Source organism: Alistipes shahii WAL 8301, from assembly GCF_025145845.1.
Lineage (GTDB): Bacteria > Bacteroidota > Bacteroidia > Bacteroidales > Rikenellaceae > Alistipes > Alistipes shahii.
This window is the reverse complement of record NZ_CP102253.1, coordinates 1665755-1723425: the sequence shown is the minus strand read 5'-3', so window position 1 is coordinate 1723425 and position 57671 is coordinate 1665755. Positions and strand designations below refer to the sequence as shown.

The 57671-nt window shown below is 58.1% G+C and carries 48 protein-coding genes, 1 tRNA gene and 1 pseudogene (2 of these 50 running past the window's edge); 8 read left to right on the top strand and 42 right to left on the bottom strand.

The genetic code is table 11. The features are described from left to right. From NQ492_RS07530 to NQ492_RS07520, 3 genes are all read left to right on the top strand, one after another. Positions 1-80: the end of a 6-pyruvoyl trahydropterin synthase family protein gene (locus tag NQ492_RS07530; RefSeq protein WP_044054256.1), read on the top strand. The gene continues 358 nt to the left of window position 1, outside the view; only the last 80 of its 438 coding nucleotides appear in the window; its start codon lies beyond the left edge, outside the window; it ends in the stop codon at positions 78-80. An 89-nt stretch (positions 81-169) separates the two neighbouring features. Beyond that, a complete protein-coding gene (gene polA, locus NQ492_RS07525) occupies positions 170-3046 on the top strand; it encodes a DNA polymerase I (RefSeq protein ID WP_015546905.1) in 2877 nt (958 codons plus the stop codon). Positions 3047-3148: 102 nt separating this feature from the next. Further along, on the top strand, positions 3149-4153 hold the full coding sequence (locus NQ492_RS07520) for an aldo/keto reductase (RefSeq protein ID WP_015546906.1): 1005 nt from the start codon (positions 3149-3151) through the stop codon (positions 4151-4153). 241 nt (positions 4154-4394) lie between these two features. On the opposite strand, the gene NQ492_RS07515 is transcribed toward NQ492_RS07520, so the two are convergent. The 8 genes from NQ492_RS07515 to NQ492_RS07480 all read right to left on the bottom strand — a co-directional run bounded on the left by NQ492_RS07515 (position 4395) and on the right by NQ492_RS07480 (position 10216). Continuing rightward, positions 4395-5021 carry an outer membrane beta-barrel protein gene (locus NQ492_RS07515; protein WP_015546907.1) on the bottom strand — a complete coding sequence of 209 codons (627 nt, stop codon included), beginning with the start codon at positions 5019-5021 and terminating at the stop codon, positions 4395-4397. Between the two features lie 25 nt (positions 5022-5046). Continuing rightward, positions 5047-5688, bottom strand: coding sequence for a DUF4136 domain-containing protein (locus tag NQ492_RS07510; RefSeq protein WP_015546908.1), 642 nt, complete (start codon positions 5686-5688; stop codon positions 5047-5049). A 246-nt stretch (positions 5689-5934) separates the two neighbouring features. Further along, the gene (gene folE, locus NQ492_RS07505; RefSeq protein ID WP_015546909.1) at positions 5935-6543 is read right to left on the bottom strand and encodes a GTP cyclohydrolase I FolE; all 609 of its coding nucleotides are present in this window, start codon (positions 6541-6543) and stop codon (positions 5935-5937) included. Positions 6544-6563: 20 nt separating this feature from the next. Next, a complete protein-coding gene (locus NQ492_RS07500; protein WP_015546910.1) occupies positions 6564-7541 on the bottom strand; it encodes a Gfo/Idh/MocA family protein in 978 nt (325 codons plus the stop codon). 3 nt (positions 7542-7544) lie between these two features. Beyond that, on the bottom strand, positions 7545-8126 hold the full coding sequence (rdgB, locus tag NQ492_RS07495) for an RdgB/HAM1 family non-canonical purine NTP pyrophosphatase (protein ID WP_015546911.1): 582 nt from the start codon (positions 8124-8126) through the stop codon (positions 7545-7547). Positions 8127-8150: 24 nt separating this feature from the next. Further along, entirely contained in the window at positions 8151-8807 is a 657-nt protein-coding gene (locus NQ492_RS07490; RefSeq protein ID WP_015546912.1) for an ATP-binding cassette domain-containing protein, read from the bottom strand. Beyond that, positions 8794-9375, bottom strand: a complete 582-nt coding sequence (locus tag NQ492_RS07485) for a hypothetical protein (protein ID WP_015546913.1) — start codon at positions 9373-9375, stop codon at positions 8794-8796. The genes NQ492_RS07490 and NQ492_RS07485 overlap by 14 nt, the downstream gene beginning before the upstream one ends. 1 nt (position 9376) lies before the next feature. Continuing rightward, a complete protein-coding gene (locus tag NQ492_RS07480) occupies positions 9377-10216 on the bottom strand; it encodes an HAD family hydrolase (protein WP_015546914.1) in 840 nt (279 codons plus the stop codon). Positions 10217-10471: 255 nt separating this feature from the next. Between NQ492_RS07480 and NQ492_RS07475 the strand changes: the two genes are divergently transcribed. After that, on the top strand, positions 10472-11002 hold the full coding sequence (locus NQ492_RS07475) for a nitroreductase family protein (protein WP_015546915.1): 531 nt from the start codon (positions 10472-10474) through the stop codon (positions 11000-11002). A 36-nt stretch (positions 11003-11038) separates the two neighbouring features. Here the strand turns inward: NQ492_RS07475 and NQ492_RS07470 are convergent, their stop codons facing one another. From NQ492_RS07470 to lipA, 4 genes are all read right to left on the bottom strand, one after another. Then, positions 11039-14188 (bottom strand): ATP-binding protein, encoded by a 3150-nt coding sequence (locus NQ492_RS07470; RefSeq protein WP_015546916.1) that lies wholly within the window; start codon positions 14186-14188, stop codon positions 11039-11041. Between the two features lie 115 nt (positions 14189-14303). Then, the gene (recJ, locus tag NQ492_RS07465) at positions 14304-16070 is read right to left on the bottom strand and encodes a single-stranded-DNA-specific exonuclease RecJ (protein ID WP_229096071.1); all 1767 of its coding nucleotides are present in this window, start codon (positions 16068-16070) and stop codon (positions 14304-14306) included. A gap of 176 nt (positions 16071-16246) precedes the next feature. Beyond that, positions 16247-16954, bottom strand: coding sequence for a lipoyl(octanoyl) transferase LipB (gene lipB, locus NQ492_RS07460; RefSeq protein ID WP_015546918.1), 708 nt, complete (start codon positions 16952-16954; stop codon positions 16247-16249). Between the two features lie 2 nt (positions 16955-16956). Further along, positions 16957-17838 (bottom strand): lipoyl synthase, encoded by an 882-nt coding sequence (gene lipA / locus NQ492_RS07455; protein ID WP_015546919.1) that lies wholly within the window; start codon positions 17836-17838, stop codon positions 16957-16959. A gap of 348 nt (positions 17839-18186) precedes the next feature. Here lipA and NQ492_RS07450 point away from each other — a divergent pair, with 348 nt between their 5' ends. Continuing rightward, a complete protein-coding gene (locus NQ492_RS07450; protein ID WP_022061610.1) occupies positions 18187-18633 on the top strand; it encodes a hypothetical protein in 447 nt (148 codons plus the stop codon). 317 nt (positions 18634-18950) lie between these two features. Here NQ492_RS07450 and NQ492_RS07445 read toward each other — a convergent pair whose 3' ends face one another. Further along, on the bottom strand, positions 18951-19871 hold the full coding sequence (locus NQ492_RS07445; RefSeq protein WP_022061609.1) for an AraC family transcriptional regulator: 921 nt from the start codon (positions 19869-19871) through the stop codon (positions 18951-18953). 157 nt (positions 19872-20028) lie between these two features. Beyond that, positions 20029-21060, bottom strand: coding sequence for a hypothetical protein (locus tag NQ492_RS07440; protein ID WP_015546923.1), 1032 nt, complete (start codon positions 21058-21060; stop codon positions 20029-20031). A 67-nt stretch (positions 21061-21127) separates the two neighbouring features. On the opposite strand from NQ492_RS07440, the gene NQ492_RS07435 reads away from it, so the two are divergent. Continuing rightward, positions 21128-21727, top strand: coding sequence for a ribonuclease HII (locus NQ492_RS07435; RefSeq protein ID WP_015546924.1), 600 nt, complete (start codon positions 21128-21130; stop codon positions 21725-21727). Between the two features lie 138 nt (positions 21728-21865). On the opposite strand, the gene NQ492_RS07430 is transcribed toward NQ492_RS07435, so the two are convergent. From NQ492_RS07430 to dprA, 8 genes and pseudogenes are all read right to left on the bottom strand, one after another. Next, positions 21866-22336 (bottom strand): ExbD/TolR family protein, encoded by a 471-nt coding sequence (locus tag NQ492_RS07430; protein ID WP_022061608.1) that lies wholly within the window; start codon positions 22334-22336, stop codon positions 21866-21868. Positions 22337-22339: 3 nt separating this feature from the next. Continuing rightward, the gene (locus NQ492_RS07425; RefSeq protein ID WP_022061607.1) at positions 22340-22945 is read right to left on the bottom strand and encodes an ExbD/TolR family protein; all 606 of its coding nucleotides are present in this window, start codon (positions 22943-22945) and stop codon (positions 22340-22342) included. 14 nt (positions 22946-22959) lie between these two features. Next, entirely contained in the window at positions 22960-23379 is a 420-nt protein-coding gene (locus NQ492_RS07420; RefSeq protein WP_015546927.1) for a hypothetical protein, read from the bottom strand. 28 nt (positions 23380-23407) lie between these two features. Then, positions 23408-24160, bottom strand: a complete 753-nt coding sequence (locus NQ492_RS07415) for a MotA/TolQ/ExbB proton channel family protein (protein ID WP_015546928.1) — start codon at positions 24158-24160, stop codon at positions 23408-23410. 369 nt (positions 24161-24529) lie between these two features. Beyond that, positions 24530-25558: an asparaginase gene (locus NQ492_RS07410; RefSeq protein WP_015546929.1), complete on the bottom strand. Its 1029-nt coding sequence runs from the start codon at positions 25556-25558 to the stop codon at positions 24530-24532. A gap of 7 nt (positions 25559-25565) precedes the next feature. Beyond that, on the bottom strand, positions 25566-25871 hold the full coding sequence (locus NQ492_RS07405; RefSeq protein WP_015546930.1) for a TIGR04076 family protein: 306 nt from the start codon (positions 25869-25871) through the stop codon (positions 25566-25568). A 244-nt stretch (positions 25872-26115) separates the two neighbouring features. Then, positions 26116-26898, bottom strand: a pseudogene (locus NQ492_RS07400) (TatD family hydrolase); the annotation flags it as partial. Continuing rightward, positions 26895-27995, bottom strand: a complete 1101-nt coding sequence (gene dprA, locus NQ492_RS07395; protein ID WP_015546931.1) for a DNA-processing protein DprA — start codon at positions 27993-27995, stop codon at positions 26895-26897. The pseudogene NQ492_RS07400 and the gene dprA, both read right to left, overlap by 4 nt. Positions 27996-28273: 278 nt before the next feature. On the opposite strand from dprA, the gene NQ492_RS07390 reads away from it, so the two are divergent. Beyond that, positions 28274-28344 (top strand) — tRNA-Cys (locus tag NQ492_RS07390). 103 nt (positions 28345-28447) lie between these two features. Here NQ492_RS07390 and NQ492_RS07385 read toward each other — a convergent pair. The 20 genes from NQ492_RS07385 to NQ492_RS07290 form a co-directional block, all read right to left on the bottom strand. Further along, a complete protein-coding gene (locus NQ492_RS07385) occupies positions 28448-29143 on the bottom strand; it encodes a M48 family metallopeptidase (protein ID WP_044054260.1) in 696 nt (231 codons plus the stop codon). Continuing rightward, on the bottom strand, positions 29143-32355 hold the full coding sequence (locus NQ492_RS07380; protein ID WP_015546933.1) for a type I restriction endonuclease subunit R: 3213 nt from the start codon (positions 32353-32355) through the stop codon (positions 29143-29145). Before NQ492_RS07380 ends, NQ492_RS07385 begins: the two co-directional genes overlap by 1 nt. A gap of 8 nt (positions 32356-32363) precedes the next feature. After that, positions 32364-32990 carry a hypothetical protein gene (locus NQ492_RS07375; RefSeq protein ID WP_044054262.1) on the bottom strand — a complete coding sequence of 209 codons (627 nt, stop codon included), beginning with the start codon at positions 32988-32990 and terminating at the stop codon, positions 32364-32366. Between the two features lie 19 nt (positions 32991-33009). Next, positions 33010-33249, bottom strand: a complete 240-nt coding sequence (locus NQ492_RS07370; protein WP_083810202.1) for a DUF2188 domain-containing protein — start codon at positions 33247-33249, stop codon at positions 33010-33012. A gap of 17 nt (positions 33250-33266) precedes the next feature. Further along, complete coding sequence (locus NQ492_RS07365) at positions 33267-34481, bottom strand: restriction endonuclease subunit S (RefSeq protein ID WP_015546935.1); 1215 nt, start codon at positions 34479-34481, stop codon at positions 33267-33269. Continuing rightward, positions 34475-35203, bottom strand: coding sequence for a hypothetical protein (locus NQ492_RS07360; RefSeq protein ID WP_015546936.1), 729 nt, complete (start codon positions 35201-35203; stop codon positions 34475-34477). Before NQ492_RS07360 ends, NQ492_RS07365 begins: the two co-directional genes overlap by 7 nt. 91 nt (positions 35204-35294) lie before the next feature. Continuing rightward, positions 35295-36821: a type I restriction-modification system subunit M gene (locus NQ492_RS07355; protein ID WP_015546937.1), complete on the bottom strand. Its 1527-nt coding sequence runs from the start codon at positions 36819-36821 to the stop codon at positions 35295-35297. Further along, a complete protein-coding gene (locus tag NQ492_RS07350) occupies positions 36811-37377 on the bottom strand; it encodes a restriction endonuclease subunit S (RefSeq protein WP_015546938.1) in 567 nt (188 codons plus the stop codon). Before NQ492_RS07350 ends, NQ492_RS07355 begins: the two co-directional genes overlap by 11 nt. 177 nt (positions 37378-37554) lie before the next feature. Next, positions 37555-38979: a MobV family relaxase gene (mobV, locus tag NQ492_RS07345; protein WP_015546939.1), complete on the bottom strand. Its 1425-nt coding sequence runs from the start codon at positions 38977-38979 to the stop codon at positions 37555-37557. A 244-nt stretch (positions 38980-39223) separates the two neighbouring features. Next, positions 39224-40108 carry a toprim domain-containing protein gene (locus NQ492_RS07340; RefSeq protein ID WP_015546940.1) on the bottom strand — a complete coding sequence of 295 codons (885 nt, stop codon included), beginning with the start codon at positions 40106-40108 and terminating at the stop codon, positions 39224-39226. Positions 40109-40110: 2 nt separating this feature from the next. After that, the gene (locus NQ492_RS07335) at positions 40111-40428 is read right to left on the bottom strand and encodes a helix-turn-helix domain-containing protein (RefSeq protein ID WP_259874028.1); all 318 of its coding nucleotides are present in this window, start codon (positions 40426-40428) and stop codon (positions 40111-40113) included. A 177-nt stretch (positions 40429-40605) separates the two neighbouring features. Then, positions 40606-41709: a competence protein CoiA family protein gene (locus tag NQ492_RS07330; RefSeq protein ID WP_157359464.1), complete on the bottom strand. Its 1104-nt coding sequence runs from the start codon at positions 41707-41709 to the stop codon at positions 40606-40608. Further along, positions 41702-42112: a MerR family transcriptional regulator gene (locus NQ492_RS07325; protein ID WP_015546943.1), complete on the bottom strand. Its 411-nt coding sequence runs from the start codon at positions 42110-42112 to the stop codon at positions 41702-41704. The genes NQ492_RS07330 and NQ492_RS07325 overlap by 8 nt, the downstream gene beginning before the upstream one ends. 6 nt (positions 42113-42118) lie before the next feature. Further along, positions 42119-43984, bottom strand: coding sequence for an RNA-binding domain-containing protein (locus NQ492_RS07320; protein WP_015546944.1), 1866 nt, complete (start codon positions 43982-43984; stop codon positions 42119-42121). A gap of 55 nt (positions 43985-44039) precedes the next feature. Beyond that, entirely contained in the window at positions 44040-45356 is a 1317-nt protein-coding gene (locus tag NQ492_RS07315) for a site-specific integrase (RefSeq protein WP_015546945.1), read from the bottom strand. Between the two features lie 528 nt (positions 45357-45884). Further along, a complete protein-coding gene (locus NQ492_RS07310) occupies positions 45885-47009 on the bottom strand; it encodes a sulfatase-like hydrolase/transferase (protein ID WP_050794767.1) in 1125 nt (374 codons plus the stop codon). Positions 47010-47256: 247 nt separating this feature from the next. Beyond that, complete coding sequence (locus tag NQ492_RS07305) at positions 47257-49374, bottom strand: Tex family protein (protein ID WP_044054266.1); 2118 nt, start codon at positions 49372-49374, stop codon at positions 47257-47259. Positions 49375-49458: 84 nt separating this feature from the next. Beyond that, positions 49459-51657: an alpha-galactosidase gene (locus tag NQ492_RS07300; protein ID WP_015546947.1), complete on the bottom strand. Its 2199-nt coding sequence runs from the start codon at positions 51655-51657 to the stop codon at positions 49459-49461. 94 nt (positions 51658-51751) lie between these two features. After that, positions 51752-53998, bottom strand: coding sequence for a porin family protein (locus NQ492_RS07295; RefSeq protein WP_015546948.1), 2247 nt, complete (start codon positions 53996-53998; stop codon positions 51752-51754). Then, positions 53968-54486, bottom strand: a complete 519-nt coding sequence (locus tag NQ492_RS07290) for a peptidase associated/transthyretin-like domain-containing protein (RefSeq protein ID WP_157359465.1) — start codon at positions 54484-54486, stop codon at positions 53968-53970. The genes NQ492_RS07295 and NQ492_RS07290 overlap by 31 nt, the downstream gene beginning before the upstream one ends. Positions 54487-55045: 559 nt before the next feature. On the opposite strand from NQ492_RS07290, the gene NQ492_RS07285 reads away from it, so the two are divergent. Beyond that, positions 55046-57671 carry the 5' portion of a TonB-dependent receptor gene (locus NQ492_RS07285; protein ID WP_157359466.1) on the top strand. The gene runs 281 nt beyond the window's last position, so the window shows 2626 of its 2907 coding nt (coding positions 1-2626); the start codon lies at positions 55046-55048; the stop codon falls past the right edge of the window.

Below are 57671 nucleotides of genomic sequence, written 5' to 3'. Positions count from 1 at the left end.
AAGGCGTCGCGCTCCACTCGCTGCGTCTGCACGAGACGGCGACATCGTTCGCCGAGTGGTTCGCCGAGGACAATATGTAAGAAGACAGGCAGGGATTCCGGATGCGGCGGGTTTGTGAAAATGGCCGCAGCGGGGAAAAGGTGACTCTAATTGACGCAACTTATCTGATATGAAAAAACTCTTTCTGGTCGACGCCTATGCGTTGATTTTCAAGTATTACTATGCCTTTTTGGGCCGTCCGATGCGTAACCGCGAGGGGATGAACACCTCCGTGGTGTTCGGCTTCGTGAAGTTCCTGCGCGACATCCAGAAACGCGAAAGGCCCGATCTGTTGGGCGTGGCGTTCGATCCCAAGGGCGGCAGCTTCCGCCGCGACATCTTTCCGGAATACAAGGCCAACCGTTCCGAAACCCCCGAGGACATCCTGCTTTCGATACCCTACGTGAAACGGGTGCTCGACGCGATGTGCATTCCGATTCTCGAAGTGGCGGGTTACGAGGCCGACGACGTGATCGGAACCCTCTCGCAGAAGGGTGTCGAAGCCGGTTACGACGTCTATATGGTGACGCCCGACAAGGATTACGGCCAGCTGGTGCGCGACAACTGCCGCATCTACAAACAGCGGGGCGCCGAGGGCAGCATCGAGATCGTCGACCGCGAGGCCATCCGCGAGAAGTACGGCATCGACGACCCGCAGCTGGTGCGCGACATCCTTGCGCTGTGGGGCGATGCCTCGGACAATATTCCCGGCGTCCCGGGCATCGGCGAGAAGATCGCCTGCAAACTGGTCCGGGAGTGGGGAACGGTGGAAAACATTCTGGAGAATGTCGGCAAAATTCCCGGAAAGCAGGGCGAGAAGATCGCCGGGTGGGCCGACAACCTGCGGCTGGCCAAGCGCCTGACGACCATCTGCCTCGACGTGCCGATCCCTTTCCGCGAGGAGGACCTCACGGTTTGCGACCCGCATATCGACCAGCTGCGCGGGATCTTCGCCGAATTGGATTTCAAGGCTTTTATGAACGATCTGACGAACCTCGCACCCGCCGAGCCGCTTCCCGAAGGTCCGCGTCAGGAGGCGCAGACCCAGCTGGCGGAGATGGCCCGCGCCAAGTCGGCCGCGGCGAAGAAGGCCGCGCTGGCGGGACAGGGCAATCTGTTCGGCGACCCCGTCGTGCCGCTTCCTGCGGCGCAGGAGGTTCCTGTGGCCGAACTTCAGGCCGAAGCCGAGGCGATACAGTTCCGGACGGCCCAGACGACGCCCCACGAGTACACGCTTGTGGAAACTGCCGCGCAGCTGCGCGAGGTGGTCGCCGCGGTCGGCAGATACCCCGAATTCTGTTTCGACACCGAGACCACGGGTTTCGACATCTTCAACGACCGCATCGTCGGGCTGTCGCTCGCCGTGGAACCGTTCAAAGCGTGGTACGTGCCTTTCCTGGAGAAGGATACGCCCGAGTATGCGGAGATCGTGCGGCCGCTGTTCGAGGATGAGAAGATCGCCAAGATCGGGCAGAACATCAAGTTCGACCTGATGGTGCTGCGCCGGCTGGGCATCACGATCCGGGGCCGCATGTACGACACGATGATCCTCCACTACCTGCTCGATCCCGAGTCGCGCCACAACATGAACGCCCTTGCGGAGAAATACCTCAATTACAAGCCCATCGAGATCGAAACGCTCATCGGCAAAGGCTCGAAGCAGCTGACGATGGACCTTGTGAACGTCGAACGCGTCAAGGAGTACGCTGCCGAGGATGCCGATGTGACGCTGCAACTCAAGCAGGCGCTCTACCCCATGATCGAGCAGATCGGCCTCCAGCACCTCTATTTCGAGATCGAGGAGCCGATGATCGCCGTGCTGGCCGACATCGAGATGGCGGGCATGAGGATCGACTCCGAAGCGCTGGCGGTCTATGCCGTCGAGTTGAACCGCAAACTCGCGGAACTGGAGGCGGCGATCCGCACCGAGGCGGGCGAACCGAACCTGAACATCAACTCGGCGCGCCAGCTGGGCGAGGTGCTTTTCGGGAAAATGCGCATTGCCGAGAAGCCCAAGATGACCAAGACCAAGCAGTTCTGCACCGACGAGGACTACCTCCAGTTGTTCGCCCGCAAACACCGGATCGTCGATCTGATCCTCGAATACCGGGGCGTGAAGAAACTGCTTTCGACCTATGTCGAGGCGCTGCCCCAGCTGGTCAACCGCTCGACGGGGCGCATCCACACCTCGTTCAACCAGGCCGTGACGGCCACGGGACGCCTTTCGTCGACGAATCCCAATTTGCAGAACATCCCCGTCCGCGACGACATGGGCCGCCGCATCCGCAAGGCGTTCATCCCCTCGGACGACGATCACCTGCTGCTTTCGGCCGATTACAGCCAGGTCGAACTGCGGCTGATGGCCCACCTTTCGGGCGACGAGTCGTTGATCGCGGCCTTCGAGCACGGCGAGGATATCCATGCCGCCACGGCCGCCAAGCTCTTCAACAAAACGCTCGACGAGGTGACTTCCGAAGAACGCCGCCGGGCCAAGACGGCCAATTTCGGCATCATCTACGGCATTTCGGCCTTCGGGCTGAGCCAGCGGCTCGAAATTCCGCGCAAGGAGGCCAAGGAGATCATCGACGGCTATTTCGCCTCCTACCCCGGGGTCAAGAAGTATATGGACAACGTGGTCGAGAAGGCCAAGGAGGAGGGTTTCGTCTCGACGATTTTCGGCCGCCGCCGCTACCTCAACGACATCGCGTCGCACAACGCCATCGCCCGCGGCCTTGCCGAGCGCAACGCCGTGAACGCCCCGATTCAGGGTTCTGCGGCCGACATTATGAAGATCGCCATGATCAACGTTCACCGGCGTTTCGCCGCCGAAGGCATCCGCTCGCGGGTGATCCTGCAAGTGCACGACGAACTGGTGGTCGACATGCTCCGCTCGGAGCAGGAGCGTGTCACGGCGATCGTCACCGAGTGCATGGAGTCCGCCGCGCAGCTCAAGGTCCGGCTGATCGCCGACGCCGGCGTGGGCGGCAACTGGCTGGAAGCGCATTGATTGTGGAAAAGTCACAACCGATGCGCCTTGCGCCTCCATTTCGACAAAACCTCTGAACCTCCCTTTGAAAAGGGAGGCTTTCGGGAATAACTGTTTACAGCCATGATTGAATCACCCTATCAACCTTCGCCCGACCGTTACGACGACGGTATGATCTACCGGCGCGCCGGGCGCAGCGGCGTGCTGCTGCCGGCCTTTTCGCTGGGTATGTGGCACAATTTCGGCAGCGGGCAGGCCTTCTCCAACGTGCAGCGGATGGCCCATTACGCCTTCGACCGCGGAATCACCCATTTCGACCTTGCGAACAACTACGGGCCGGCGTACGGCACGGCCGAGGAGAATTTCGGCCGTCTGATGGAACGCTCGTTCCGCCCCTACCGCGACGAAATGTTCATCGCGACCAAAGCGGGTTACGACATGTGGCCGGGACCCTACGGCAACTGGGGATCGCGCAAATACCTCACGGCGAGCCTCGACCAGAGCCTGCGCCGCATGAAACTCGATTACGTCGACATCTTCTATTCCCACCGCCACGACCCCGAGACGCCCCTTGAGGAGACCCTCCAGGCATTGGTCGACATCGTCCGCCGGGGCAAGGCGCTCTACGTCGGATTGTCGCGCTACCCGCTCGAAGCGGCGCGTTTCGCCTTCCGCTACCTCGCCGAACGCGACGTTCCGTGCCTGCTTTTTCAGGACCGGTACAATATCTTCAGCCGCCAGCCCGAAACTTCGGGCGTGCTGTCGCTTTCCGCCGCGTCGGGTTCGGGCTTCGTCGCCTTTTCGCCGCTGGCGCAGGGACTGCTGACGGGTCGTTACCTCGACGGCATTCCGCAGGATTCGCGCATGGCGGCGGGTCGTTCGTTGCAGCGCGAGGTGCTGACCGACGCGATGCTGGAACGGCTCCGCGCCCTGAACGACATCGCCCGGCAGCGCGGCCAAACGCTGGCCGAAATGGCGCTGGCATGGCTTCTGCGCGATAAACGCGTTACGTCGGTAATCGTCGGGGCCAGCTCCGCGGCGCAGATCGAAGACAACCTGCGGGCGTTGGAAAACGCCTCCTTCTCCGACGACGAGCTGGCGCGCATTGATGCCCTTTCGCGGGAATGACCCTCTTCCGAAGCCGAAAAAAAGACCCGATTTCCTGCGAAATCGGGTCTTTCGTGTCATGGGAAGGCGCTGCCGCTTCTGGCCGATGTAGAAAAGGCGGGGATGCGGGCGGCCGCCAGGGCGAAATAGTTTTCGGTCCTGCAAGATAGGTTTTTAAACCGGAACCGTCAAATCCGGACGCATGAAAACGCCGAACCCTGCAACGGGTCCGGCGTTCCGGTGAGGCGTCACCCAACGGGCGTCAGAAGGAGATACCGACGCGGATGCCGAAATTGTTGATGTTGTCCATCGAGTAAGTCAGCACGTCGCCGCTGTTGGTCGAGTAGCTGTAATAGAGCGCTACGTGGAACCCCAGCCGGTAGTCGGGCCTCGGGAATATCGACACGCCGATTTCGGGCGAGAGGTAGAATCCCCAGGTGTCGGTGTACTGCTTGATGATGTAGTAGTACGATGACATTTCGGCGTAGTTGGCGCCCAGCTTCAGACCCGCATATGGCTGGAATACGCTGTCGGTAAGCCAGTTGTATCGTCCCGTGACACCGAACGGCAGCTGGAACAGCGCGTGTTTCTGGTTGGTCGTCAGCGCCGATCCGTTGCCCAGATCGAGCGTCTGGCGCGAAATGCTCTGGAGGTTGGTCTGGTAGGAGATGAACGGACCGACGGTGATGGCCGGCGTGACGAAGTATCCGCCTTCGAAGTTCATGCCCCAGCCCGAGGCCTTGTCGGCGAAACCGGCGCCCAGAGGCACGCCTACCTGCCAGTCGATGTTGATGTAGGTGTTGGGGAATACCTGCGCTTTGCCCGGCATGGCCGCAGCGAGCATCAAGGCGCAGAAAGCGATGGTTTTGAGGTATTTCGATGTTTTCATAATCGGACGATTTTTTGCTGTTAAACTATTTGGCCAGGTAAGGCGACTGTTCGAATGCCTGCTCGACGGCGGCGATCGTGCGCTGCTGGTTGAGGTCGGCGTCGGAGGTCAGCAGGCCGCCGATGAAGCTGTCCCATACGATAGGCAGTTTCTTGCCGCTCTCCTGGTCGGCCTGGAGGTCCAGCATTTCCATCAGCAGCGAACCGGCCGTGTACCCGTAGTAAACGCTGTAAGGATAGTGCCATCCCACCCAGTCGCCCCAGTAGCCGGGAGCCCAGTAGTAGGGATAGTACCACCACCAGTAGGGATAGTCGTAGCCTACGAAGTAGGTCACTTTGCGGACGTAGCTGAGCTGGATGCCCACGCTGGCGGCGTCTTTGTCCTCGGTGCGCGTGTAGCCCGCATCGTCGAGTTTGCCGACCACCGTGCCGATGATCGCCATGGCGTCGGCGTCTTTCCAGTATTCGGTTTTGTCGCTGTTCCCGATGATCAGGATACTGTCGGGAATGTAGTAGGTGTCGATCGCGGCGAAGTCGGTGCCGGTATCGTGGGCGGTGTAGACCAGATAATCCCTGTGGAGATCCGACGTCGAGGGTTCTTTCTGGCACGAGCAGAACGCAGCTACGACGAGCGCGAGTGCAATGTAACGGATTTTTTTGACGTTCATGGTGTTTGAAATTTTGTTTGTTTGCTGTCCTGCCTGTCGTTCCAAATTTCGTTCCCCGCGCGGACATTTCCCGGCTCATTGCCCGAAACGTGTATAAATGAACCGTTTTCGGGGTATAGAAACCGGGACTTCCCGCAGGAAGTCCCGGTTGAACGGAGGCGTTCTGTCGGTCGGAAGACAGCCGCCGGGAAACGAAAAAGTCCGCACCCCTCGACGGCGTGCGGACTTTTCCGTGCAGTTTCCGGTTTACCGGTAGCGGTGCGAAATGAGGGTCATAAACTCCTCGCGGGTGCGGTGGTCCGAGAGGAAGATGCCCGTGAATGCCGACGTTGTGGTCGCCGACTGCTGTTTTTCGATGCCGCGCATCTGCATGCACATGTGGCTGGCCTCGATCACCACGGCCACGCCCATCGGGTTGAGCGCCTCCTGGATGCAGTCGCGGATCTGCACCGTCAGCCGTTCCTGCACCTGCAGGCGGCGGGCGAAGCACTCCACCACGCGCGCGATCTTCGAAAGCCCCGTAATGCGCCCGTTGGGGATATAGGCCACGTGGGCCTTGCCGTAGAACGGCAGCATGTGGTGTTCGCACATCGAGTAAAGTTCGATGTTCTTCACCAGCACCATCTGTTTGTATTCTTCGCGGAAGGTCGCCGAGCGGATGATCTCCAGCGGATTTTCGTCGTACCCTTTGGTCAGAAACGACATGGCTTTGGCCACGCGTTCGGGGGTTTTCAGCAGCCCTTCGCGTGCGGGGTCTTCGCCCAGCAGGCGCAGTATTTCGGTGTAATGGCCCTTCAGCGCCTCGACGGTCGCCGGGTCGAACCGTTCCTCCTTGTCGTAATTTTTCAGTTCCATAGGGTGCAAAGATAACGATTTTATTCGGATATGATCCGGTCCATGACCCGGGATGTTCTCGCGGCCGAGGTTCCCGTCGAGGGACAGCGCCCCTCGCCGCGCAGTTCGGCGACGATCGTTTCGATCAGCGGACCCTGAATGTGCTCCGTAGGGTCGATCCGGAAACGCTCCGTGCCCCCGGCCGTCGTCAGTTCGATGGGGCTGAACGTGAAGGTGCTGAAGCGTATGATGCCCTTGCGGCCCGTGATGGCGACCGAATCCTCGACGGCCTGGGGCGGGGCGACGAAACACCACGTTCCGGTCCCCGTGACGCCCGAGCGAAAGCGGAACGCCGCCGTGACGGTGTCGGCCACGTCGTAGAATCCGCCGAGGTTGCTTTTGCAGCCCCGGGCGTCGGCGATCTCCCCGAGCAGGAAATCGAGGATGTCGAGCGTGTGCGGTGCGAGGTCGTGGAAATAGCCTTCGCCTCCGACCTCCCGGCGCAGCCGCCACGGAAGCCGGGCCGGATCGCGGTCTTCGGGTCTTTCCGGGCGGAGCAGGCGGACTTCCGCCGTCAACGGCTGCCCGACGGACCCTCCGTCGAGCAGTTCCTTGACTTTGAGGAAATAGGGCAGCGCCCGGCGGTAGTAGGCCACGAAGAGTTTCTGCCCGGCTTTTTCCGCCGCTGCGATCATTTCGAGGCACTCGGCGTGGTTCATTGCCATCGGCTTCTCGACGTAGACGGGCTTCCCGGCTTCGAGGGCCTGCACCGCGAGTTCCCGGTGCGTGCCGGGAGGCGTGGCCACGTAGACGATGTCCACCTCCGGGTCGGCGATCAGCGCCGCGGCGTCGGTGTAGCTTTTCGGCACGTTGTGGCGCCGTGCGAAGTCGGCCGCCTTCTCCGCGTCGCGGCGCATGACGGCCGCGAGGGCCGAGTGTGGGGTCTTGTACATCGCCGGGCCGCTCTTGCGCTCGCAGACGTTGCCGCAGCCTACGATTCCCCAGTTGACGGTTTTCATGGGCTATCGTTCGGTTGAATGGAGGTAAGCCGCGAGTTTGCGCACGGCGCGGGCGCGGTGCGAAACGGCGTTTTTCTCTTCGGTCGTCATCTCGGCGAAGGTCTTCGTGTAGCCGTCGGGAACGAACAGCGGGTCGTAGCCGAAGCCCTCGTGCCCGGCCTCACGGTCGATGATGCGCCCTTCGACGATGCCTTCGAACAGGAGCTCCTTGCCGCCCTGAAGCAGCGAAATGACCGTCCGGAACCGTGCGCGGCGGTTTTCGGCTCCTTCGAGGTTTTTCAGCAGCAGGCGGTTGTTGGCCGCGAAGTCATGGCCGTCGGTGGCGTAACGGGCCGAATGTACGCCCGGGGCGCCGCCGAGCGCCTCGACTTCGAGTCCCGTGTCGTCGGCGAAGCAGTCGAGTCCCGTGCGGCGGTGCAGGTAGCGGGCCTTTTGCGAGGCGTTGCCTTCGAGCGTTTCCTGATCTTCGGGGATTTCCTCCGTGACGCCGCAGTCGCGGGGCGTCACGAGCGTATAGGCGTCGCCCAGCACGGCCTGTACTTCCGTGAGTTTGTGGGCGTTGTTGGTGGCGAAAACGATTTTCATGGGTTGCGGTTTTGGACAAAAATACTATTTTTTCGGGAATCCCGCCGCGGAACCCGCTTCGCGGATTGCCCGTCGGAATTCGTAATGTTCGTAACGTCCCTGGACCTGCCCGCCGCCGAGCACGTAGAGATCGTCGCAGATGCCGTCGAGCAGGGCGAGCGAATCGGCTGCGACGAGCAGGGTCCGCCCCTCGCAGCCGAGTTGCAGGATCAGTTGCTGCACGACGAAAACGCTTTCGGCGTCGAGTCCGCAAAAAGGTTCGTCGAGCAGCAGAACCCGTTTGCGCTGCATCAGCAGCAGGATCAGCGCCAGCCGTTTCCGCTCGTTGGGCGGCATGGAGGCTGCTTCGGCGGCGGGCGGTACGGGCAGCCGCCGAAGCAACGGAGCCGGGTCCGATGCGGGATGGTAGCGGCGTACGAGGCCGAGGCAATCCCCCGCTGTCAGTCCCGGCCAGAAGCGCGGCTCCGCCTCCAGATAGGCCATGTCGCGCCGCCGCAGGGGGTGTCCGCCCGAGGTGACGCTTCCCGATTCGGGCACGGCGAGTCCGTATACGGCCCGGAGCAGTTCACTGCGGCCCTCGCCTGCGATGCCGTGGACGGCATTGGCCGTGAGGAGCATCGTCACGCCGTCGAGCGGCGTCCGCTCCCTGTCGCGGACCCGGAGTGCGTCAATCGTAATCATGGAGATAGCGGTTGAGATTGCGTTCGGCCCTCAAGGCGTAGCTCACCACAAGGCAGAGGCTCAGCGGCAGCAGCAGGGGGATGAGGAATCCCGTGGCGCCCAGTTTGGCGGCCAGCGGCCAGCGCGGGGATTCGTCCGCCGGGTCGTAGCGGGCGTATTTGGCCGCGACGAAATAGAGCAGCGCCAACGCCGCCAGCGGGGCCCACGCCGCGGCCATCCAGGCCGAACGGGGCTGTGCGAGGAGTGCCAGCACGGCGAAAGGGGCGGTCATCAGAAAGTAGTTGCGCCAGGCCGTGAAGATCTTGCGGGCAAGCAATCGCGCGGCGCCCTTTCCGGGCAGCAGCAGGAGTTGCAGAGGTTCGTTCGCGGCATAGAACGCCCCGCAGGCCGCCGCCGCGAGATAAAGGGCCGGGAATCCGGCATAGGGGATGCAGGCGCAGACGAGCAGCACGACGGCCGCGGCGACGACCGCAGTAGGATGCCGGCGCACCCCGGCGGTCCACTCGGGCGATCCGCCGAACAGGGCCGGGCGCACCAGCCGTCCGGAGTAGACTTTCCCGGCAAGCATGTTATCGGACGACCTCCAGTTTTTCCAGTCTGTCGTCGAGGTCGATCTTGTCGATGATGGTCTTCACGAGGATGTCCATCTCCGAACCCTCCGTGTAGTCGGCCGGGCATACGTGGCTCACGCGGTTGTCGTGGATCAGCGAGGCCATCTCCTTGCTGGCCCCCTTCCGGTCGGGGTTGTAGACCGCGATCGAATGGCCCCCGGAGTTCTTGACCAGCCGCATACAGGGGATGTCGGTGGTCCCGTCGCCCACGTAGATCATGTGTTTGAACGGTACGGGACGCTCGTTTTCGGGGATGTAGCGGTTGACCAGCTTCGAATCGAAAACCGACTCAACGCCCTTGTTGATCTTGAAGATGAACTGCGTCTTGTTGGTGTAGTTGACCGCCACGGCGGGCCAGTAGGCGATGCCGTCCACGTCGTAGAGGAACGAGCAGGCGTAGATCTTGCGGAACTCGTGGGCGATCTCCGTGCCCTCGATGATCTCCTTCAGCCCCGAGGAGTTGATGTAGTGCAGGATGCGGATGCCCCGCCCGGCCCCGTAGGCGTTGATGCGCGAAAACCACTCTTTGACCCCCGCGAAGAGCGTCACGCGGCGGCCCGAATCCTGAAACGCCTCGCGGCGCAGCGACAGGCCCTTCGACTTGGCCTCCTGGATCATCCGCGCCATGTACGTAAGGACCATGTCGGCGTCCTGCTCCTCGGCCAGCGTGTTGGCCTCGGTCCAGAACTCCTTGTTGCTCTTGCCGACGGCCGGAATGAAGTCGTATTCCTGCATGTTGCCCGGAGCGAGCGTTCCGTCGAAGTCGTAGATCAGTGCTATGGTAAATCTGAATTCCATCGTTTTCAAAGTTTTGATTTTAAAGCTGCTAAAAATCAGACGGCTGCAAAACCGTATGGCATGCGGTTCGGTAAAACCTTCCGACAGATGAAGGGGCCGCAGCGACCCCGACACCAAAGATAGCTTTTTTTTCGTATTTTTGCAAAAACAGCGCAAACCGGCCCCGACGCCGGTCGCTTTCGTGCCGGTCCGGGGCGCAGTCTGTCTGGAACAGAGGCTCTTTTCCGGCAATAACGTACGTAAAAACAACAGATTATGGAGTTCAAGGAATTGATTGCGAAACGCCGTTCGGTCCGTAAATTCACCGACCGCGAAGTTCCCCGAGAGGTCGTGGACCGCATCCTCGCCGAAGCCCTTTCGGCCCCTTCGGCACGCAATACGCGCACGACGCGTTTTCTGGTGGTCGACGATCCCGCGCTGGTGGCCCGCATGGCCGAAATGCGCGATTACGGGTCGGCGTTTCTGAAGGGCGCGCCGCTGGCGGTCCTGGTGCTGGGCGACACCTCGGCGAGCGATCTGTGGCGTGAGAACGCCGCGATTTCGGCCACGGTGCTCCAGCTGGCCTGCGTCGACGAAGGGCTGGCTTCGTGCTGGGTGCACGTCAACGGACGGCCCCGCCGCAAGGACGCCCCCGACGGAGAGAGGGCCGCCGATTACCTGCGGACGTTCCTGCCCGTTCCCGACGGCTGCGAACCCCTCTGCGCCATCGCCCTGGGCTATTCTGACTTTTCCCCCGCCCCGCTGCCGCCTGCGGACGACGAGGCGCGGATTCTCCGGCTCGGATAACGTTAAAGGACGCCCTTCGAGGCGTCCTTTAACGTTTCATATCAGCGTGATGCGTTCCCGCAGGATGTCGAGAATCTGTTTTTTGAGCTGCGGGGCGTTGATCGGCTTGGGCATGTAGCCCGTGAATCCGTTCTGCATGATCTTCTGCTCGTCGGAGGCGTAGGCGTAGGCCGTGACGGCGACGATCGGGATTTCCGCTGCGAATTTGCGGATTTCCGCCGCGGCCTCGTAACCGTTCATCACGGGCATGTTGATGTCCATGAGAATCAGGTGCGGATGTTCCGTGCGGCACAGTTCCACGGCCTGCTCCCCGTCCCGGGCGTGTATCAGCCGGTAGTCGCGGCGCAGGATCGTTTCGAAAAGACGGTAGTTGCTGTCATTGTCCTCGGCAATGAGGATCGTCAGTTTGTCCTTTTCGACCGAAACCGTCGGGATCTCCCCGCACGGGGTTTCGCAGGGCTTGCCGGTGACGTAGGGAAGCGTGAACCAGAAGGTCGTGCCGCGCCCTTCTTCCGACTTCACACCGATCTCTCCGCCGAGATGTTCGACAATGCTTTTGCAGATCGGAAGCCCGAGTCCCGTGCCCTGTTTGAAGGAGTTGAGTTTGACGAACCGGTCGAAAATCCGCCGCTGCCCTTCGGGCGGAATGCCGCAGCCCGTGTCGGAGACGTAGAAACGGAGCCGGCTGCCCTCCGCCCGGTAGCCGAAGCGGATCGACCCTTTGGCGGTGAATTTCGCGGCGTTGGTCAGCAGGTTGATCAGCAGCTGCGAAAGCCGGTTGCGGTCGGAGTGGAACAGACATGCGTCAAGCCCCGGTTCGAAGATCAGTTCGACGCCTTCGGCCGTTTTCATGCGGATGATGTTCTCCTTTTCGTGCATCAGTTCGTTCAGCTCGAAGTCCGAGAAGTTGAATTCCAGAGTTCCGGCCTCGATCTTCGAGAGGTCGAGGATGTCGCCGATCAGTTGCAGGAGCAGGGCGTTGTTGTTCTCGATGATCGAAATGTATTCCCGCTTTTCCTGCTCCTCGTCGGTCTCGGCAAGGATGCTCGAGAACCCTACGATGGCGTTGAGCGGCGTGCGGATTTCGTGGCTCATGTTGGCCAGGAAGGCCGATTTGAGGCGGTTCGACTCCTCGGCGCGGTCGCGTGCCGAACGGAGGTCCTGCTCCAGCCGCTTGCGCGGCGTGATGACGAGCGACGATCCGATGAGGTTCAGCGGGCGCCCGTCGTCGTCGCGCTGGTCCACGGTGGCCTGTGCCTCCACCCAGTCCAGATGCCAGCGTCCTCCGGCGTCGGAGGCTACGCGGTACTCCTCGCGCACCTTGTCCTTCCGTCCGGCGATCAGGTCGTCGTAGGCGCGGCGCACCCGCTCGCGGTCTTCCTTGTGGATCTTGGCGAAATAGCTTTCCGAGGGGACTTCCAGCTGCTGGTCGGCGTTCGTCCCGGCGAGCATTTGGCCGTGCACCGATTTGTTCACGTCGCACAGGATCGACCCTTTGCGCAGGTCCCATTTCCAGGGCACGATGTCCGCCACGTCGAGCGCCATCGCCAGCTTGTGGTTAATCGAATCGAGTTTCTGCTGCGTTTTGTAGAGCGCCGTGCCGTCGAGGCAGAAGATGTCGATGTGTTCTTCGAGGTACGAGCGGCTGATCACCACTTCGTAGAAGATGTCGCGCGGTTCGTAATAATAGGGGTAGGTGATGGTCCGGTTCTCGGTCTGTGCGATTTTTATCAGCCGCATGAATTCGGTCATCGGGAAGGGGAACAGTTCGCTGACCCGTCGTCCGATCGCCTGCTCGCGGGGGATGAATATGCGTTCGTAACGGGAGTTCACGTCGCAGTAGAGGGCGTCTGCGGGGTTGCCGTTTTCGTCGTAAATCACCTTCATCTGGATGTAGACGATCGACATGGCGTTGAACAGGTTCGAATATTTCGCCAGACTTTCCGATTCCCGCTGCCGGGCCGATTCCACGCGATACATCATGCGAATGCGCCACTGTTGGATGCCGATGAAGGCCAGCAGCAGCACGACGCCCCCGATCGCCCATTTGTACTGTTCGAGCGTCGATACCGGTTTGTTGTAGAAGAGCGTGTTGGCCGGGCAGGTGTGCGGCGAGAGGTCCTTGCGTTCGAGGGCTGCGTAGTTGAAGACCGGGCGGGCGTCCTGCGGGGCGTAGAACGGAATGTCGCGTGGCTGGTGTCCGGCCAGAACGGCGTCGATGGTCGAAATGACGTGTGCGTTCACCTCGGCGTCGTCGTATACATAGCCTCCGACCAGTCCGCCGTCGCGGATGTCTGCGGGCATCAGCGCGAACATCGGGGCCTGCACGCTGGCGATGACGCGGTAGGAGTCGGTGACGGAGACGATGTTGTCGCCGATTTTTTTTGTGTAATGCCACGACGAGAAGAGTATGCCCGTGCGGTGGATGTCGATGCGGTTGAGCGAGTCCAGCAGCGCTTCGGTCGACATTTCGTGTGCCGAGTAGAACCGGTAGTCGATCTGCGGGAATTCGCGGTCCAGCAGTTCGCGCAGGTCGCTGTCGGCCTGCTGGTTGATATAGCGGCCGTCGCCGACGAAGATCAGCGAATCCATCCCCGGGATCATCCGGCGCATCAGCTCGACGTTCTCGCGCAGGTAGAGCGGCGTGCGGATGAGCGTGATGTTGTCGGACACGGCTTTGTCGCACAGCGGCAGCCGCTCCTCGGGGCGCAGCGGGCGGCGGTCGAGGTAGGCGTTTTCAGGACCTATGTAGTCCATTTCCGAGCAGAGGATCAACGGCACGCCGGGCCAGGTCTGTTTCACGAAGTCGCGCAGCACGGCGATCGGAGCGCCCAGCAGCACCAGCATCCGGGGCGGATTCTTGCCGTATTCCCGCAGCAGGTTGTTTTTGAAGGATTCGATCTCGCCGGTTTTGTGTTTTTTGAACGTCATCAACAGCGAGTTCATGTTTTCGGTGTAGACTTCGAAGTTGTCCACCTGGTCGATATGCGCGACGATGCTGTTGATAATGTGGCTGCTCCAGGGCGCCGATTCGGTGTAGGTGTTCAGCACCAGCATGTAGTCGCGCTTGTCGCCCGGGGGGCTGCTCGCGGCTTCGGAGAAGGGATGTGCCAGCAGGCAGCTGAAAATCAGAACTCCCGCCAGGGCCTGGAGGGAAATGCTGAACGGTTTCTTCAGAAGATTCATTTGTTTGCAGTGAAGGAGCCGGATGACCGGCTGTGACGCTAAATGCAATGACGCATGTAAATTGAAAAAGAGAGGCCCGGAGTTGTGTTCCTGACCTCTCTTTCGAAGACGGAGACTACCTGTTCAGAACGGGTTTGATGTCCTTGATCCGGAGCTGGGTGGTCACAGTTCCCCGGTAGTGGTTTTCGACGATCTGGTAGCAGACGTCGATCGGGCGTCCCGAGCGCACCCATTCGTAATGCGTGGGCTGCTGGAAGGCGATGGCCTGGATCTTGGTGTTGGGCTTCTGCCGCTGCATCAGGTCCATGCGCAGGTGCTCGCACTCCATGCCGACGAGCTTGGCGTCGCCGTGGTTGCTCACGCCGCAGGTGGCGAAGACCGGCGCCGTGTTGCCCGGCCCGAAGGGCTGAAAGCGGTTGAGGTCCTTGCGGAAAGCCGGCGTGATGTCCGAGAAGAGCAGTTCGCTGTCGATGTCCACCTGCGGGACGAGCATCTGCGGGTCGATGTTCTCCTCCACGTATGCGTTGAACCGCCGCGTGAACTCGCCGACGTTTTCCGGACGCATCGTCAGCCCTGCGGCGTACATGTGTCCGCCGAAGTTTTCCAACAGGTCCGAGCACGACTCGACGGCCTGGTAAAGGTCGAATCCGGGAACCGAACGCGCCGATCCGGTCACGAATCCGTTGCTCATCGTCAGCACCACCGTCGGGCGGTAGTAGGTCTCGATGAGACGCGACGCGACGATGCCCACGATGCCCTTCATCCAGCGGGGATTGTAGATCACGGTGCTCTTGAGGGCCTTCATTTCGGGATTGCCCTCGATATAGTCGTGCGCTTCCTGCGTGACGGAGCGGTCGATCGACTTGCGGTCCTGGTTGTAGGCGTCGATCACGCTGCCGAACTCCTCGGCGATCGACTCGTTGCCCTCGATCAGCAGCTCCACGGCGGCGTGCCCGCCCGAAGGCGAGGCGTTTTCGTCGTTCTCGTCCATTCGCATCCGGCCGGCGGCGTTGATGCGCGGCCCGATCTTGAAGACGATGTCGTCGATGGTGATATTGTGTTTGTCCAGCCCGCAGATCTTGATGATCGACAGCAGACCTTTCGACGGCTCGCGGTTGAGGTTCTTCAGGCCGAAATAGGCCAGAATCCGGTTCTCGCCGACCAGCGGCACGATGTCCGAGGCGATCGACACGACCAGCAGGTCCAGCAGGGGCAGGATCTGCTCGAAAGGCATGCGGTTTTTCTGCGCATAGGCCTGCACGAGTTTGAATCCCACGCCGCAGCCCGACAGTTCGTCGAACGGGTAGGAGCAGTCGACCCGCTTGGGGTCCAGAACGGCTACGGCCTTGGGAATCTCCTCGGCCGGGAGGTGGTGGTCGCAGATGATGAAATCCACGCCTTTCGTCTTCGCATAGACAACCTTTTCCGTGGCTTTGATGCCGCAGTCCAGGGCGATGATAAGCCCCACGCCCTTGCGGGCGGCGAGGTCGATACCTTTGATCGAAATACCGTATCCTTCGGTATAACGGTCGGGGATGTAGAACATCAGGTTTTTGTGCCCGATCTGGCGCAGGAACTTGTAAACCAGCGCGACGGCCGTACAGCCGTCCACGTCGTAGTCGCCGTAAACCATGATCTTCTCCTGGTTCGCAACGGCCTGTTCGACCCGCTCGACCGCCTTCTCCATGTCCTTCATCAGGAACGGATCGTGCAGGTCGGCGAGGCTCGGTTTAAAGAACTTCTCCGCCTTTTCTACAGTGTCTATGCCTCTCTGTACGAGCAGATTGGCCAGTACTGGCGAGATCCGCAGAGCGGCAGCCAGCATGGCTGCCGTCGCGGGGTCGCCCTGTGGCTTCACTACCCAGCGTTTTTCTATAGGCATACGAATTGTTATTTATATATTTTAACATTTAATTTCCAATTATCGTTATTGCGTCTTTATATCTTTTCGGCGTGCCGCTGTCGCCGCCGCCTGTGGCGTCGTTTAAAAATCTCCGCTCCGGCCCTCCTTCAGGGTGGGAGATGAGTGAGATGCCGGGCCCTTTTGCCGGCCGTCTTTCACGAACCGCTCGTTATTTCACACTGCAAGGCTGTGGCCAATTCCCTGATGACCAGCTGTTTTACCTCCTGTATCGACGGCTGCGACCCCGTTTCGGCGGCGATCGACGTGACGCCCCGGTCGGTGAATCCGCAGGGGTTGATGCGCGAGAACCACTCAAGGTCGGTCGTCACGTTCAGTGCGAACCCGTGCATGGTGACATAACGCGACGAACGGACTCCTATTGCGCAGATCTTGCGCGGCCGCGCCTTTCCGGGGTCGATCCAGACCCCCGAGGCTCCGGCGATGCGTCCCGCCGCGATGCCGTATTCCGCGACCGTGCGGATCACGGCCTCCTCCAGCGCTTCGATATACTCCCGCAGGCCGATGCCGATACGCTCCAGGTCGAGGATCGGATAGCATACCAGCTGCCCGGGGCCGTGGAAGGTGATGTCGCCGCCGCGGTCGATGTGAAAGAACTGTGCGCCCATCGCTTCGAGCGCTTCCTGATTGACGAGCAGGTTTTCGGCATGCCCGCTCTTGCCCAGCGTGTAAACCGGCGGATGCTCCACCAGCAGGACCGTGCCCGCATCGTCCGCGCCGTCTGCGCCCGGGACCGGAATGGGACCGGTGCGCTTTCGGGCTACCCCGGCGTCGAACAGCTCCTGCTGCAAATCCCAGCAGGTTTTGTAGTCCATGCGTCCGAGGTCCCGGCAGTAGGCTTTCATCGCTACAAACTTTTTACGCTTCGCAGGGCTTCTTCGGCCATGTACGACGAGCGGACCAGAGGTGCGCTCGCGCAGTAGCTGAAACCCATTTCCAGCGCCCGGAGTCTGTACCATTCGAATTTTTCGGGAGTGATGTACGCCGCAACGGGGTAGTGCTCCAGAGTGGGCCGAAGGTACTGACCGAGTGTCACAATCCGCACGCCTGCGTCGCGCAGGTCGTGCAAGGTTTGCAAAACTTCATCATCGCTCTCGCCAAGTCCGACCATCAGTCCGCTTTTCGTTACGACGCCCTGCCTGTTCAGACAGCGCAGGGTCTCCAGGCTCGTACGGTACTTGGCTCTGGAGCGCACCACGGGGGTCAGTCGCTCGACGGTTTCGATGTTGTGCCCGATGATGTCGGGCTTCGACGCGACGATCACCTCCAGCAGGTCGGGCCGTGCGTCCAAATCGGGAATAAGAAGCTCAATTACGGCGTCGGGGTTCTGTGTGCGGATGGCCTCCACGGTTGCGGCCCAATGGGCTGCTCCGCCGTCGGGGAGGTCGTCGCGCGTCACGGAAGTTACGACGACATACCGCAGTTTCATCAGTGCGACGCTTTCGGCCACCTGTCGTGGCTCCTCGGCGTCGGGAGCAAGGGGACGGCCCGTTTTGGTTGCGCAGAAACGGCAGCCCCGAGTGCAGATGTCTCCCAGAATCATAAATGTCGCTGTCCTCCGGCTCCAGCATTCGGCCTGGTTGGGACACCTGCCGCTGCTGCAAATCGTGTGCAGATTGTGCTTTTCGACGATCTGCCGCACTTCGCCCCATTCGGGAGTGCGGTGGAGTCGGATTTTCAGCCATCCGGGTTTTTTCAGTACATCTACCTTGTCATAAAACTTCGGCATTTAAGTTCATTATTTTCCAATTGATGCAAAAATAAGAAAAAATAATTGAAAAACCCCGTGAAAAAGCCAATTATTGTTCCGATGCGGGGTCTGGGTGCGCCGGAGGGGATGCGGATTTTTTTGGAGGAAGCCGAAATTTGCCTTATATTTGTCCCCGCAACGGTTATCTCCGGCATGACCCGGGCCGTTTGTCCGGAAATTATGTGATTCTTTTACCTGCATATCATTCGCACATTTGAAAATCGGCAGTCTGTCGAAGACCGCATCGACGGGGATATTACGCCCTGTTGCGTTTTTTGATTCGCTTCGGCAGGCTCCGGCGTTTGTCTAATTTCAAAATGTGCTTTTATGAAAACAATGCAAACCGGCAAGGCGAATTACCGCCTTGCAGCCCGCCTGCGCGGAAACGAACTGTTGTTGGATGCGGATCTTCGCAAAGCCGTGGAGGAGGAACACCTCCGGGCCGTCCGCAGGGCGGAGGGGCTGAAATGCTGCGCCGACCGGCGCGCCTTTGCCGAAAGCGTGGAGTGGGAGCGGCTCGGCGATTTCTTTCTCCGCATCGGGTCGCACCCGTCGGCCGTGCGGGCTTACCGGGACGCGGCGCTCGCCTGCCTCGACGGCGACTATTACGACCACGGGACCGAGATGCTTCCCTGCCGGTTCCTGCGGCTTCGCTTTCTGCGGATGGCCGAAACGGCGACGGCCTGCTGCGCGGGCGACGCACGGCTGCGCGCCATGCTGGCGGATGATCCGCTGTTCCGGGAAGGATACCCTCTGCTGAAAGCCGGAGTTTAGCGTGCGCCCGCCTGAAAGGCGGGTTGTCGGGTGCGGAGCCTTGCCGCTGATGGTCCGGCTCTGCGCCCGCCCGCAAAAAAGAGCGCCCGCCCGCAAACACGCAAAAGAAAAGAGGTCGGACACCTGCCGGTATCGGACCTCTCTGGTTAGGTTAGTTAGGTTAATGAGAGTGAGAGAATCCCACGTTTGTTACACAAAGGTAATTGAAATTTATGAAACTCCAAATGTTTTGTAACATTTTTCTAAAACCTAACGTAATTTTGTTTATAGATTATAATTAAAATTTTTAAAATACCTGCGTGTTTATAAGTTTTTGATTAAAGCGCCTCGCGCATTTCCGCAGCTTCCGCCGTTTCGTTGAGGGCGGGTTCCGGGACCAGCGACGTGAGGTGCTTGTGCCGGTAGGTGGCGGGCGTCATCTGATACTCCTTCTTGAAGAGTTTGATGAAATGCGATGTGTTGGGGAACGTGCATTCGTTGCCGATTTCGGAGATGGATTTCGAGGTCGAGATCAGCAGCAGGCGCGAGTGCATCAGCCGCTGGCGGATGTACCACTTGTGGGGCGGCATCTGGAAGTGGCGGCGGAACTCCTTTTTGAACGAGGTGAGCGAACGGTTGGTGAGTTTCGAAAGCTCCTCGATCGAAATGTCCTTGAAGATGTGGTCGTAGACGGTCTGTTCGAAATTCTCCTTCGCGGCGTCGACGTTGCTCAACAGCTTGCTTTTGATGCAGCAATCCTCGTGCGAGGCGATCAGGTAGATCAACTCGGTCATCTTGATGTTCTCGGCTGTCTCGTCGTGGCGGAAATCCTCGTCGCGCAGGTAGTTGTTGGTGTTGATGAAAAAGTTTCGCAGCGAGTTCCACGCGGGCATGGTGACGTGCGAACGGTTGCGGCAGTTTTCGCACGAATGTTCGTTCGAAATGTTCAGCCCGTAGGTGATGTTCAGATGCATCAGGATGCGTTGCAGGTCGCCGGGCGTGTAATAAAAGAGCACCTGCTCGAACGGCTGGCCGCCTTCGGGGAAGTTCTCAATGTAGTGGTGTCCGATGCCCAGATAGAAAACGTCGCCGCGCGAAAGTGTCTGACGCTTATCGCCGTCGTAGATGTACTTCGTTCCGCGGAGGATGTAGCCGATTGCATAGCGCGAAAGGGCCTGCGACTGGATACCGTTGTGAAGCGACTCGACATACTTCACAATCATCGGTTGTTGAACCGACGAATTCATTGAATTCTTCATAGTAATTGTAATTTAAGTTTTTCTGAACAAAGCATTGCGTCACTGTTGTTCGTTCTCAAATATACAATTAAAACTTTTCAATCTACCATAAGCAATAGCACATTTGGGCACAAAGTGGCAAATAGAACCGTTTGTGCTATGTTTCGAACTAAATAGATTATTGTAAAACTGCGCTAATGACGGCAGAGGCGAGCAATAGCAGGTAGAGGGGAAGGGCGATCGCCCGGTGGATGCGCACGAACATAAAGGGCAGCAGGACGGCCGAAGGCACCGCCGCGAGGGCGACGGTTGCAGGTGTGGCGGCGGGACCGCACAGTGCGGCGGCGGTCAGCAGGAGCGCACTTATATTGAATATGAATATGAGACGCGGTTTGGTGCCGAGGGCGTAGATGTCCGAGAGGAAAAACAGCAGGGCCGTCAGGTCGAGGAGGAAGACGGCTCCCGGCAGGACGAGGTTCTGCACGGGCGTCGAGAGGAACAGCGACAGCGGCGTTCCGGCGATGAATGCGCTTCCCGGTTCCGCGACCTGAGCGAGAAACTCGCCTCCGGCGGCCCAGTTGACGTAGCAGAGCGTGAGAGCGGGCAGCAGCAGGCCCGCAACCGCGACGGCGACTTCGCGTAGCGTGCGCCGGAAAAGCATGACGGCCAGCGGCAGCAGGATCAGGAGCGGCGCTGCGGCCGTGGCGACGAGCGGCAGCAGTCCGATGTAGAGCGAGGCGCGGAAGATGGCGTCGAAGCCGAATCCGTTGCAGTACGAACGGCAGAAATTCTTCGTGGCGAGGGCCAGCAGGGCCGATGCGGCGAAGGTCGTCAGGCAGTCGCCGCCGACGGCGAGGCCGCAGGCGATCGCTCCGTAGAGCGGGATGGCGAGACAGGTTCCGACGGAGTAGAGGTTGTAGCGTACGGTGAGGCGCCCGACGGACATGCCCGTGAAGAGCATCAGCAGTCCGGCGATCCAGCGCGCCCAGACGGGATGTGCGGCCTGGAACTGCGCCAGCAGTTCCCCGGGGGAAGAGACCGCAAGTGCGCCGGCGGCATTCCGGCCTATATCGACGGTTCCTGCGGCATGGCCGGCCTGCACCGCCATGGACACGGCGGGGCCGCCTGCGTTCCACATCGCGACGACGGCGAGTGCGGCGAGGGTCAGGAAGGCCGGAACGAGCGGCTGCCGTGCGATGTCGAATTTCATGTCGGGGGCTTTTTCTCCGGACAAAATTAGCGAAAAAAGCCGGAATAATCCGTAACTTTGTGGTGCGATGTTAGAAAACCAGTATCAATACGACCTTCCGGAGGCCGGGTGTGACGAAGCCGGGCGGGGATGTCTGGCCGGGCCGGTGTTTGCGGCGGCCGTGATGCTGCCGCCCGATTTCCACGACCCGCTGCTCAACGACTCGAAGCAGATGACCGAGCGCAACCGCGAAAAGTTGCGGGCCGTCATCGAGCGCGAGGCCGTCGCATGGGCTGTCGAGGCGGTCTCCGCCGCACGGATCGACGAAATCAACATCCTGAACGCTTCGTTCGAGGGTATGTCGCTGGCTGTGGCGCGCCTCGATCCCGCTCCGGCGTTTCTGGCCATCGACGGCAACCGGTTCCGCACACGTCTCGAAATTCCCTGGCGCTGCATCGTCAAGGGCGATGGCAAATACGCCGACATTGCCGCGGCTTCGGTGCTTGCCAAAACCCATCGTGACGAGTACATGCTCTGCATCGCCGAAGAGTTTCCCCAATACGGCTGGGCGAAGAACAAGGGCTATCCGACGCGCGAGCATCGGTTGGCGATCCGCGAGCACGGCCTCACGCCCCACCACCGGCTGACGTTCAACCACGAGATTGATCAGTTGGAACTCCCTTTCTGACGCCCCTCCCCTCCTCTCTCTGACGTTTCCGGTGCTTGCGGCGTATTTGTCGCGTATTTGCCGCACATTCCCGGCATTCCCGGTCAAACAAAAAGAGCAGGCTGTAAGCCTGCTCTTTTTCAAAAAGAAATCTCCGGATCAGTAACCCAGCGACTTGGAAGCCGCATAGGAGAGTTTCAGGGCGTTGGCGCGACGCAGCTCCTGCTTGACGTCGGTCACGATACCCATTTTCGTAGCTTCGTCGGCCTTGAGGCAGATCGTCATCGAAGCGCGGTCGGCTTCGGAGAGTTTGTCGCGCTCGGCGGCAACGAAGTCCAGGATGTCCCGGGTCGATTTGTAAGAGTCGTTCAACTGGATGCGCGGCGCGGTTCCGAACTTTGCCTGCATCGTCATTGCCGGAGGACCGATGTGGATGAAACTTACGAGCGATTTCTTCTCGAGTTTCTGCACTTCGGTAGCTTCCGGAAGTTTGTATCTCACCAGCAGTTCCTGATCGCGCATGGTCGTCGAGACCATAAAGAAGAAGAGGATCATGAAGATCACGTCAGGAAGCGAAGCGGTCGAGATAGGGGGCAGACCTTTGCTGCCCTTCTTTTTCATTACTGCCATGGCTTACTTCTTAATGTTACGCGGTTCAGCCTCCGAAATCTTCAGAGGTACGGCCTTCGATACTGCATTGCGCAACTCCTCGGGAAGATCCGCGAATTTTGCGCCGAATTTACGCTGTGCCACTTCGTCACGCACTTCGTTGAATGCGCGCGTGAGTTCGTTCTGCACCATGATATAGGACTGGTAGCCCGTATCCCGGGTCGTCTGCAACGAGACGACGCCTTCGCTCACGGGATATACCCACTTGCCGCCGTCGGGAAGTTCAATGTCCTTGTTCGCCTTCTCGGGCAGGTTCTCGTCATCCAGCGGATTGAGGATGAACTCTTTGGTCCTGTCCTTGAGTTGACGCAGGTCGATCGCCTCCTGTTTTCCTGCGGCTCCTGCCATGATGTCGCCCCTACCGTTGATGAACACCAGGAAGAGGTTGCGCTCCTTGACCTTGATTTCATCCTGGGGTTGATCCTCAGGAGGCATCGGCGGAAGCATGCGCACCAGACCCGTGTCGGTATTCATGGTAGTGGCCACCAGGAAGAAAATCAGCAGCAGGAAGGCGATGTCGGCCATAGAACCGGCATTGATCTCCTGGATTTTTCTTTTATCTGTTGCCATTGTGTCTTACTCGGTTATTTGAATGCGCCCCAGATCTCGGTTGCTACGGCCGTCACGAATGCGGCGACGCATGCAACATAGGTTACGAGGATGCTCGTTTCGGTAATTACGGTTTCACCGTGGCCGAAGAACCCGTTGTTCTGGAGGTCGACAATGTTCACCGTGTGGCCTGCCGAGTAGAAGTACGACACGCCCACGATAACGATGATCAACGCCAGGGACAGGATGGTTCCCTTGATGCCTGCCGGGTTCTGAATCATTCCGAAAACGGCGCAGAAAATGGCCGCAGCGACAGCGAACACGAAGAGGAAGTAACCCCACATCAGGTTCACGCTGATCGATGCGTCCGAGCCGCCGGTAGCGATCGCGTAGACCATGAGGACTACGGTGATAGCCATCAGAATACCCAGCAATATGTTTAAAATCTTTTTCATAATTGCTTTTGACTATTTCAGCGTTCGATTATTTCTTGTTGTAAGCCGTCAGAATATCCATCAGCGTGATGGACGAATCCTCCATATCGTTCACGAGCGAGTCGATCTTCGAAACGATATAGTTGTAGAACAGCTGAAGAACAACCGCCGCGATAAGACCCATGAGGGTCGTCAGCAGGGCGACCTTGATACCGCCTGCAACCAGCGTCGGGCTGATGTCACCGGCAGCCTGGATGGCGTCGAACGCCGCGATCATACCGACGACGGTTCCCATAAATCCCAACATGGGCGAAAGGGCGATGAACAGGCCGATCCACGAAAGACCCGACTCCATCTGGCCGGTCTGAACCGAACCGTAGGAAACGACGGCTTTCTCGACGGCGTCGAGACCCTGGTCGTAACGGTCGAGACCCTGATAGTAGATCGAAGCGATCGGACCGCGGGTGTTGCGGCAAACTTCCTTGGCAGCCTCGATGCCGCCGTTCTTGAGCGCCTCCTCGACGGATGCGATGAGTTTCTTCGAGTTGATCGTCGAAAGCGACAGGTACAGAATACGCTCGATGGCCACGGCCAGACCGATCACCAGGCAGAGGAGCACCGGAAGCATCCACTCCCAGCCGCCTTCGAGGAACTTCTGCATCATGACGTGGTGCATGCTGTCGCCTGCGATCTGGGTTTCAGCGACAACCGTTTCGGTTGCGGCAGCGGCATCCTGTGCGAACGCACTAACGGTACCCAATACGGACAGGGCAGCCGACGGAATCAAAAAAAGTTTTTTCATAGTTGTGTTGGATAAATTAAATTTTGATTAGTTGATTTTTTATTGTTGTGTTTTGGTTTCTTCGTTTTTCCGGCCGGTCGGGGCCTCTTTTCTTTTCGGGCGTTTCCGCCGGGTTATTTTTTCGCTAAAAATAATTATTTTTTTTGTCTTTCGCAGCCTTTGCGGCGTCCTTTTGTGCTCCGGCGCAGTTGCGAAAGGTTATTCCTGCACGTAGAGCCGAATCCCGGATAATTCACCCCGGACCCGATCAAGTAGTTGTAAATCAATCTTTTTGCCTGTGCGCTACGCCGGCCTCCGCCCAATGGTCCCGGCGGAAAGGGTACGTTAGCAGTGCGAAATATAGAAAAAAAATTTGTTACGTGCAATGGCTTATGCCGTAAATTCTCCGCGCAGGGGCTTGCGCAGAAGCATGCGTGTCTCGTCGTCCGGAAGCCCCAGCCCGAGTACGTACATCAGTTTGGTCACGGCTGCCTCGGTGGTCATGTCGTAGCCGCACAGGACGCCGGTTTTTTGCAGTTTAAGCCCTGTTTCGTACAACTCCATCGAGACGCGGCCCCCGCCGCACTGCGTGATGTTGAGGAGGATGATTCCGCGTGCGACGGCCTCTTCGATGACGCGGATGAACCATTCGGAGGTGGGGGCGTTGCCCGCGCCGAAGGTTTCGAGCACCACGGCCCGCAGCCCCGGAGCCGAGAACATGGCCCGCAGGATCTCCTCGCCCATTCCCGGGAAGAGTTTGATCAGCTCGATGCCTCCGGAGAGCTTCGTGGCGATGCGCAGTTCCGCCGGCGACTCTTCGGGTTGCAGGATCGCCGGGAGGTTGTAGGCGATGTTGACGCCGACTTCGGCCAGCGGCGGGTAGTTGTAGGAACGGAAGGCGCTCAAGGCTTCGGCGCTGCGTTTGGTAGTGCGGTTGGCGCGGAAAAGCCGGTTCTGGAAATAGAGCGACACTTCGGGGACCTCGGGCCGGTCGCCGATGCGCGCTCCGGCGATTTCGATGGCCGTGATGAGGTTCTCGCGCCCGTCGGTGCGCAGCACGCCGATCGGAATCTGGCTTCCGGTGAAGACCACGGGTTTGGCGAGATTTTCGAGCATGAAGCTCAAGGCCGATGCCGTATAGGACATGGTGTCGGTTCCGTGCAGCACGACGAATCCGTCGTAGCGGGCGTAGTTGTCGCGGATCAGGCGGGCCAGGGCCACCCAGTTCGCCGGCTCGACGTTCGACGAGTCGATCACGGGCGACACCGTGTGTACGTCGATGTCGACGTTGAGGCGTTTCAGCGAGGGGAATTCGTCGTAGATGCCGCTGAAATCGAAGGGGACCAGCGCCCCGGTGGCGGCATCGGTCTTCATGCCGATGGTCCCGCCCGTGTAGATGATCAGAATGGAGGATCGCATAGCGTTTTTATTTCTCTAATGTTTCGATCAGAAAGCTCACGGGGCGAAACCCGTCGTTGCAGGAGATCATCGCCGAGGCGGGATTCTTCATCCAGCCCTCGTAGATGTTCGTGCCGCCGTGTGCCAGCGTCATGACGAACGGCGAAAGCGTCTGCCAGGCGCTGTCGCACAATCCGTCGGGTTTCCGCCAGCCGTCGGTCGTGAAAACCTGCCCTTCGTACAGGTCGCAGGCATGTTCGATGGGATTTTCGTACTGCTCCATCAGATCCCTGTGGCAGGTCTTGCGCAAGACCGTGATCTTTATTTTTTTCATGTCCGGTGTCGTGTTATGCTCTTTCGGGCCGGGAAAGGCCGTTGTCTGACGAGGGGGATGCGTGGTCGGAAGATTCGTTCTCCGGAACTTCGGTCGCGTTTTCAGGCGGCAGCTCGCGGGGGTCCGCTCGAAACGCAGTTGCGGGCAGGCCTCCGCAGGGCGGAGCTGCGGCCTGCCGATTCGCCTCGGGCGCATCGAAAAACTTCCGGCCATGACTGGGGGCGGGCCGGTTTTGCGGCCGTCCGAACATCCTTTCGGCATTGGCCGTCGTCGCTTCCGCGACCTCTTCCGGGGTCAGTCCCTTGATTTGGGCGACTTTTTCGCAGACGTAACGCACCCAGGCCGATTCGTTGCGCTCGCCCCGGTGAGGCGCGGGCGTCAGATAGGGACAGTCGGTTTCGAGCACGAGGTCCCGCAGCTCCATTTCGCCCGCGACCTCGGCCAGCCTGCTCTTTTTAAAGGTCACTACGCCGCCGATTCCGAAAACGAAATCGCCGCACTCCTTCAGTTTGCGATAGGTTTCGATTCCGTCGGAATAGGCGTGGAAAACGCCCCGGACGCCCCGGCCGCGGTATTCGCGCATGATGGTGACGGTTTCGGGCCAGGCGTCGCGCGTATGCACGGCGATCGGCAGTCCGTATTGCAGCGAAAGGTCGATCTGGCGGCGGAAGGCTTCGGCCTGCTCTTCCCGGAAGTCGCGGCTCCAGTAGAGGTCCAGCCCGATTTCGCCCACGGCGCAGAACCCCGCGATTCCCTCGGGCGGCGTCCGGAGGTAACTTTCGACCAGAGCGAGTTCGTCGCGCCAGCGGGGATTGTCGTTCACCGACGTGGGGTGCAGGCCCATCATCGGGATGCACCGCTGCGGGTGGCGGCGGCAAAGCCCGAACAGCCGTTCGTGGCTTTCGGAGTCGATGGCCGGGAGCAGCAGCTGCCCGACCCCTTCGGCCGCGGCGCGCGCCAAAGCCTCTTCGCGGTCGCGGTCGAACGCTTCGTCGTAAAGGTGTGAATGCGTATCTGTCAGTTTCATAGCTTCATATATCGGTTTCCGGGCAGCTGGCGCACGGCTCCTGCCAGCTCCAGACCCACGAGCAGCGTCGCCAGCTCGCCGGGATTCAGCCCCGTCAGCTCGCCGAGCGCCTCGACCGAAAGCGGGTCGTCCGTGCGGAAACAGCCCAGCAATCCCGCTTCGTCGGGTGTCAGTTCCGGTGTCGGGGGTTTTGCGCGCAGCGTTGCGGGATTCTCCCCGAGGTCCCACATCAGTTCGCGGATCACGTCGTCGGCTGTCAGCACCAATTGCGCTTTGCGGTTGCGGATCAGGTGGTTCGTCCCGGCCGACGCCCGGTCGGTGATGCGTCCCGGCACGGCCATCACCGTGCGGTCGTAGGAGTCGGCGCAGTGGGCCGTGAAAAGCGAACCGCCGCTGTCGGGCGACTCGACGACGATACACCCCGCGCTCAATCCTGCGATGATGCGGTTCCGCGCCAGGTAGAAGTTGCCGTTCTGTTTCGATTGCGAATGCAGTTCCGTGACCAGCGCACCCCCGCGGGCGAGTATGTCGCGCGCCACGTCCGTATGCTGGGCGGGCGTCACCCCGGGCAGGGGGTTGGCCACCACGGCGACGGTCGGTACGCCTGCTGCAAGCGCAGCGCGATGCGCCGCAACGTCGATGCCGAACGCCAGCCCGCTGACCACCGAAAGCCCCGGTATGCGCTCTGCAAGCCCTTCCACCAGCCGGTTGCAGGCCGTCTGTCCGTAAGGGGTCGCCTCGCGTGTCCCGACGATGGAGATACAACGTGCCGAGAGGGCTTCGACGCAGCCCTTTATGTATATTACGTGGGGATAATCGGGGATTTCGCGCAGCAGCGCCGGGTATTCCGGGTCGGTGGAGGCGACGGCCGCAATGTTGTTGCGGCGACAGTGGGCGAGTTCCTTTTCGGCGGCCGGAAATCCCTTCCGGCGGACGATCTGCTGCGCCGTGTCGGGACGCAGGCCGGCTTTGGCGACGAGTTCATCGGCGGTGGCGGCGAAAATGCTCCGCGCATCGCCGAACAGCTCCAGCAGATGCACGGCTCCTTTTATACCGATGCCCGGAGTCATCTGAAGGGCAATATCTTCGATGGTCATAGCCGCGAATGAAAAATCGTTTTTGCAGATGATAAAGGTAGCGGTTTTTGGGAAATAACGGGAATTTATTCGGGAAATAATGCAAAGTTGGGCAGAAGTTTTGCAAAAATCAGAATTGTTCGTATATTTGCACTCCCGATGCGCTTGGAAATTAGTTCCGAACGCTCCCCGGGCCGGAGAGGGGCCGTTTTTCGGTTTGAGTTCCGGTTGTGTGAAAGGGAGCGGAGAGAGCTGATAGGGTTAGGTTGGTGTAGAGAGGGCGCAGCGGGAAAGATGATGGTCTGATGGCCGAGTGGCTAGGCAAAGGTCTGCAAAACCTTGTACAGCGGTTCGAATCCGCTTCAGACCTCACTAAAACCGCGTTGCAGTTATCTGCAACGCGGTTTTCTTTTTGATTTGTCATACATTTGTCATACGGGGAGGACGGATGATGCTTTTGAAGCAGTTTGCACCTACATCATGAATCGCTCCAACTTGTCTTTCCAACGCCGCCAGTCGGGCATCTCGGTTTCGAGCAGGGTAAAGAAGGCCGCGGTATGGTCGGGATGCAGCAGATGACACATCTCATGCGTAATAACATATTCAATGCAGGGACGCGGCGCCTTGATGAGTTCCGTATTCAGAATGATTTTCCCCTTGGGGGTGCAGCTGCCCCAACGGTTTTCCATCTCCTGGACATAGAGTGAGGTTGGCGCAACTCCGTACCGTGCAAATCGGGAAATGATTGGCTCCGCATACTCGGCAAACTTGAGTTTGGCGTGTTCGCGGTACCAGGATCTCATCAACTCCCGGGCCCTGTCCGGAGAGGTGCATACCACTTCGAAGCAGCGCCCCTTGTAGCGGACGCTGTTGGTTTTGCCTTCCGAGACCCGGAGCAGGAACTGCTTTCCCAGATAGTAGTGCGACTCTCCGCTGACATACCGTTTTTCCGGACTCCGAATCCCGAAATCCTTGAAATAGGCCTGCTGCCGAAGAATCCACGGCGCCCGTTTGTGGAGTTTCTGCTCGATAACCTCTTCCGGCGTCCCTTCCGGAGCCAGCAGAACGACCTCGCCGGATGGATATACCTTGATTCCGAGTGTCCGGCGGGCGGAAAAGAGCACGCTGTAGGGAATCGTCTCTTTTCCGTAGACGAATATCTGCTGCATCACCGGAACCATTTTTGAGCCACGTCGACCGCCCGGTCGATGATGGCATCCATGTCGTCGAAGGTCATCGACAGATCATACTTGCGTTTGACCTCGTCAATCAGATAGTCCTCGATGTCGAGCTTCATCATGCCGACCAACCTGTCCTTGAGCGGCCAGTCGACAATGAGTGTCCCCTTCTCGAAGATGTGCTGACGAATGATGGCGTCGATCCGGCTGGCCGTGTCGAGTGCGATTTGCGTCAGGTCGAGCCCCTGTTCGGGCTTTATGACCGACTTGTAGACCTCCAGACTCAATCCGAAGTAGGCCCGCGCGGCATTGTTATCCTTCAGCACGTCGGGAATCTCGCTGTCGGTATGATTCAGCACCTTGTTCATCAGGTCCGTCGCCTGGGTCAGATACTCTGCCTCGTCGATTCGCCCTTGTTCGTATTGCGAAATGGTCTCCTTGAGCATCTGCGAGAACTTCTTGTAGAAGGCCGGATCGGTATCCATGTTCTCGGTGATGTACTTGGCCGTTCGCGAGGCAATCGTGTCTGCTTTGGCTGCTTTTCCGGAGATTTTCTCCACCTCTTCGGCGAACCGCTCCTTGTCGAAGATGTTCACCAGGTCGGTGATGACCTGCACCTCGCCGCTCTCGATGTGCGTGTCGATCAGCTTCTGAATCTGCCCTTCGTATTGCTTGTAGTCCACCGTGTCGGAGTAGCGCTCCTGCACGGCATTACGGAGCTTCATGAAGAAGGCCAGATCGTGCTTGTACCGTTCGACCTCTTCTTGAGGCGTGTTTTGATGGAATACGATGGACGAAAGCGCTACCTTCAGCGTCCGGGCAAAGGCCCGCAGCTTTTCGTAGAAGAGCGTGCGCCGGTCCTCCTCGCGCAGGACATTGCCGAAGGCCTCGAAGTCGGTTGTGTTGCGCACCTCCTTGAAGAGGTCCCACAACTCGGCATGCTTCTGGGGCAGCTTGGCCACCTCCTCCGAAATGTCCGTATAGGTTCCCTCCAGATCCTCCTTGTCGAAATCGGTGTAGAGCTCCAGCGCCGAATTGAGCGACCCCAATACGCCGTAATAGTCGATGATATACCCGAACTCCTTGTCTTCGCAGACGCGGTTGACGCGGGCAATGGCCTGCAGCAGCGTGTGGTCCTTCAACTTGCGGTCGAGATAGAGCACCGTGTTGCGGGGTTCGTCGAATCCCGTCAGGAGTTTGTCCACGACGATGATAATCTCCGGCTTGTCGCTGTTCTTGAAGCGGTTGATGATGCTTGCCTCGTACTTTTTGGCCGTGCCGTATTCATCCATCATGCGCTTCCAGAAGGCCACCTCCACGTTCGAGGTCTCGCCGAATGCTTCGTCTTCCCCCTCCCGGGTGTCGGGCGAGGTGATGAGCACCTCCGACGAGACGATGCCGATTTCGTCGAGATACTGCTTGTAGAGAATTGCGATGCGCTTGCGCGGAGCCACCAGCTGCGCCTTGAACTTCGACCCCTGCCAGTTCTCCCGGAAATGCTGCGAAATGTCCCACGCAATGGCGTAGATGCGCTGCTGCGTCTGGTTGAGCTGGTCCGCACGGCTGAACTTCTTCTTCATGTCGGCCCGCTGGGCGTCGCTCATCCATCCGCAGATCTTGTCGAAATAGCGGTCAATCGTCTCCTCGTGTACCACCTGCGGCACCATGCGACCCTCATACAACAGCGGTACGACGGCCTTGTCCGCCACGGCCTGATCCACCGTGTAGACCGGCTGGATGATGCCGCCGAACTTCCGGGCCGTGTTCTTCTCCTTCTTCATCAGCGGCGTGCCGGTCATGGCGATGAAGCAGGCATTCGGGAGCGTCTTCTCCATCTTGATGCCCATCTCGCCGTACTGGCTGCGGTGCCCCTCGTCGATCAGCACAAAGATGTTGGGGTCGGTCAACGGGGTGCGGATGCCGCGCACGGCCGTCTCGAACTTGTTGATAATCGTCGTGATGACGGCATCGCTCTTGCTGTTGAGCAGTTCGACGAGCTTGCTCCCCGTCGTGGCGTTCTCGACGCGAATCTGACACTTGCGGAACGTCCCCGTAATCTGTCGGTCGAGGTCCGTGCGGTCGGTTACGAGGATGATTTTCGGGTTGCGAATCTCCTTGTCGAGGATGATGGCCTGCGCCAGCATCACCATCGTCAGCGACTTGCCGCTCCCCTGCGTGTGCCAGATGACGCCGCCGCGCCGCCGCCCGCCCTCGATGTGGCGGATGCGTTGCATCGTCTGCCGCACGGCAAAATACTGCTGGTAACGTGCCACCTTCTTGATGCCGTCGTCGTAGAGCGTGAAACCGTACATCAGCTGCAACAGCCGTTCGGGCCGGCAGAGGCTGTAGAGGTATTCGTCCTGCACCGACGGGGTGACCGGCTGTTTGTAAAGGTCCTCAAAATTGCGGTGCACATAGTCGAACCGCTCTCCAAAGAGCTTGTCGTCCAACAGCGGCTCGTTGACCACCCGTTCCAGCTCCTGCCGGTAACGGGCCTCCTCCTCGCGGTCGGTAAACTGCTCGCGCCACCGCGCCCAGAACTTTTCGGGCGTGGCCGTCGTAGCGTAACTGCCCTCCTGGCGGTTGATGGCCAGCAGCAGCGTCGAGTAGAGGTACAACGAACGGATGCCGTCGGCCTTCTGGTTGCGGAGGTGCTGCGAAATGGCCTGTTCGATGGAGTCCTTCACGTCGGGACGCTTGCACTCGATGATGCATAGCGGAATGCCGTTCACGAAGAGGACGATGTCGGGCCGGTAGGTGTCGGTCATCCCCGTGCGGCTGACGGCAAACTCCTCCGTGACGTGGAAGACGTTGTTGCGCGGATTCTTCCAGTCGATGTACTGCATCACGAAGCTCTTGCGGTCGCCGTCGACAATCTGTTCGAGGGTTTTGCCCGAGGTGAGCAGGTCGTAGACCGTCTGCGAAGCCTCCATGAACCCCTCGTCCATCGGGATGTTGCGCAGGGCGTCGATTCCGGCGGTGATGTTCTGCTCGGAGAATACGGTAGTTCGCATCGAGCTGACTTGCACGACGTTGATGGCGGCGAGCTGTTTGCGCAGCACGGGTTCGAGCAGCACGTTGGCGAGATTCCCGCCGCGCAGGGCCAGCGCCTCATCGGGTGTGAGGTATGTGTACCCGAACTTTTCGAGCATCAGCAGCGCGGGGATCTGGCTGATATGGTCTTCTTTGAAGGAGATGGACATAATTAAGATTATAAACTATCCCAGATAGTTGCGAAACTATGTGCTTCACCTTGTAACAAGGGAAGTTCTTTTAAGTCGTGGTCTTTTTTTACATGGAATTTATTTCTGCGAACATCCAAGATGGCAAATTTAATTTCAGGTTCTTTCATTTTGCTTCTTAATTGCATTTCCATCAAGGTGAGTATTTGATCTGCTTGGGCTTTTTTCAAAGCATCATCCTTAAAATACAACTTTACGATGTAGAAGTTTGAAGTCCCGTCCTTTTTCTTCTCTTCCAGACCAATCTCTGGATTGATGGTAATGACGATGTTCCCTATCTTCCAATCTTTTTTAGGAGGTTTAATCCATTCGAACTGTTTCCTGCCTAAAAATTTTTTATATCCTGCAACAATTTCAGGGTAGCACTTTTTCTTCTTTTCATCTGTTAAATCCTCAAGGACTTTATCAAGGATGTCTTTGCTCTGTTTTTTCTTGTGCAGATTGATAATTGCAGTTCGAATCGCCTTATAAAAATCCATATAAGGTTCATATTCGGGGCGTTCCTTAATCGTCTTTACGTGATTCTGTTTAGCGGTTCCCATTTTGTTGACAAAACCAACGAAGTCTGTCAAACTGATTTCTATTTTTTCAGCCATAATATAAATTTTAGAATTATTATTTTTTGTCTTTAGGAGGGCACGGATCGTTGCCGTGGCTGTCCGGATTTTGGATTCGACCATCTCTTCCGTGAGGAATTAGTTCGGCGCCATCATTACGTGCCTTTTGTCTCGCCCAGTCCATTGCATCTTGTTTTCTCTCAAAATGCTTGGAGGCTCGTTCTGCATTGTTGTTTTTTGCGTCCCAGCCACCCCTGTCAGAGTTTGGAACTACATGAATTTCTTTACGTTTTGTCATAGTCGTAAAAAATTTAGTTAATATTTCACCCGTTTTTTGCCGGTTAGGAGTTGTTGCATCAGGCCGCGTTTCTGACGGCGGAGCCGTTCGAGCTTCTCTTTGGCCAGCTCAATCTCGCGGTCGGACGCGGTCAACACCTCCGCAATGGCGGTTTGCTCTTGATAGGTGGGAATCATGAATTTAAGATTTCCAAGATCTTTAATTTGAATATTGGGTAATCCTGATCCTACTCGTAAAGACATGATATATTTCTCATTGTTTTTGAGTAATTGATAGATACATAGATTATTTATTCCATCCTTTGCTTCAATCGTATAACAATGTCCTCCACTCCAAAAGGGTGTAGTCATAAAGTTGACATAATCACACGAATTGCCGCCTTCGCTTATTGTGATAGTATTTGCCTTCGTATTGTATATATCTAAATACCCGGAAGGAGTAATTCCTCCATTTATGACAGGATATTTTGCGTTAGAGAACAATACGTCTTTATTGACTTGTTCGCCTTTTCTTATTATTGTTATTTTATTTATTTTTAGCTCTTTCCAGGGGTCGGAGAAACCGGGGAGACGGAGTTTTGCGGAGAGGAGTCGCTGCATCAAGCCGCGTTTGCGCAGGGCGAGTTTTTCAATCAGCCGCGCCTGCTTTTCAATCGCCTCATCCCACACGCCCAACACCTCCGCAATCTTCCGCTGCTCCGCCAGGGGCGGAACAGCAATTTTTACTCTTTTCAAATCGCTGGTGCTAATACTGGCTTGATTGACAGCTGGCTTCGCTATTACTTGAGCCATATGCCGCATATGGTCAGTTAGCAACGTATAATATAAATATTGCTTATCAAGGCTCTCGTTGGCTCTAAGCAAAAGCAGGTTCATGCCATGATAAATTTCTTTATCACCTTTGTAATAAGCAACCTTCCCGATTTGAGAAAGACTATTTATGTGGCTATACAGGATGTCGCCTTTTTGCATTCTGAAGGTTTCATATCCACTTTCATTGGGGATATATCCGACCTTCGCATAATTTATTTCTCCCGTAGAAATGGTTTCGATACGAGTAACAGGAATCCCACAAGTGATGGAGACATCATATGTAAGGCCATTGGTACATCTCGAAAGGAGATCGCCTAAAAATTTCACCTCCCACTTCTGCGGAATAACCCCCAGCGCCGTCGCCTTATAGCCTTGTGGTATGTCGGTATCGTGTGTCATTGCAGTAATTGGCTTTACCATGTTTTTTCAAATCGGAATTGAAGAATTCCTCCCAGTATGTTGTTAAGATTCACTTTATCGACACTATATATGCCAGCTGGAACCGATTGCCGGATCTTGTCCAACTTGTTGTAGGTTTCCTCGGAGATTGGAGAAGAATCAAGATAATAGACCGTATGGTCAATATGATACACGTCTTGATACTTAATAGCAATCAAGTCGGACTCTCGGACTATTACGGAGGTCATGTAGGGTAGCTTGGGTATCAGCTTTTTGCTATGGACAAGACTATTCCATATTTTTGATGTGATATCGTGCAATTTGGTTCGATCTTCTTCCACGAATGGGCATTTGGCAACGACTCCATCCAGCTCCTCCTGGCAGCGACAGTCCTTGTATATATTGATGGGACAGCAGTATACGAAATTCTTTAACCCGTCTGGAAGAAACATGGAGGATTGTACATAGATCATCGAACCGATGGCAAACTCGATGGGGCGATTCAATTTTGTTCCACTATTGCAAATCGCCAAATGATCCTTTCCTCGTTTGAAGAAAAATAGAGGCTGATGCTCCATTTGTTGGATTTTCAGCTTTTCTTGTTCCAGTTTGTGCTGCTTTTGTTGCAGTTTATGCTGTTTGCAGAGTACGATTGCAGTAACAATAGCTGTGAATAGGGAACTAATGCCAAGAATGATATTTCCGATGTCACCCCAGGTCGATAGAGTTATGTCGTGACTCATAGCGTAATTCTTTATATTTTCATTGTCTCACCCCGATTAGCTATCTCAAATGAAGCCGGCGTTTGGTTCTCATCTTGTATGATTCGCATCCTTAAAATCCTAACTCCTTCAAATAACCCTCCATTCGGACATGTACTTCTGCAAGCTCCGTCTCCAGCGCATCGATCTCCCGCTGTATGGCCGCAATGTCGATTTCGGGCTCCTCTTCGAAGGTGTCCACATAGCGCGGAATGTTGAGGTTGTAGTCGTTATCGGCAAGCTCCTCGCGTCGGGCGACATAAGCATAACGCTCCTCGACGACACCCTGTGCGAGTTCGCTCTTTGCAAAGCGGCGGTAGGTCGTAACGATGTGGTCAATGTCCTCCTTGCGCAGCCGGTTCTGGTTCTTGCCATTCTCGAACTCGCGGCTGGCGTCGATGAAGAGTACGTCGGTCGTTGTCTTGGCCTTGTTGAAGATGGCGATGGCAGCCGGAATGCCCGTACCGTAAAAGAGATTGGCCGGGAGTCCGATGATGGCCTCGACGAGGTTCTCCTCGACGGTCTGCTGGCGGATTTTCCCCTCGCTGGCTCCGCGGAACAGCACGCCGTGGGGAACGACGACACCCACCTTGCCGTGTTCGTTGGCCACTTCGAGCATGTGGCAGATGAAGGCCCAGTCGCCCTTGCTCTTGGGCGGAATGCCGCGCCAGAATCGGTTGTAGGGGTCGTCGGCCGCCTCGTCGGCGCCCCACTTTTCGAGCGAGAAGGGCGGATTGGCCACGACGGTGTCGAACTTCATCAGCGCGTCGCCCTCCTTGAGCTTCGGGTTGCGCAGCGTGTCGCCCCAGCGGATGGTGGCGCTGTCGAAGCCGTGGAGCAGCATGTTCATCATGGCCAGCGCCCAAGTGCTGCCGTTGAGCTCCTGACCGTAGAGCGAGAAGTTGTCGGAGCCCACCTCGCGGCCTGCCTTGATGAGCAGTGAACCCGAGCCGCACGTCGGGTCGCAGATGCGCGAGCCGGGGGCGCTTTTGGTCAGCCGAGCCAGCAGGGTCGAAACCTCCTTCGGCGTGAAGAACTCTCCAGCCTTCTTTCCGGCGTCGCTGGCGAACTTTTCGATGAGGAACATATAGGCGTCGCCGATGACGTCGTTGTTCTCGAGGTGTGACTCGTCGAACTGCAGCCGCTCGTCCGAGAAGTCGATAAGCAGTTGTTTCAGCCGGGCGTTGCGCTCCTTCGTTTCGCCAAGGTTGCTGCTGTTGAAGCTGATGTTGCGGAAGATGCCGCTGCCGTCCTCGCTGCTCAGCTTTTCGCGGTTGGCAAATTCGAGGTCGGCCAGCGCAATGTCGATCAGTTCGCCGATATTGGACTCGTTGCGGTGCTCGAAGAGGTAGTCGAACGAACTCTTCTCGGGAACCTGGAACCTTTCGCGGCGCATGGCCCGTTGGGCACGCTCCGTATCGCCGTCGTAGCGCTGGAGGTACTCCTTGTATTTCGCCTTGCTGACATCGCTGACATACTTCAGGAACAGCATCGTGAGGATGTAGTCCTTGTACTGGCTGGGGTCAATCACGCCCCGGAAGGTGTCGCAGGCTTGCCATACGACTTTGTTGATCTCTTCCTGTGTAACTTTACCGTTCATCTTTATATATTTTTGTCAATTTATAATCGGTGATTTGCCGGCGGCGCTCTGCGATGGCCTTGTAGAGGGCCTGTTCGCGGCGATGCAGGCGGGTGAGGGCGATGCAGGCCCGCTGTCGCTCCAGCGGGGGGAGCGGTATCTCGAACTCCTCAAGGTCAGCCTTGCTGAGCGAGGCGATGGCCGACCCTTGGGCCTGCGCCGTCAACAGCTGCCGGGTGGATGGCAGATTGAGGAATCCGCAGAGGTATTCGGGCAGGATGCGGGTCGGGTCGTCGATTCGGATAATCAGAAACGAGGGTGAGGCCACGCACGGCCCGAGTTGCGTCGGGGCGATGGCGCAGAAATTCTTGCCACCCTTGGCGGCGAGCAGTAGGTCGCTTTCTGTCAGCAGGTGGCGGGCAGCCTTGGAGCTGACGGTGGTTGTCGGTCGGACGGTCGGACGGATGTTCCCCTCCTCGTCGAAATCGTTCACCTGAAGGTAGCAGGTGTCGGGCGAAGGGGTACTTTTCAGGTAAACTCCCGTCTGGATGGTGGCAATATCTTTCAGTTTTACCATTTTTTTCTTTGTAGGTTCATTACAAAAGTATGTGCTTTGCCCGAGAAAAGCAAATTATTTTCGAAAAAATCGCAATACAAACTCTACAAATGTTCCGATTAAGCGAGTTTCTTCACTTTGTGAAGAAAAATATCCGGCTGTCCGACCGGATATTCTCTTTGTCTTTCAGGGCAGGTGTTATCGTTTAATGGTATGTCGTCGGATGACGGAACGTTCGGGGCGGACGGGGTAGCCCAGGCGGGTCATGAGCTCCACATACCGTTGGCGGAACCAGGTGTGTGCGGGTTGGCGGTCGATGAGCAGCTGGAAGCCTCCGGGACCGTTCGGGTCGCGTTGCAGGCGGATCTCCGTATTCGAGACGTCGAAGCGGCGCGAATACTCCGGAGCGCGGAGCTCGCCCGAGACGTAGAGGGGCTTCATGGCGATGATCTCGCGGGCGCCCGACTCCGGGATTCCCATGTCGCGGCAGTATTCGCCCCAGCGGATGAGCGTCTGCGTGTCGGGCAGCCAGTGTTCGATGCGGTCGAGCTTCGCCTGCAGTTGCTGTTCAGCCTGCTCATGCCGGACCTTCTCCTCGCGGTTGGCGCGGTTCAGCGTCCCGATCTGTTCGTGCAGGGCGGCGTTCTCCGCGTTGAGACGGTCGATCTCCTGCTGTTGCCGCTTGATACGCGAGGTGCCGATCATCGCCCCGATCCCCTCGACGATATTCGACCCGACCTCCGCCGCGGCGTTTTTTAACCTGGCTCCCTTCAGCTCGCCCTTCACGCTCTTCAGCTCGGCCTCGGTGCGGTTCAATTCGGCGCTCTTCTGCGCCTGGAGTGAGGCGGTCTGTTCGTATTCGGTGCGCACTTGCCTCTCCTGTTGTTTGAGCAGCTCGACGACCTTCCGCTTCTGTTCTTCGAGACGGAGCAGCGCGTCGATGTTCTCCTGCAGATTCTGCTGCTGGGCGATGGCCTGGCGGTAGAACTCCTGCGTGGTGATGTGGCGCGCCTCCGAACCGTCGATGCCGCGCTCCAGTCCGTATTTGGACATCGCCGCGGCATAGGTGTCCTGATACTGCTTGAGGCGGACGCGCGACATGACGTCGTCGGCGCAGAGGCGGGGCCGTGCGGCGGATTTCGGGCGGTAGTGTCGTTTGCCCGGGGATTCGGATGCGGCGGTGCGGGCCTTGCGGCGCTCGCCCGTGACAATGGGCACCACGGCGGCGTGGATATGCGGGGTCGATTCGTCGCGGTGCACGACGGCCGAGACGACGTTCTCCGCTCCGAAGGTCTCGCGCAGCCAGGCGAGGTTGTCGGCACACCACTCCGGAAGCCATCCTTCCGCCTCGATGTGCTTCATCGCGTCGTGCGAACCGGTCAGCATGACGCGGATCACCCGCACCTGGTTCGTTCCGATCTTGCGCGTGAGACCGGCGTGTTCGAGTCGGTAGTTGATCGCCTCCGTGCGGTCGCCCACCTCCTCGGGAAATTCGACGAGCTCCTCGTTGAGGCAGGTGCGTTCGGGCGAAGCGTTGGTGGGTATCTTCGTGCGGGCGATGTGGGCGGTCATGGCCGCCTCGTTGCCCGGGGCTTTGTCGAGATGCAGGACGGCATATCCCATGGTACGGTCGTTTTTCGAGGGTTGTGTGGTTGAAGAAGGGACCGCCTTGGCGGTCGGCGTGCGCGGCACGACAGGGGGTGTCCAGAGGGGCTTGACCCTTTGGCCTATTGGGGCTTTTTCAGCGTCGGCGGGCCGATGCGTCGGAAAAAGCCCTAATAGGTTATGGCTTTTTCCTTGGGGGAAAAGCCGCGGTCGCGAAGCGGCCGATGGGTGGGCGACGGTTCCGGTGTCATTCCGGGTGACGTTACAACTTGCGGCCTCGACGACGCGGCGTGCGGGAAACCTTCGCGGACGATCGGAGCGATTCGTTCAGATCCTTGTGGGTGCGGTAGCTCTCCGCACGGTCGATGACGGTCGCATCGGGCAGGGCGCTGCGCAGTCGTTCAAGGGTGAGGCGCCCCGCCTCGTCGTTGTCGAGGAAGGCGTGGATCGTCGCGTGGCGTGCGAGAAACGGGAGGGCGCGGGGAAGGTTCACCACGGAGTTGAGCACGGCGGTGTCGACGGCCGGTTCCGGCTCATGTTGCAGCGTCAGGTAGGAGAGCAGGTCGAAGAACCCTTCGAAGAGCAGCGCCGTGTCGCCGTGCCGGTCGAAGGTCGTGATGGTTTTCGGGGCGCTGCTCCCTTTGAACTGCGGACTGCGCAGCTCCCATCCTCCGGCATCGTTGCGGAAGCCGATGGCGAAGAAGCGCCGCTCGCCGACGGCGTAGTGAACCTCGCGGCACAGTGCTCCGGCCACGGTGGGGTCGATGCCGCGTTCGCGCAGATAGCCGATCAGCGCCGGGTGGCGAATCGTCCCGACGCTGAGAATCCGCAGCGGGGAGTCTTCGCGCGGTGAGGCGGTCGGGAGGGGCTGGAAGGGGACTTCGTTCGCGGCCTCTTTGCGCAGGTGTCGGATAGCTTCTGCCATGCCGCACCCTTCGAGGCGCATGACTAGCTGTAGGAGCGTGCCCCCTTCATCCAGTCCGAAGTCGTACCAGAGCCCCTTGTCGTAGCGGACGCTGAAGCTGGGGGTGCGCTCTTCGCGCAGCGGTGAGAGGAACATGCCATGGGTGGCGGTTTCGCGGTGGGGGTGCAGTCCCCGGCGGAGGAGATACTCCCGGATGCCGATGCAATCTGAGGTCGTCTTCATGGCTATCGGCTTTTGATGGGGACAATCCGGTGCAGAGCCGCCTCGACGTCGCTGTCGCAGAAGAGCACGCGCCCGCCGATCTTGTGGGCGCGGATCCGCCCGCGGTTCACCCAGTCGTTGAGCGTCACGAGCGAAATGCGTAGGCGGCGGGCCGTCTCGCGACGGGTCAGATAGTTCGGTGTCTCGGCGGAGGGTTCGGGGTGGAGCTGCCGCAACTCGTTGCGCAGCGATTCGCGAATCATCTCCGAGAGCTGGTCGGCGGTCATGCCGCTCAGAAAGATTTCCTTGGTCATAAGATTCGAATTTGGTTGATGACGCAAAGAAAGGCTTTCCGAACCCCTTCCGAAAATGGCGAATGGCGTTACAAATCAGCGCCAACCGATGCCAACCGGTGCCACACCGAGGACATGCCGCCGCCCGTTCCCGGACTTTGGCATTCGTTTGCTTCGGTTGGTACTGCCGTGTAATCGGATTCCACCCGATGCAAAATAGGCCTTCTAATCATTTGGTTTCTTCCAAATGATTGTTTTTACCATTTTATATTCTTGTCTAATCTCTGCCATTGTTTTTCCATCTATTTTCCGGAATGCAGTGCAAGTGCGTGCATCTGATGGGTCTCGATATTTATCAGTCCCGAGTTTTTTGTATAAGCAGCAAAAAATTGGACGTTTATTGATTCTTATGTCGAACAGATCGTCGAATAATATGTCTCGGGGCCTATAATAGCGGCAGAGGTTGCATACTTTGAGGTTAGGATCCAAATCGTATAGTTCTACGATTCCATAATCATATAGAGAATATTCTGGGAGAAAGTCGGGATGAAAGTCGGAGGTTAACTCGAAGATAGCTTTGTTTCTGTGACATGAGAATGTCTGACAGTCCGTATTTCCACAATACATTTTATAGCTTTCAAAAACTGAAAACTTCACCAATTGCTTGGGATGTTGAGGTGGACCGGTAAAGTCTCCTTTCGGTTTGAAATTATATAATCTGATAAGATTTCCGTCTTCTGTGATGATGGGGCTATTGATGATTGATTTTATATCATCTTCCGAGTTGATCTTTAGTTCTATGATTTTATTTCCTAAGTCAATCTTTTGATGTTCGCAAGGATGTGAAACATATATTTCGATAAAGACCGGTGTATACTTTTTAATGGAATTTGAAAGGAGAATGTCTGCGCGAAAGTTATCGTAGAAGGCTTCAACTTCAAATGTGTTATAGAATTTTTTTAAATCATAATTTTTGTATCCAGTCCAGTTGCAAGATTCATCAAATGAATCTTCGTACCATATGCAGGTCTCTTTATTTTTACAAGTGAACGGAACTTTAATTTCGACTCCGAAAGGTTGTTCACTTCTGAGTTTTTGTAGGATTAAAAGTTTGGCCAATGAATGTAAGTAACTTTCATAGCTGCAGTTAGGAGAAAGAGCCTTGTGCGCAAAGTGCCATTGCCGTATTTTCCCCTGCTTTGCAATCATTTGACGATGGCAAAAAAGACAAAAAAATTCGTCATTGCTTGGATTAGCATCTTTTATGTGTCTAATGTTTCCGGAAGAATCCAATGCATAGTGTTGATCTTTGTTTGACGAATTATTCATTGGAAAACGTTATTAGTACCTCCCGAACGGCGTTGGTTGCAAAGAGGGTGTCGCCGCCGGCCGAGATCTGAACGCGGCACGGCTCCAGCCATCCGTTCGCTATCCATCGGTCGAGTGTCGGGCGTGCGACGCCTAGCGCCTCGGCCAGCTCCTTTTTGTTGAAGAGCCGGCTGCCGTTTGCCATCAGATACCGCTCGCCCTTGTGTACGCCCAGCCAGTAGTCGAAGCGGCGCAGAATCGCGTCGGCATCCTTCAACTTCGGCTCATACCGTTCGTAAGCCCAGACGTGCAGGCTCGACGGATCGAATCCGGCAAACTCCGGCCGCTGGTGCAGCTCCTGGACGAGCGTCTCGAAGCACTTCAGCTCGGAGGCCCGGATCGTTATTTTTCGACGGCGCGGCATGGCTGGTTATCTCTTTTTTGCACGGTATCGCTGATGGGGATGTTTCGGCATATAGGGATATTCACGTTCCAATAACCCTTCGGCAACCATGATGGGTATGGCTCTGTTTTTCAGGTATCGTAGACTCTTCCCTACTTTGTTAGCTATGGCCTCCAGCGATTCAAAATCAACACATGCCTGCAGAATGGCTGTGTGTAATTCGCTGGATGATAATCTTCTGCGCCTTTCCTTGTCTGGAGAGCTAGCAACATTACTAGCAACATTACTAGCAACATTACTAGCAACATTACTAGCAACATTACTAGCAACATTCCCGGGGAGTTCCCTCTCCCGGAATTTTTTGTTGATTCTGTAGTGCGTGCCGCGGCCGATTCCCTCGGGAATAAGGTATCGGTCATTGCATAACTCTTTGAGCAACTTTGTGATATCGGCACTGTGCTTGTCCAATACCAATTGCATCCGGTAGTTGGTGACCTCGCCCTCGCTGCAACAGGTTGCCAGGGTCATCAACTTGTTGTGTTCTATGGACGTTATGTCCTCACCGAACAGGGATTTCAGATAGGAGATGACCTCATCGGACAACAAACTGACAAGGGGCAATGTCAATACGACTTTGTCGGGATGAGTAATCTCCTCGATTCGCGGGTTACGGTAATTTGCCTTTTTCCAACCTTGCATGATCTTGTCGGCACCGCTTCCGGCCTTTTCTGCTGAACCGATCAGCATGAACATCGTTTGCAGGGCCTTGTTGCGGCATACGCTGTTGCCTCCTTGATAATATTGGGCAATGGAGAGCAGCAGGGAGCCTGGATTGGAGAATATGTAACAATCCTTGTGTAGCTCGATCGTAATGTTTGAGTCAACTGAATAGTCGCAATGGACCAGTGCATTGATAAACGCTTCGCGTAGAGCCGTATGTGTCGGTGTTTCGTCCTCTCTGATGCCGTCCTTCAGGGCGAAAGGCTTGGGCAGGGCTGCGGCCAGCTTGGGATAGACCCGGTAGTAGAATTGGAACAGATTCGCCTCCCAGGTGCCGTCCGGGCAGATGCGGTCTGTCCAGCGGTCGTCGGGATTGGAACTGAAATATTCGCGGTAATCGGGGAAGTATTGCGGACATCCGTAGGCGTCGGTGATGCTGTCCGTTTTGCCGAACATCAGCAGACCGGCAAGTGTCAGTCCCTCGATCTTTTCTCGGCGATCGATCCGGTAACCCTTCAATTTCATCAGGAAATGTTTGTCGTCCAGCAGCAGCCACGGATGATCGGGGCTTTTGGTTGCGACCAGCCGGCGGTATTGCTCAAGAGTTGCCTTGTCAATATCCTGCTCGATGGTAAATTCGGGCAGAATTTTGTAATCGCGGGGATGTTCTGTGATATCAGCGTCGGCGAACATGCGTTGTATTTCGCTTGCATCGCACCGATAGTCTCCTTCGTAATTCCGCTTGAATGTATTCTCGGGGTTGTTATGCAGATATACGGGTATCTTGTTGCGGGGAGCCCGTGGTACATTGAATACCAGGACATAGCTCCCGTTGTATTCGCCATCCTGCACGTCTTTCTCCTGCAGGACGTTTGCGCTGCAATGAGCCTTGTTGTTTACGTTGTCCCAAAACTCTTTTTTGTATTTGCGCGCCTGCTCCAGTGTGATGCCGTCAAGTGTGAATTTCCCGTCCTTCTCTTTGACGCCCAATACGATGACTCCACCTTGCGTATTGGCGAAAGCGGAGTAGGTTTCCCACAAGCTGCCCGGAAACCCTCCCCTGGCGGATTTGAACTCCACCTCGGCCGATTCACAGTCGGCCATCAGAGATTCGATTTTTTCTATAAAATCGTAGTTGTCGAACAGTGTTAATTCCTTCGTATCGTCTTTCATTGCATCAGTCTGTTTGGACAAAGTTAAGAAAATTCCCGGACAACACTCTTTAAGATTATCGTGTTGTGTTGCTTGCCCCCGAAAAATAGGGGTGGCTCATCAGCTCCAGGGCGGTCTGCTCCTCGGTGATCTTGATATACTTCATAAACTCCCGTTCGGTCTTGTGGCCCGTAACCTTCATGATGGCGATGGTCGGGATTCCCGCCAGGTACATATTCGTTGCGCCGCTGCGCCGCGCCGTGTGGGTCTTCACCAGGTCGCACTTCTCGACCAGCCGACTCTTCTTTTCGCCATTCTCGATGTAGGAGACCTCGACTTTCTCCGTGATGCCCGCCTCGCGTGCAATCTCCTTGATGAGGTGGTTCACCTTCTGTTCGTAGGTTCTCGGCAGCCGGTTGTCGTACTTTTCCAGGATGGCCTGTAGTTCGGGACGGACCGGAATGACGACGTGGTTACCGGTCTTCTGCTGTTTGAGGTCGATGACCTGCTGTCCGTTCTCCAGCGTGCGGATGTTGCCTTCGTTGATGGTCGAGTAGTCGCTGAAGCGCTGCGCCGTGTAGCACCCCACCAGAAAGATGTCGCGGGCAACATCCCTGTGCCGGTTTTTCGAGAGATCGAGCGCGGCGATGGCCCGGATCTCCGACTCCGTCAGGTAGATGTTCTCCACGTCGGCCGTCAGCACGCGGAACTTGCGGCTCTCGATCGCTCCGTTGTCGTGCAGACCCTCCTCGCGGGCCGCGCGCATGATGATCTTCAGCTCCTTGACGTGGCGGCCGATCGTATTGACGGAGTAGTTCTTGGCGGTGAACCAGGCGACGAAGTCGTCGTAGAACTTCAGGTCGATGTCGGCAAAGTCGAACTGCTTGCGTTTGGCTTTGCAGTACTCGTCGAACTGCACGACGAACCCCTTGTAGTTCTTGATGGTCGAGGGGCCGTAGCGGAGTTTGTGGATGTTCAGCCGGGTGCCCTCCTCCATCTCGCGCGTGAAGCGGGCAATGTAGTCGCCGAGCGATTCGCGGGTGCGGACGCGGCGGCCTGAGGTGAGGCTGCGCGGGTGGTGGAAACTGTAGATGATCTTCTCCAGCCGTGTCTTCGTCATCGCGTGTTCGGGATCCTTGGCAATCTCTCCGAGGATGTGGCTGCGCAGTTCGGAGAGATTCTTGGTCAGCTCGCGCCCCTGCTGCTCGGTGAAGTCATCGGTAAAGGTGAAGCGGCTCTTGACCGTCTGCCGCTTGTTGTCCCAGGCGTCCGTCAGCACCATATATTGGCTGTCGACGTAGAACTGATTCCCGCGGCCAACCGTGAAGAGAATTTGGATTTTGACCAGTTTGTTTTTCTGGGTCGAGCGGATGCGATAGCAGAATGAAGCCATAGGTCAGGAGGTTTTATCTGCTGCAAATGTAATCATTTTTGTCATACATTTGTCATACATCGGCCGAATTTTCGAAAACTTCCAGACCTCGCAGTTGATGAAAAACAGATGTAAAATATTGATATATAGATAAAATAAAATTAAAATCGGTAAAATTCGATTCAAATTTATGGCGTCCGCTTCAGACCTCAACTGAAGCAGCGAATGCTGCCGGAAAGTCGCCGGACGGCGTGCGCGGAAATGGCGCGAGAGCAATGCCGGACGGCAATTTTCCACCAAGAAAGTCCTTGGAAGCTAATAACTTCCGAGGACTTTTTCTTTGTCAGGACCCTTATCAGCCTCGGTTGTTTCGTTATCGCTTGTAATTCAGCAATAACAAGGCGTCAGCCTGCTCGTCAGTATCTTCGAGCATGTCCCGCGCCAGCTCGTTGCCGCCAATTGAAAACCTCCGCATTCGATTCCGGAATACGGAGGTTTTTTGATCGGAGCCGGACGGCGGTTCCGGCATCCTTCGACGCAGTTTCGCCCTTACCTGTTCCCGGCGTACAGGCCGCTCATTATGTCGGTGATCTGTTTCCAGGAATTGCCGCCGTCGTTGGCCGCTTTGGCTCCGGGCGTCGATCGGCCGTCCTCGATGTACTTCTTCACCCGGGCGGCCATCTCCCTGATCCGGCCCGCGTATTCCGGATTGTTTATCTGGTTGACCTTCTCTTCGGGATCGTTGACCATGTCGTAGAATTGCAGCGGGGGCTGTCCGTCGATCCTGTACTCTTCGCCGGAACCGTTTCCCGCGTTGAATATCAGCTTGTACTGCGGCGTTCGGTAGGTGAAATAGCCGGCTCCCGACGTGGCGATCAGGTCGGTCCGGGCGGCGTTGCCCGAGCCGTCGAGTATCGGCCAGAAGCTGAAACTGTCTTCGGCCTCGTCGTCGGCTATCCGGTAGCCGAGCATGTCGGCGAACGTGGCGTACAGATCGGTCAGCGAGACGAGCGAATTATCGGTCACGTGTCCGTACCGGTCGCCCCACGACAGGATGAAGGGAATGCGGTGGCCGCCTTCCCAGCCGTGCGACTTGTAGCCCCGGTAAATATAGGACGGATAGTGCCCTTTCCGGTTTATCCTGTCCATGTTGATGTAACCGGCGCAGCCGTTGTCGGCGGCGAACATGACGATCGTGTTGTCGTATTTGCCGATCTCCTTCAGCTTTCGATTGACCCTGCCGACGATGTCGTCTATCATCATCACCAGGTCGCCGTAGTCGCCGATCTTGGATTTGCCCTTGAACTCCTTGCTCGGGAAAAGCGGGATGTGGGGAGCCGTCAGCGCCATGTAGAGGAAGAACGGCTTGTCGGAATCCTTGTTTTCGTCGAGGTATTCGAGCATCTTGTCCGCCAGGTGGGGCTGCATGCCGTCGGAGCTCCAGTCGCTGTGGCCGATGCCGCCCTTGATTTTATACAGTCCGCCGCCTGATTCTTCGAATCTCGTGTTCGGCTGTTTCTCCGCCATGTCGTTGACCATGTAGAGGTGCGGAGGTCCGGACGGCGAGGTCAGCCCGTAGAAATAGTCGAATCCCCGATCGGTGGGACCGTTGGCCACGCGCTTCGTGAAGTCGATGTTGTCGACGGTTTTCGCCTTGCCTTCCTTGTATGTCAAATCCCACCCCAGATGCCATTTGCCGATGGTCGCGGGTTCTTTCCGAAGGCCCCGTAGCACGAGGCCAGTGCCCCCAGCAGGCACGACGAGGTAATGAGCAGGTTGTTTTTTCTCATCGGACAAATGGGTTAATGGTTTGAATACCCAAAGGTAGCGATGTTTTACGGACCGGGCGGACAATATTCGACCTTAAAAGGCCATTTTTCGACCAGGATGGCCGTTGCAGGGCCTCGCTTGATCCGGTCTTTTATGCTTCGCGGCGCATCGAGAGCGCAATGCGTCCGCGAACGGTGTCCACGCCCGTCACCCGCACTTCGACGTGCTGTCCCAGATGCACCACGTCGGCCGGCGAAGCCACGTAGCGGTCGGCCAGCTGCGAGATGTGCACCAGCCCGTCCTGTTTGACGCCGATGTCGACGAAAGCCCCGAAGGCCGTGATGTTGGTGACGATGCCCGGCAGAAGCATTCCCTCGCGCAGGTCGCCGATCGTGTGCACGTTGGGGTCGAATGCGAAGACCTGCAACTGTTCGCGCGGATCAAGCCCCCGTTTGTCGAGCGCCTCGAGTATGTCCGTCACGGTCGGCAGCCCCGTTTCTCCGCTCACGTATCGTTCGGCCTTGAGACCGCTGCGCAGCTGTTTGTCGGCCAGCAGGCGTTCGACCGTCACGCCCGCGTCGGCGGCCATCCGCTCGACGACGGCGTACGATTCCGGGTGCACGGCGCTGTTGTCCAGCGGATTCGCGCCTCCAACGACCCGCAGGAACCCGGCCGCCTGCTCGAAAGCCTTGGCTCCCAGCCGCGGCACTTTGAGCAGCGCCCTGCGGCTTTTGAACTCCCCGTTCGCCGCACGGTAGGCTACTATGTTTTGCGCCAGCACGGGTCCCAGCCCCGATATGTAGGTCAGGATGTGTTTCGAGGCGGTGTTGATATTGACGCCGACGCGGTTGACGCAGCTTTCGACGACCGTCCGGAGCCGCGCCTTGAGCTTCGCCGGGTCGACGCTGTGCTGGTACTGCCCCACGCCGATCGACTTGGGGTCGATCTTGACCAGCTCTGAGAGCGGGTCGATCAGGCGGCGTCCGATGCTCACGGCCCCGCGCACCGTCACGTCGTAGTCCGGGAACTCCTCGCGCGCCGCGGCCGACGCCGAGTAGACCGACGCGCCGTCCTCGCTCACCATGAATACCTCCACGCCTTCCAGCCCCAGTCTGCGGACCAGCTGTTCGGTCTCGCGGCCCGCCGTGCCGTCCCCGATGGCGAACGCCTCGGCCTTGTACCTGGCGGCCAGCGATTTCAGCGCCTCGGCCGCTTCGGCCGCCCGGCCCTGCGGCGGATGGGGGTAGACGGTCGTGTTGTGCAGCAGGTTGCCCTGCGCGTCGAGCGCCACGACCTTGCATCCCGTGCGGAATCCCGGGTCGATGGCCACGACGCGCTTCTGCCCCAGCGGCGAGGAGAGCAGCAGTTGGCGCAGGTTCTCGGCGAAAACCCGGATCGCCTCGTCGTCGGCCTTCTCCTTGGCCGCCGCGAGCTGTTCGGTCTCGATCGAGGGGCGTATCAGGCGTTTGAACGAGTCGGCCACGGCCGCTTCCATCCATTCGCGCGTCGCCGAGCCGGGCCGTACGAACAGTCGGCGGAGACTTTCGATGCAATGTTCGGCATCCACGTCGACCGCGATTTTCAGAATGCCCTCCTCCTCGCCGCGGCGCATGGCCAGGAAGCGGTGCGACGAGATGCTGCGCAGGGGCGTCGCGGCGTCGAAATAGTCGGCGTATTTCGCCCCTTCCGTCTCTTTGCCTTTGACGAGTTTCGAATGGACGATGCCTTCGCGGGCGAATGTGCGGCGCAGCGTATTGCGGGCGCGCTCGTCTTCCGAGATACGTTCGGCGACGATGTCGCACGCCCCGGCGAGGGCCTCCTCCGGGGTCGGCACTTCGGCCGAAACGAACCGCCGGGCCTGCTGCACGACGTTGCGGGACTGCTGCGCCAGGATGATTTCGGCCAGCGGCTCCAGGCCCCGTTCGCGCGCCACGGTGGCCCGCGTGCGGCGTTTGGGTTTGTAGGGCAGGTAAATGTCCTCCAGCTCCACCGCATCCCAGCACTCCGCGATGCGCCGGCGGAGTTCCGGGGTCAGCCTGCCCTGCCCCTCGATGGTCGTGAGCACCGTCTGCTTGCGGGTTTCGAGTTCGGTGAGCCGGTCGAGCCACTCCTTGACGGAGGCGACCTGCACCTCGTCGAGCGAGCCGGTCGCTTCCTTGCGGTAGCGGCTGATAAAGGGTATCGTCGCCCCTTCGCGGAGCAGACGCACGGTCCCCTGCACTTGGTGCAGCGGAATTTGCAGTCGTCGGGATATGATTTGTTCGATCATGTTCGGAAAAATGTTCTTCGGCAAAGATAGGAAAAAGCCACCCCGGCGGCAAATCCCGGGGTGGCTTTCGCGACGAAGCAGCTTCTATTCCGCCGTGAGCAGGAATACGCCGCTGTCGTAAATCTTCGGCATCGAGGGGTTGATGCCGGCGTTCGAGAGCATCTCGCCGCTGAAGGTTTTGCCGTCGAACCAGTTGCGCGATTTGTCGACGTTCAGTTCGCGGATGGTGTAGCCCGTCTTCGGGTCGAGGCCCTGCAAGCGGAATTTCGGGATCAGCGAGCGGCCCTGGTACCGGAGGCTGTACGTGAACAGCACGGCCTGCTTCCGGTCCTTCGAAACGTACATCAGGCCGTAGCAGCCGCTCTTGTCATAGGGCGTGCCGATGCGGTAGAGGTCGCCCTGCATCACGATGTCGCGGTACTCCTTGTAGCTGGCGATGGCCCGGCGGGCGAACTGCCGCTCCTCGTCGGTCATCTGCCTGGGCTGAAGCTCCATGCCGAGGCGTCCGGCGCAGGCCATGTCGAAGCGGAACTTGATGGGCGTGATGTTGCCCGTCTGGTGGTTGGGCGTGGCCGAGACGTGCGAACCCATCACGACGGCGGGGTAGAAAAGGCTCGTGCCGTACTGGATGCGCGCGCGCGAAAGCGCCTCGGTGTTGTCGCTCATCCACACTTCGTCGAAATACTTCAGGGCGCCGTACTCCACGCGGCCGCCGCCCGAGGCGCAGGCCTGGATCAGCACGTCGGGGTATTTGGCGCGGATGCGTTCCATCACCTTGTAGAAGCCCTGCGCGTAGTCGATCCAGAAGCGCGACTGTTCGTCGGCCGGGAGGTAGGCCGAACCCACGTTGTTGGCGTTGCGGTTGGCGTCCCACTTGATGTAGTCGATCTTGTCCGAGAGTTTCATCGTGTTGTCGAAGACTCCGAACACGAAGTCCTGCACCTTGGGGTTCGTGAGGTCGAGCAGCCACTGGTTGCGGGTCGTGGGCGCTTCGCGCTTCGGCGGACGGACGATCCAGTCGGGGTGCTTCTCGGCCAGCTCGCTCTTGGGGTTGACCATCTCCGGTTCGATCCAGATGCCGAACTTCAGTCCCTTCGAGTGGGCGTAGGAGGCGATGTGGTCGATGCCTTCGGGGAGTTTCGCGGCGTTCACCTGCCAGTCGCCCAGTCCGGCGTTGGAGTTGTTGCGCGGGTATTTGTTGCCGAACCAGCCGTCGTCGAGGACGAACATTTCCAATCCCATCGAGGCTGCGTCGTCGATCATCTGTTTCAGGACCTTGGCGTCGAACTTGAAGTAGGCGCCTTCCCAGCTGTTGAGCAGCGTGGGGACGACCTCGTGGCCGTGGTAGACGCCGTAGTTGCGCGCCCAGTCGTGGAGGTTGCGCGAGGCGCCGCCCGCGCCGCAGAACGAGTGGGTGTAGATCATTTCGGGCGTGGTGAACGTCTCGCCCGGGCGGAGCCTGTACTCCGAGGCGTTGGGGTTGGCGCCGGCCAGGACGGTCAGCACGTCGAATTCGTCGACCTCGAAGTTGAGGCGGAAGTTGCCGCTCCAGGCCAGCGCTCCGGCGATGACTTCGCCGCAGGTCTCGCTGAACGAATCGCTGTTCAGCGTGAGCAGGAACGCCGGGTTTTCGGTGTGGGTCGTGCGCACCTCGCGCGTCGACTCGATGCTTTTCGATCCGTGGGTCAGCAGCGTGTGGTCGACCTGCGCTTCACGCGCCCAGGCCCCGTAGAGGTGCGTCAGGAGGTATTTGTCGGCCTTCAGCGGGAGCGACGAGGAGTAGAAGCTGTGCAGCGTGACGGGACCCTTCTCGCGGTTGCGGATCACGGCGTGCGTGGTGATGACGTTTTCGCGGGCGTAGGCCGTGAAGACCAGTTCCACGTCGAGCGCCTGGCAGCAGTCGGTCATCTTCACGACGGTCTCCGTCACGTTCTTGTCGGAGAGCTGTTTCGAGGCGTGCGACACGTAGCGCAGTTCGGTGTTCATGTCGCCGTCGGCATGGGTGACGCGCAGGGCGGGTTCGCGGAAGTTGCGGCCTCCCGTCGCGGGATAGGCCAGGTCCTCGGTTCCGTGGTCACTGCGGCGGTTGCTCTTGTAGTCGGCCAGCGGCGCCGGGTCGTCGATGCGTCCGCCGAAGTGGCGGAAATAAACTTCGCCTCCGGGGGCGGCGGTGAGCACCATCGAGACCTTGTCGGTGCTGATGTCGATGACCTGCTGCGGCGCGGCGGCCGATACGGTGTTCGCGGCAAAGGCGGCAATCAGGGGGATCAGTAGTTTTTTCATACGCTTTAAACGGTTTCTGCGTCCAAAGATACGAAAATATGCGAAACTATACGAAATAAACCGAAATAACACCGTAATTCCGGGCGGCTTCCGATCAGAACGTGTAGGCGACGCGCAGGTAGCCGTAACGGCCCAGGTAGGAGGTTGAGGAGGTGACGATGTAATCCGTGTCGAAACTCGTGGTGGCGTAGTCGGGGCGGTTGAGGATGTCGATGACGCCCGCCGAAAGCCCCAGCCGGTTCTCCTTGCCAAACTTGCGCCCCGCCGAGGCGTTGAGGATCACGTTGTGGCGCGTGAGCGCGTGCGAGCGGCTGTTGCAGTAGAATTCGTAGAGCGTGCCGACCGACCCGAAATACTTGCCGAAGCGCAGGTCGACGCGCGCCGTGAGTTGTTCGCGCAGCTCCTGCGCGGTCTCTTTCTGCGTGGTGTAGGAACTCATCGAGGTGTTGGAGCGGATGTTGAGCTTGACCTTGCTCGAAAAGCCCGAGTCGAAGCCGAAGCCGAGCGAATGGCGGACCGAGTGGAAGAGGTCTTCGCCGGTGAAATAGGGCGTCTGGCTGAAGCCGTAGTTCACCGAGACGTTCAGGGTCGAGCGCAGCGGGTTGATCTGCTGTGAGTAGGAGACCCTGCCCCCGAGGTTGTAATTGCCCCCGACGTTGGCCTGCGTGGTGAGCTGCGCACCCTTCCGTGCCGTGTAGTCGTACTGGGGCAGGTAGGTGTCTTCGAGGAAGAGCGTGCGTCGCTGGGCGATGTAGTTGAAGGTGTAGCTGCCGTTGAGCCGCACGCTGAAGGAGAGGGCCTTTTTGACGTCGGTGAACTGGAATCCCGCCGATCCCGAGAGGTCGTTCTGCAACTTGAGACCGGGGTTTCCGGCCTGCAACGAAAGGGGGTTGGTGGCGTTGAGCGTCGAGCGCAGCGCGTCGAGCGGGATCATCTGCGGGAAGGAGGCCAGGTTGAACGAAAAACGCTTCCGCGACTTGCCGACCGAGAGGTAGACCGTCGGGTTGAGCTGGAAGAACAGCCGCGGGAAGCGCTCCTCCTTGGGGAAGCGCTCGCTGCGGGCGATGTCGTAGAGCACTCCGCCCAGTCCGGCCATTATCCAGACGTCGCCGCTCCGGTATTGCAGGCTGGTTTGCAGGCTGTGCGTGTAGGTGTCGGTCGTGTAATGGTAGGAGTTGACCGTGTCGACGACGCCCTGCGGGTCGGAGAGGAAATCGACCGCCAGCTGTTTCGAGCGGGTGTAATCGCGGCTGAAGTTGTATGAGGCGTTGACCGAACCCTTTTTTCCCAGTTTGTAGCGGTAGCCCAGATTGGCGCCGAACGAATAGTTGCGGCTGTCGCCGTCGTTGCGCAGTTTGACCTGCAGGCCGGGTGTCGAGGCCGTCGTGTCGACCCGCCAGCCGTCCCGGTCGCCGGGTGCGTATTTGCCCGAGACGTTGAACGACAGGGTCGACCGTTCGGAAATTTTCGAGTGGAAGAAAATGCTGACATTCAATCGGATGTTGCGTCTGTCGGAGTTGCTGTTGAGGTTCGTCCGGGTCTTTTCGTCGTCGATCCGCTGCTGCGTGCGGCTGTGCCCGAGTGTGGAGCCGTCGTCGATCGAAAAGGTGGTCATGGCCCCGAAAACCTTCTTCTTCCGCTGGATGTTGACGTAGTTCGAGATCTCCGCCGAAAGCGATTTCGAGAGCGATTCGTTCCGGCTCTCCTCGCTGCGCAGGGCATAGGCTTCGGTCAGGAAATATTCGGTCTGCGAGGACCCCGTGCTGCTCTGGCGGCTGCGTCCGAACCGGACGGCGGTCGATACGTTGGTCGAGTCGCCCCGGCGCAGGGTATAGTCCGCCTGGGCGTCGGTCTGTTTCGTGGGGGTCGTCTTCGAGTCGAACGAGACGCCTTCTCCCTGCCGGATGTTGTCCTTCGAGTTGGAGGCTTCGAGACGCCAGTTGCCCCTTTCGGTGTTGCGGTAAAAGCTTCCGGCCTCGGAATGGCGGATTTCATGCCGACCCGAGTAGTCCCTTTCGAGGCTCGCGCCGAGCGTGCCCTCCAGATTCCCGCCCAGGATGTAACCGCGCTTCGACTTGGTTTCGACGTCCATCACCTTCTCCTTTTCGGCCGTGTTGTCCCCCAGGCGCTTTGCCTCGGGGCTGAAATCCTCGTAGACCCGCACGCTCCGGACGTCCGAGGCTTCGAGGTCGGTGAGTGCGTAGGAGGTTTTCGAGCCGAAGAGGTTTTTCCCGTCGATCAGCACCCGTTTGACCTCCTGCCCTTCGGCGTAAATCTTGTTGTCCTTGATCTCGACGCCCGGCAGCTGTTTCAGCAGCTCCGCGAAACGGTCGTCGGCCATGGTTTTGAACGCCCCGCGTTGTAGACCGTCGTGTCGCCCCGGAAGACCATGGCGACCTGCTGCCCGACGACCACGACCTGCGCGATCGACTGTTCGTCGACCTCCATTTTGACCTCGATCCGTCCCCGGAATTCGGTGTTTCCGTAGCGTTTTTTGAACGGCTTGTAACCCACGTAGGTGACCTCCAGGTCGACCGAGTCGCGGAAAATCCGGTCGCAGCGGTAGACGGCCATGATGCGGTAGAAATCCTCCTTGACGGTCGTTCCCCGCAGCGTGTCGGCCCTGCTGACGAGCGAGACCGTGGCGCCCAGCAGCGGGTTGTGCGTCTCCTTGTCCTCGACCGTGACGACCGTGCGCGCCGGCCGGCCGAAGTTCATGGGTTGGTAAGAGAGGGCGAAGGATTGGAGCGCATGATTCCCCGCCGGATGTGCGGAGGGCATGCCGACAAACCCGAGAAGGGCGAGAATCAGTAGTATGTAACGCGTCAAACCGGGGGGGGTGAAGGTTTATTGGCCGCAAGATAGTAATTTCCGTCCATAGTACAGCCGGTCCGCAAAAAAAGAAATTTCGGCCCGAATGGGGCGTTTCGGATCGAAACCGCAGGCGGAAATCCGGTTAAACATTGTCGCGATATGCCGCAGGATGCGTTCGGATTGTAAGTTCGGTTAAATTCATGGTTCGAAAAGATGTTCGGAATGGTGTTTTTTTCTTATCTTGCGAAACAAGATTTGTCTTGAATCAAATGAAACTGGCATGAGGAAGAGTGGATTGAACCGCCGCCCGGCGACCGCCCGGATCAGCGTTCCGGACCATGCCGACGAATTCCCGGCCCGGGTTCCCCCCCCCGCGGGAATTGCCCTACCATCTGTTGACAGTCGCGTGTTTCCCGATGCCCGACAGTTGCGCCATGCAGCTGCCGGAAGCCGTTATTGTGTCCCCTGACCGGTGAAATCCCCATTTCTCGGGGTTGCCGCCTGTTGTGCGGCACTCTATCTTTGTCCCCCGAAAACGAATGACATTCTTACTATTCACATAACCCTGTTTGCCGTGAAGAAATTTTTACTAATGCTTTTATTGGCGGGCGTCTGCATTCCGCTGGGAGTGCGGGCCCAGGCTCCGAAGAAGGTCTCCATCGAAGGGACCGTGACGGAGTACAACACGAAGGAGCCGATTGCGGGCTGCGTGGTTTCCATTCCGACGCTTGAGCTGTGGGTGGTGACCGATGCCAAAGGCCGGTTCCGGATGCCGTCGGTGACCACCGGCAGCTACACCATCGAGGCAACCTGCCTGGGTTACGAGCCGCTTTCGTACAAGGTGACGGTCAGCGCTTCGATCGGGGCGCTCTCGCTGCGCCTCAAGGAGTCGAGCCTGCAACTCAACACCGTGACCGTAACGGCCCAGCGGGGCCGCAGCATCAACTCCTCGTCGACGATCGACCGTCAGGCGATGGACCACCTGCAAGCCACCTCCGTCAAGGACGTGATGCAGTTGTTGCCGGGCGTGCTGACCGCGAATCCGGAATTGACGAACTCCACTTCGAATTTCGTCGGCATCCGTGATCTGCCTAATTCGATGACGGACGGTAAGGATGCGAACAGCATCAACTCCAGTTCGGTGGGCGTCTATGTCGATGGAGCCGTTGTGAATAATAGCGCGATGCTGATGGGTGGAAAAGCGGCCGCTTTCGGGCAGCAAACCAGCCGGGGTATCGACATGCGCACCATTTCGACCGACAATATCGAGTCGATCGAGGTCATCCGCGGCGTTGCGTCGGCCGAATACGGCAATATGAGCGCCGGAGCGGTCGTCGTCAAGACCAAGCAGGGCCGCACTCCCTATGAAATCCGGGTGAAGACCGTGTCGGATACCAAGGCCGTGTCGCTGACTAAAGGTTATGCGTTGGGGTCCGACAAGGGTTTCCTCAATGCGTCGATCGACTACGCCAATGCGATGAAGGACATCCGTACGGTGGAGGAATCTTATGACCGCGGAACGTTTTCGGTGGGTTATACCAATACCTTCAACCGTGACCGCACGCCGTTTCAGTTCAATGCGAAGGTGAGCGGTTACCTTTCGCGCGGCACTACAAAGGCTGATCCGGACAATATCTCGCAGGCTGAACGCAAGGAGTTGGACGATCGGAACCTGTCGATCAACCTTAATGGTTCGTGGCTGCTCAACAAGTCGTGGATTACGTCGTTGAAATACGTTTTCAATACATCGATGACCCGTCAGTACGCCCGTCAGCAGATGGCGCCCAGCGCCCTCGGTGTCGCCAATCCCGGAGCTTTGGAAAACGGGGAGTATCTGACTGAATTCACCCCTGACAATTACTTGAGCGATATTCGGAATTTGAGTATGGCCTATTACACCACGGCTAAAATGGTGGCTGAACTTTCGGGGCGTTACGGCAAGGTCTACAACAAGGCGATGCTCGGTGTCGAGTGGAACAATTCGGGCAACACCGGCAAAGGACAGTATTACGAAGGCGTGCGTCCCATGTCGTTCCGTCCGGAGCCGTTCAGCGACATTCCTTTCCTGAATCAGGTGGCTGTCTTCGCCGAAGAAAAAGCGACGCTGCCGATCGGAAAAACATCGCTCACGTTGCAGGCCGGCGGACGTTTTACCTATATGGCGACGGATCAGCTGAACGATAAGTGGGCCGTCGATCCGCGTTTTAACGCCAAATATACGATCATCAGCAATCGCGCGCCGAAAAAGGTCCGCGAACTGTCGCTGCGCGCCGGCTGGGGCATCCAGACCACGTTGCCGGCCCTGCGGCTGCTTTATCCTTTTCCGGTGTATATTGACCGGGTTTCGTTCAGCTGGGGCGGAACTGCCGAGACGGGGCCTGTGGCGGCATGGACTACGTTCGTGACCCCGCAGTCCGATATGATTAACCGCGATCTGAAGATGCAGTACAGCAAGAACTTCGAAGTGGGTCTCGATTTCGATATGTTCGGTGTCAAGGGAGGCATTACCTATTATAATGAAAAGATGCGTAACGGTTATACCCTTCGTATGGTTCCGCAGGTATTGTCATTCCGGGAATACGAAACCTATAAAGGGACGGAAGTTCCGGTTTATATGGATGATCCGAACAATCCGGGACAACCGGTTCTGGGCGTGGGAGGCGAGCCGCTCGACTATCGGGATGAGAAAATATTCCATACGGCATCCGTCAAGAAACCGGCCAATGACGGTAAATACGACAAGTGGGGTGTCGAGTATACGTTCGATTTCGGGCAGATTCGTCCGGTCCGGACTTCGGTCGTTGTCAACGGAGCATACATGACCATGACCCGGAAGGATAGCGAGGGCGTGTTGTTGTACGATACTTATTCCTCGGTGAAAGTGCCTATTGACGGTAAGAATATCTACAACCCGTTTCTGGGAGCCTATTATGGAGGCAAATCCGTCTCTTCCGGTTCGGTGTACACCCGGTTCAATTCCAATATTAACCTGATCACGCACATTCCGAAGTTGCGTCTGATTACAACACTGACCGTCCAGTGTGTATGGCTCAACCGGACCCGGAATCTCCAGGCAGACGGTGTTTACATCCTCGATGACGACAATAATCCCGTTTATGGCGATTTTTCGAATGGGACGAATGGCAAGATGATCTACCGGGACCCCGATTTCTATATGAACATGGATGGTCAGCTATTGC

Coding starts and splice junctions, on each gene's coding strand:
- polA (WP_015546905.1), top strand. CDS start 170: ATGAAAAAACTCTTTCTGGTCGACGCCTATGCGTTGATTTTCAAGTAT.
- NQ492_RS07520 (WP_015546906.1), top strand. CDS start 3,149: ATGATTGAATCACCCTATCAACCTTCGCCCGACCGTTACGACGACGGT.
- NQ492_RS07515 (WP_015546907.1), bottom strand. CDS start 5,021: ATGAAAACATCGAAATACCTCAAAACCATCGCTTTCTGCGCCTTGATG.
- NQ492_RS07510 (WP_015546908.1), bottom strand. CDS start 5,688: ATGAACGTCAAAAAAATCCGTTACATTGCACTCGCGCTCGTCGTAGCT.
- folE (WP_015546909.1), bottom strand. CDS start 6,543: ATGGAACTGAAAAATTACGACAAGGAGGAACGGTTCGACCCGGCGACC.
- NQ492_RS07500 (WP_015546910.1), bottom strand. CDS start 7,541: ATGAAAACCGTCAACTGGGGAATCGTAGGCTGCGGCAACGTCTGCGAG.
- rdgB (WP_015546911.1), bottom strand. CDS start 8,126: ATGAAAATCGTTTTCGCCACCAACAACGCCCACAAACTCACGGAAGTA.
- NQ492_RS07490 (WP_015546912.1), bottom strand. CDS start 8,807: ATGATTACGATTGACGCACTCCGGGTCCGCGACAGGGAGCGGACGCCG.
- NQ492_RS07485 (WP_015546913.1), bottom strand. CDS start 9,375: ATGCTTGCCGGGAAAGTCTACTCCGGACGGCTGGTGCGCCCGGCCCTG.
- NQ492_RS07480 (WP_015546914.1), bottom strand. CDS start 10,216: ATGGAATTCAGATTTACCATAGCACTGATCTACGACTTCGACGGAACG.
- NQ492_RS07475 (WP_015546915.1), top strand. CDS start 10,472: ATGGAGTTCAAGGAATTGATTGCGAAACGCCGTTCGGTCCGTAAATTC.
- NQ492_RS07470 (WP_015546916.1), bottom strand. CDS start 14,188: ATGAATCTTCTGAAGAAACCGTTCAGCATTTCCCTCCAGGCCCTGGCG.
- recJ (WP_229096071.1), bottom strand. CDS start 16,070: ATGCCTATAGAAAAACGCTGGGTAGTGAAGCCACAGGGCGACCCCGCG.
- lipB (WP_015546918.1), bottom strand. CDS start 16,954: ATGAAAGCCTACTGCCGGGACCTCGGACGCATGGACTACAAAACCTGC.
- lipA (WP_015546919.1), bottom strand. CDS start 17,838: ATGCCGAAGTTTTATGACAAGGTAGATGTACTGAAAAAACCCGGATGG.
- NQ492_RS07450 (WP_022061610.1), top strand. CDS start 18,187: ATGAAAACAATGCAAACCGGCAAGGCGAATTACCGCCTTGCAGCCCGC.
- NQ492_RS07445 (WP_022061609.1), bottom strand. CDS start 19,871: ATGAAGAATTCAATGAATTCGTCGGTTCAACAACCGATGATTGTGAAG.
- NQ492_RS07440 (WP_015546923.1), bottom strand. CDS start 21,060: ATGAAATTCGACATCGCACGGCAGCCGCTCGTTCCGGCCTTCCTGACC.
- NQ492_RS07435 (WP_015546924.1), top strand. CDS start 21,128: ATGTTAGAAAACCAGTATCAATACGACCTTCCGGAGGCCGGGTGTGAC.
- NQ492_RS07430 (WP_022061608.1), bottom strand. CDS start 22,336: ATGGCAGTAATGAAAAAGAAGGGCAGCAAAGGTCTGCCCCCTATCTCG.
- NQ492_RS07425 (WP_022061607.1), bottom strand. CDS start 22,945: ATGGCAACAGATAAAAGAAAAATCCAGGAGATCAATGCCGGTTCTATG.
- NQ492_RS07420 (WP_015546927.1), bottom strand. CDS start 23,379: ATGAAAAAGATTTTAAACATATTGCTGGGTATTCTGATGGCTATCACC.
- NQ492_RS07415 (WP_015546928.1), bottom strand. CDS start 24,160: ATGAAAAAACTTTTTTTGATTCCGTCGGCTGCCCTGTCCGTATTGGGT.
- NQ492_RS07410 (WP_015546929.1), bottom strand. CDS start 25,558: ATGCGATCCTCCATTCTGATCATCTACACGGGCGGGACCATCGGCATG.
- NQ492_RS07405 (WP_015546930.1), bottom strand. CDS start 25,871: ATGAAAAAAATAAAGATCACGGTCTTGCGCAAGACCTGCCACAGGGAT.
- dprA (WP_015546931.1), bottom strand. CDS start 27,995: ATGACCATCGAAGATATTGCCCTTCAGATGACTCCGGGCATCGGTATA.
- NQ492_RS07385 (WP_044054260.1), bottom strand. CDS start 29,143: ATGCAGCAGATATTCGTCTACGGAAAAGAGACGATTCCCTACAGCGTG.
- NQ492_RS07380 (WP_015546933.1), bottom strand. CDS start 32,355: ATGTCCATCTCCTTCAAAGAAGACCATATCAGCCAGATCCCCGCGCTG.
- NQ492_RS07375 (WP_044054262.1), bottom strand. CDS start 32,990: ATGGCTGAAAAAATAGAAATCAGTTTGACAGACTTCGTTGGTTTTGTC.
- NQ492_RS07370 (WP_083810202.1), bottom strand. CDS start 33,249: ATGACAAAACGTAAAGAAATTCATGTAGTTCCAAACTCTGACAGGGGT.
- NQ492_RS07365 (WP_015546935.1), bottom strand. CDS start 34,481: ATGGTAAAGCCAATTACTGCAATGACACACGATACCGACATACCACAA.
- NQ492_RS07360 (WP_015546936.1), bottom strand. CDS start 35,203: ATGAGTCACGACATAACTCTATCGACCTGGGGTGACATCGGAAATATC.
- NQ492_RS07355 (WP_015546937.1), bottom strand. CDS start 36,821: ATGAACGGTAAAGTTACACAGGAAGAGATCAACAAAGTCGTATGGCAA.
- NQ492_RS07350 (WP_015546938.1), bottom strand. CDS start 37,377: ATGGTAAAACTGAAAGATATTGCCACCATCCAGACGGGAGTTTACCTG.
- mobV (WP_015546939.1), bottom strand. CDS start 38,979: ATGGGATATGCCGTCCTGCATCTCGACAAAGCCCCGGGCAACGAGGCG.
- NQ492_RS07340 (WP_015546940.1), bottom strand. CDS start 40,108: ATGAAGACGACCTCAGATTGCATCGGCATCCGGGAGTATCTCCTCCGC.
- NQ492_RS07330 (WP_157359464.1), bottom strand. CDS start 41,709: ATGAATAATTCGTCAAACAAAGATCAACACTATGCATTGGATTCTTCC.
- NQ492_RS07325 (WP_015546943.1), bottom strand. CDS start 42,112: ATGCCGCGCCGTCGAAAAATAACGATCCGGGCCTCCGAGCTGAAGTGC.
- NQ492_RS07320 (WP_015546944.1), bottom strand. CDS start 43,984: ATGAAAGACGATACGAAGGAATTAACACTGTTCGACAACTACGATTTT.
- NQ492_RS07315 (WP_015546945.1), bottom strand. CDS start 45,356: ATGGCTTCATTCTGCTATCGCATCCGCTCGACCCAGAAAAACAAACTG.
- NQ492_RS07305 (WP_044054266.1), bottom strand. CDS start 49,374: ATGATCGAACAAATCATATCCCGACGACTGCAAATTCCGCTGCACCAA.
- NQ492_RS07300 (WP_015546947.1), bottom strand. CDS start 51,657: ATGAAAAAACTACTGATCCCCCTGATTGCCGCCTTTGCCGCGAACACC.
- NQ492_RS07295 (WP_015546948.1), bottom strand. CDS start 53,998: ATGGCCGACGACCGTTTCGCGGAGCTGCTGAAACAGCTGCCGGGCGTC.